Annotated in this window: 47 protein-coding genes (2 of these 47 only partly in view); 24 read left to right on the forward strand and 23 right to left on the reverse strand. The window is 62.6% G+C overall.

Going from position 1 to position 57,671, the window contains the following annotated elements; genetic code table 11:
* Nucleotides 1-179, forward strand: the 3' end of a protein-coding gene (locus tag R4P64_RS16940; protein WP_045067741.1) for an ABC transporter ATP-binding protein. The gene continues 676 nt to the left of window position 1, outside the view; 179 of the gene's 855 nt are visible here — the last part of the coding sequence; its start codon lies beyond the left edge, outside the window; the stop codon is at nucleotides 177-179.
* A 10-nt stretch (nucleotides 180-189) separates the two neighbouring features.
* Here the strand turns inward: R4P64_RS16940 and R4P64_RS16945 are convergent, their stop codons facing one another.
* Nucleotides 190-2,763, reverse strand: a complete 2,574-nt coding sequence (locus tag R4P64_RS16945) for a rhomboid family intramembrane serine protease (RefSeq protein ID WP_317821879.1) — start codon at nucleotides 2,761-2,763, stop codon at nucleotides 190-192.
* Nucleotides 2,764-2,928: 165 nt separating this feature from the next.
* Between R4P64_RS16945 and R4P64_RS16950 the strand changes: the two genes are divergently transcribed.
* From R4P64_RS16950 to R4P64_RS17020, 15 genes are all read left to right on the forward strand, one after another.
* Entirely contained in the window at nucleotides 2,929-3,324 is a 396-nt protein-coding gene (locus R4P64_RS16950) for a BlaI/MecI/CopY family transcriptional regulator (protein ID WP_033232050.1), read from the forward strand.
* Between the two features lie 44 nt (nucleotides 3,325-3,368).
* The gene (locus tag R4P64_RS16955) at nucleotides 3,369-4,322 is read left to right on the forward strand and encodes a M56 family metallopeptidase (RefSeq protein ID WP_116103261.1); all 954 of its coding nucleotides are present in this window, start codon (nucleotides 3,369-3,371) and stop codon (nucleotides 4,320-4,322) included.
* A gap of 280 nt (nucleotides 4,323-4,602) precedes the next feature.
* On the forward strand, nucleotides 4,603-6,585 hold the full coding sequence (locus R4P64_RS16960) for a DEAD/DEAH box helicase (protein WP_317821881.1): 1,983 nt from the start codon (nucleotides 4,603-4,605) through the stop codon (nucleotides 6,583-6,585).
* Between the two features lie 217 nt (nucleotides 6,586-6,802).
* Entirely contained in the window at nucleotides 6,803-8,260 is a 1,458-nt protein-coding gene (gene gndA / locus R4P64_RS16965; protein ID WP_033232053.1) for an NADP-dependent phosphogluconate dehydrogenase, read from the forward strand.
* A gap of 62 nt (nucleotides 8,261-8,322) precedes the next feature.
* The gene (locus R4P64_RS16970; protein WP_317821883.1) at nucleotides 8,323-9,831 is read left to right on the forward strand and encodes a DEAD/DEAH box helicase; all 1,509 of its coding nucleotides are present in this window, start codon (nucleotides 8,323-8,325) and stop codon (nucleotides 9,829-9,831) included.
* Nucleotides 9,832-9,836: 5 nt separating this feature from the next.
* On the forward strand, nucleotides 9,837-10,718 hold the full coding sequence (locus R4P64_RS16975) for a DMT family transporter (RefSeq protein WP_033232055.1): 882 nt from the start codon (nucleotides 9,837-9,839) through the stop codon (nucleotides 10,716-10,718).
* Between the two features lie 3 nt (nucleotides 10,719-10,721).
* On the forward strand, nucleotides 10,722-12,158 hold the full coding sequence (locus tag R4P64_RS16980) for a GuaB1 family IMP dehydrogenase-related protein (protein ID WP_033232056.1): 1,437 nt from the start codon (nucleotides 10,722-10,724) through the stop codon (nucleotides 12,156-12,158).
* A 310-nt stretch (nucleotides 12,159-12,468) separates the two neighbouring features.
* Nucleotides 12,469-13,851, forward strand: coding sequence for a hemolysin family protein (locus tag R4P64_RS16985; protein ID WP_317821884.1), 1,383 nt, complete (start codon nucleotides 12,469-12,471; stop codon nucleotides 13,849-13,851).
* A complete protein-coding gene (locus tag R4P64_RS16990) occupies nucleotides 13,844-14,932 on the forward strand; it encodes a hemolysin family protein (protein WP_033232058.1) in 1,089 nt (362 codons plus the stop codon). The genes R4P64_RS16985 and R4P64_RS16990 overlap by 8 nt, the downstream gene beginning before the upstream one ends.
* Nucleotides 14,933-14,935: 3 nt before the next feature.
* Nucleotides 14,936-15,814, forward strand: coding sequence for a 3-methyladenine DNA glycosylase (locus R4P64_RS16995; protein WP_116103253.1), 879 nt, complete (start codon nucleotides 14,936-14,938; stop codon nucleotides 15,812-15,814).
* Nucleotides 15,815-15,832: 18 nt separating this feature from the next.
* Nucleotides 15,833-17,137 carry a CoA transferase gene (locus R4P64_RS17000; RefSeq protein WP_317821885.1) on the forward strand — a complete coding sequence of 435 codons (1,305 nt, stop codon included), beginning with the start codon at nucleotides 15,833-15,835 and terminating at the stop codon, nucleotides 17,135-17,137.
* Nucleotides 17,138-17,168: 31 nt separating this feature from the next.
* The gene (locus R4P64_RS17005) at nucleotides 17,169-17,645 is read left to right on the forward strand and encodes an OsmC family protein (protein WP_033232061.1); all 477 of its coding nucleotides are present in this window, start codon (nucleotides 17,169-17,171) and stop codon (nucleotides 17,643-17,645) included.
* A complete protein-coding gene (locus R4P64_RS17010; protein ID WP_033232062.1) occupies nucleotides 17,638-18,672 on the forward strand; it encodes a nucleoside hydrolase in 1,035 nt (344 codons plus the stop codon). Before R4P64_RS17005 ends, R4P64_RS17010 begins: the two co-directional genes overlap by 8 nt.
* Before the next feature lie 231 nt (nucleotides 18,673-18,903).
* The gene (locus R4P64_RS17015; RefSeq protein ID WP_033232063.1) at nucleotides 18,904-19,854 is read left to right on the forward strand and encodes a sulfite exporter TauE/SafE family protein; all 951 of its coding nucleotides are present in this window, start codon (nucleotides 18,904-18,906) and stop codon (nucleotides 19,852-19,854) included.
* 178 nt (nucleotides 19,855-20,032) lie between these two features.
* A complete protein-coding gene (locus R4P64_RS17020; protein WP_317821886.1) occupies nucleotides 20,033-22,657 on the forward strand; it encodes a LuxR C-terminal-related transcriptional regulator in 2,625 nt (874 codons plus the stop codon).
* Between the two features lie 115 nt (nucleotides 22,658-22,772).
* On the opposite strand, the gene meaB is transcribed toward R4P64_RS17020, so the two are convergent.
* Genes meaB through mutA form a run of 3 tightly spaced genes read right to left on the reverse strand, consistent with a single transcriptional unit; the run spans nucleotide 22,773 to nucleotide 27,954 of the window.
* Complete coding sequence (gene meaB, locus R4P64_RS17025; protein WP_051730336.1) at nucleotides 22,773-23,792, reverse strand: methylmalonyl Co-A mutase-associated GTPase MeaB; 1,020 nt, start codon at nucleotides 23,790-23,792, stop codon at nucleotides 22,773-22,775.
* A gap of 17 nt (nucleotides 23,793-23,809) precedes the next feature.
* Entirely contained in the window at nucleotides 23,810-26,062 is a 2,253-nt protein-coding gene (gene scpA, locus R4P64_RS17030; protein WP_033232065.1) for a methylmalonyl-CoA mutase, read from the reverse strand.
* Nucleotides 26,059-27,954 carry a methylmalonyl-CoA mutase small subunit gene (mutA, locus tag R4P64_RS17035; protein ID WP_317822083.1) on the reverse strand — a complete coding sequence of 632 codons (1,896 nt, stop codon included), beginning with the start codon at nucleotides 27,952-27,954 and terminating at the stop codon, nucleotides 26,059-26,061. Before mutA ends, scpA begins: the two co-directional genes overlap by 4 nt.
* A gap of 400 nt (nucleotides 27,955-28,354) precedes the next feature.
* Between mutA and R4P64_RS17040 the strand changes: the two genes are divergently transcribed.
* From R4P64_RS17040 to R4P64_RS17050, 3 genes are read left to right on the forward strand one after another with little or no spacing between them, the layout of a single operon-like run.
* On the forward strand, nucleotides 28,355-29,074 hold the full coding sequence (locus tag R4P64_RS17040) for a TVP38/TMEM64 family protein (protein WP_219112796.1): 720 nt from the start codon (nucleotides 28,355-28,357) through the stop codon (nucleotides 29,072-29,074).
* A gap of 31 nt (nucleotides 29,075-29,105) precedes the next feature.
* A complete protein-coding gene (locus tag R4P64_RS17045; RefSeq protein WP_095886292.1) occupies nucleotides 29,106-29,723 on the forward strand; it encodes a hypothetical protein in 618 nt (205 codons plus the stop codon).
* A gap of 14 nt (nucleotides 29,724-29,737) precedes the next feature.
* Nucleotides 29,738-30,271 carry a hypothetical protein gene (locus R4P64_RS17050; RefSeq protein ID WP_033232069.1) on the forward strand — a complete coding sequence of 178 codons (534 nt, stop codon included), beginning with the start codon at nucleotides 29,738-29,740 and terminating at the stop codon, nucleotides 30,269-30,271.
* 36 nt (nucleotides 30,272-30,307) lie between these two features.
* Here R4P64_RS17050 and R4P64_RS17055 read toward each other — a convergent pair whose 3' ends face one another.
* The 3 genes from R4P64_RS17055 to R4P64_RS17065 are packed head-to-tail and all read right to left on the reverse strand — an operon-like array spanning nucleotide 30,308 to nucleotide 32,889.
* Nucleotides 30,308-31,582, reverse strand: coding sequence for an SPFH domain-containing protein (locus tag R4P64_RS17055; protein WP_045067726.1), 1,275 nt, complete (start codon nucleotides 31,580-31,582; stop codon nucleotides 30,308-30,310).
* 4 nt (nucleotides 31,583-31,586) lie between these two features.
* Nucleotides 31,587-32,018, reverse strand: a complete 432-nt coding sequence (locus R4P64_RS17060) for an NfeD family protein (protein WP_033232071.1) — start codon at nucleotides 32,016-32,018, stop codon at nucleotides 31,587-31,589.
* Between the two features lie 37 nt (nucleotides 32,019-32,055).
* Complete coding sequence (locus R4P64_RS17065; RefSeq protein ID WP_092807988.1) at nucleotides 32,056-32,889, reverse strand: DUF3097 domain-containing protein; 834 nt, start codon at nucleotides 32,887-32,889, stop codon at nucleotides 32,056-32,058.
* A gap of 67 nt (nucleotides 32,890-32,956) precedes the next feature.
* Here R4P64_RS17065 and R4P64_RS17070 point away from each other — a divergent pair, with 67 nt between their 5' ends.
* Nucleotides 32,957-33,775 (forward strand): hypothetical protein, encoded by an 819-nt coding sequence (locus R4P64_RS17070; RefSeq protein ID WP_045067725.1) that lies wholly within the window; start codon nucleotides 32,957-32,959, stop codon nucleotides 33,773-33,775.
* Nucleotides 33,776-33,793: 18 nt separating this feature from the next.
* Here R4P64_RS17070 and R4P64_RS17075 read toward each other — a convergent pair whose 3' ends face one another.
* On the reverse strand, nucleotides 33,794-35,590 hold the full coding sequence (locus R4P64_RS17075) for an enoyl-CoA hydratase-related protein (RefSeq protein ID WP_317540320.1): 1,797 nt from the start codon (nucleotides 35,588-35,590) through the stop codon (nucleotides 33,794-33,796).
* A 161-nt stretch (nucleotides 35,591-35,751) separates the two neighbouring features.
* Nucleotides 35,752-36,240: a transcriptional regulator gene (locus tag R4P64_RS17080; protein WP_033232075.1), complete on the reverse strand. Its 489-nt coding sequence runs from the start codon at nucleotides 36,238-36,240 to the stop codon at nucleotides 35,752-35,754.
* Nucleotides 36,241-36,317: 77 nt separating this feature from the next.
* Here R4P64_RS17080 and R4P64_RS17085 point away from each other — a divergent pair, with 77 nt between their 5' ends.
* Nucleotides 36,318-36,659 (forward strand): metallopeptidase family protein, encoded by a 342-nt coding sequence (locus tag R4P64_RS17085; protein ID WP_033232076.1) that lies wholly within the window; start codon nucleotides 36,318-36,320, stop codon nucleotides 36,657-36,659.
* Between the two features lie 108 nt (nucleotides 36,660-36,767).
* Complete coding sequence (locus R4P64_RS17090) at nucleotides 36,768-37,376, forward strand: hypothetical protein (RefSeq protein WP_033232077.1); 609 nt, start codon at nucleotides 36,768-36,770, stop codon at nucleotides 37,374-37,376.
* A gap of 31 nt (nucleotides 37,377-37,407) precedes the next feature.
* On the opposite strand, the gene R4P64_RS17095 is transcribed toward R4P64_RS17090, so the two are convergent.
* From R4P64_RS17095 to R4P64_RS17155, 13 genes are all read right to left on the reverse strand, one after another.
* Nucleotides 37,408-38,475 (reverse strand): ferrochelatase, encoded by a 1,068-nt coding sequence (locus tag R4P64_RS17095; protein ID WP_033232078.1) that lies wholly within the window; start codon nucleotides 38,473-38,475, stop codon nucleotides 37,408-37,410.
* A 78-nt stretch (nucleotides 38,476-38,553) separates the two neighbouring features.
* Nucleotides 38,554-40,251, reverse strand: a complete 1,698-nt coding sequence (locus R4P64_RS17100; RefSeq protein ID WP_317821889.1) for a SulP family inorganic anion transporter — start codon at nucleotides 40,249-40,251, stop codon at nucleotides 38,554-38,556.
* 139 nt (nucleotides 40,252-40,390) lie between these two features.
* Nucleotides 40,391-41,266 (reverse strand): LLM class F420-dependent oxidoreductase, encoded by an 876-nt coding sequence (locus R4P64_RS17105; RefSeq protein ID WP_317821890.1) that lies wholly within the window; start codon nucleotides 41,264-41,266, stop codon nucleotides 40,391-40,393.
* Nucleotides 41,267-41,373: 107 nt separating this feature from the next.
* Complete coding sequence (locus R4P64_RS17110) at nucleotides 41,374-42,039, reverse strand: DUF305 domain-containing protein (protein WP_317821891.1); 666 nt, start codon at nucleotides 42,037-42,039, stop codon at nucleotides 41,374-41,376.
* Nucleotides 42,036-43,604, reverse strand: a complete 1,569-nt coding sequence (locus tag R4P64_RS17115; protein ID WP_317821892.1) for a hypothetical protein — start codon at nucleotides 43,602-43,604, stop codon at nucleotides 42,036-42,038. Before R4P64_RS17115 ends, R4P64_RS17110 begins: the two co-directional genes overlap by 4 nt.
* 160 nt (nucleotides 43,605-43,764) lie before the next feature.
* Nucleotides 43,765-44,523: a hypothetical protein gene (locus R4P64_RS17120; RefSeq protein ID WP_317821893.1), complete on the reverse strand. Its 759-nt coding sequence runs from the start codon at nucleotides 44,521-44,523 to the stop codon at nucleotides 43,765-43,767.
* A 102-nt stretch (nucleotides 44,524-44,625) separates the two neighbouring features.
* Entirely contained in the window at nucleotides 44,626-45,423 is a 798-nt protein-coding gene (gene inhA / locus R4P64_RS17125; RefSeq protein ID WP_045067716.1) for an NADH-dependent enoyl-ACP reductase InhA, read from the reverse strand.
* A gap of 56 nt (nucleotides 45,424-45,479) precedes the next feature.
* Nucleotides 45,480-46,229, reverse strand: a complete 750-nt coding sequence (fabG1, locus tag R4P64_RS17130) for a 3-oxoacyl-ACP reductase FabG1 (RefSeq protein ID WP_045067715.1) — start codon at nucleotides 46,227-46,229, stop codon at nucleotides 45,480-45,482.
* A 67-nt stretch (nucleotides 46,230-46,296) separates the two neighbouring features.
* Nucleotides 46,297-47,277: a VWA domain-containing protein gene (locus R4P64_RS17135; protein WP_317821895.1), complete on the reverse strand. Its 981-nt coding sequence runs from the start codon at nucleotides 47,275-47,277 to the stop codon at nucleotides 46,297-46,299.
* Nucleotides 47,274-48,248, reverse strand: coding sequence for a DUF58 domain-containing protein (locus tag R4P64_RS17140; protein ID WP_092808006.1), 975 nt, complete (start codon nucleotides 48,246-48,248; stop codon nucleotides 47,274-47,276). Before R4P64_RS17140 ends, R4P64_RS17135 begins: the two co-directional genes overlap by 4 nt.
* A complete protein-coding gene (locus R4P64_RS17145) occupies nucleotides 48,245-49,417 on the reverse strand; it encodes an AAA family ATPase (RefSeq protein WP_080711641.1) in 1,173 nt (390 codons plus the stop codon). The genes R4P64_RS17140 and R4P64_RS17145 overlap by 4 nt, the downstream gene beginning before the upstream one ends.
* 173 nt (nucleotides 49,418-49,590) lie before the next feature.
* Nucleotides 49,591-51,156: an NlpC/P60 family protein gene (locus R4P64_RS17150; protein ID WP_045067712.1), complete on the reverse strand. Its 1,566-nt coding sequence runs from the start codon at nucleotides 51,154-51,156 to the stop codon at nucleotides 49,591-49,593.
* A 406-nt stretch (nucleotides 51,157-51,562) separates the two neighbouring features.
* Nucleotides 51,563-52,162, reverse strand: coding sequence for a DUF6676 family protein (locus R4P64_RS17155; protein ID WP_317540326.1), 600 nt, complete (start codon nucleotides 52,160-52,162; stop codon nucleotides 51,563-51,565).
* 444 nt (nucleotides 52,163-52,606) lie between these two features.
* On the opposite strand from R4P64_RS17155, the gene acnA reads away from it, so the two are divergent.
* Together acnA and R4P64_RS17165 are read left to right on the forward strand one after the other, a co-directional pair.
* A complete protein-coding gene (gene acnA, locus R4P64_RS17160; RefSeq protein WP_033232089.1) occupies nucleotides 52,607-55,408 on the forward strand; it encodes an aconitate hydratase AcnA in 2,802 nt (933 codons plus the stop codon).
* Nucleotides 55,409-55,548: 140 nt separating this feature from the next.
* Nucleotides 55,549-56,115 carry a helix-turn-helix domain-containing protein gene (locus tag R4P64_RS17165; RefSeq protein ID WP_317821897.1) on the forward strand — a complete coding sequence of 189 codons (567 nt, stop codon included), beginning with the start codon at nucleotides 55,549-55,551 and terminating at the stop codon, nucleotides 56,113-56,115.
* Nucleotides 56,116-56,175: 60 nt separating this feature from the next.
* Here R4P64_RS17165 and R4P64_RS17170 read toward each other — a convergent pair whose 3' ends face one another.
* Nucleotides 56,176-57,671, reverse strand: the 3' portion of a protein-coding gene (locus tag R4P64_RS17170; RefSeq protein WP_033232091.1) for an ABC-F family ATP-binding cassette domain-containing protein. 136 nt of this gene lie beyond the right edge of the window; the window shows 1,496 of its 1,632 coding nt (coding positions 137-1,632); the start codon falls outside the window, past its right edge — the gene reads right to left on this strand; its stop codon occupies nucleotides 56,176-56,178.

The raw sequence follows: 57,671 nt of genomic DNA on the forward strand, positions 1-57,671 counted from the left end.
GCGCCATCGTCGCCTCGGGAGTTCCGAAAGACATCATCTCTGCGGAACTGCTCCTCGAGGTGTTCGGTCTCGAAGCCGCTGTCATCGACGACCCGGTCTCGGATCGCCCGCTGATCGTGCCCATCGGAACTCGACATGTTTTCGGTACCGTCGGCGGGCCGGCCGCACAGCCTTCCTGACGGCATTCGCTCATCGACCGATAATCGTCCGCACCAACTTCACTCCCTGACCGAGCGACACAGTAGGCAGGTACGCCCGCCCTACTGCGTTGCCGATACTCGGCAGCGCGGCAGGATCGGCGAACACCATGTGCATGGGCACATATCGCGGCTGGAACTTCGATTTGAAGGCCAGCAGCGAGCGGAAACCGTACACGGGTTCGAGGGTGCGCCCCAAGAATTCGAGCACGTTGTCCATCACGCCGGACAATGTCATCGCTTCCAGCTCAACCGAATTCGAGCCGTCATCCGTCGCGACCTTCGCCAGCGGGGCACCCGAGAGGCTCAGGAATTCGACTCCTTCGGATTCCAAGCTCAGGGCCGCCGACGCGATCAGGAACTCCATGGTCGGCCTGAAACCCTCGGAGCGGCGCCGCATGAAGTCGAGAGTCCAGCCCACGATTCGGCCGTCCCGGTACACGGGCAGCCATGATGTGACACCGTGGACCGTGCGTTCCTCGTCGATCGCGATCAGGCATCGCACGTTGTCGTCGTCGATTTCATTGAGTCCGCCGAGCGTAAAACCCATTTCCGGCATTCCCTTGTCTGCGACCCATTCCTCGGAAATCGCGACAATCTGATCCTTGACGGCGATCGCGGCGTGCGGATAGTTGATCCATTCGGCCGTGATGCCGGACTTCTTCGCCCGGTTCAACGCCGTTCGAATGTCCTGGAATCGTTTACCGGTGAACGCGATCTCGCCCAGATCGAGAATCGTTTCCTCGGCAACCTGCAGGCCGCTCCACCCCATCGAATCCGTAATCGCTCGAACGTCGTCGGTGACCGAGTAGAAGCACGGGATCCAGCCGTTTTCCGTGGCGAATTCTGCAAACTCGCTGATGGTGTCTCGCAGGTGACCGGGTGGCCCCACCGGGTCGCCGGTAGTAAGAGCCACCCCGGAAATAACGCGGTAGGCAACGTAACTCGAGCCGTCCGACGAAAACCAGAAGGTATTTCCCGTCCACGTCGTCATCCACGACAGCGGGCTTCCGGTTCCGGCGATCAGCATCGCTCGGGCGCGCGCGGCGTCCCGCGGATCAAGTGCGTCGACGGGTTTGCGGAACGTCACGAACACGAGAATCGATGCGGCCACCCAGAACACCACTCCTGTCCATTCGAACAACAGAGTCGCTTCGATGTCGACGGGCAGAAGCCGCGGATCAACCAGTTGCAGATAGACAGGCGGCACCAACCGTTGCGGAAAATCAGCCAGAAGTAACGCGACGCTCGGTTCGCGGTCGAACCCGTGGCGCGCAACCATCCCGCCGCCCACATACACCACGATCAGACCGGCGAGTAGCGCTAAGAGTGACACTGCCAGTTTCCGATAGGTTCCGGCCGGAGCGGACACGTCGAAATATCGCCGCGTGAGGATCAACATGATCAGGACGAACAGTGGGGTGAGGAACGGCACCAACGTCCGATACACGTTGGGGTCACCGATGCCGTAGAACAAGCTCTCGCTGTCGGCGGCGTCGACGAACCGGATGACGAAGTTCCCGATCGAGAGAATCAAAAGGATCACTTGCGCGCACACGGTGGCGATCCAGGCGAAGCGCCGGCCGCGCCGCAAACCGTCGCTGAGCACGAGCACGAAGATCGAGGGCATGAGCGAGAGCAACGTCGGCCCGATCCCGGACAGGCGCAGTTCCAACAATCCTCGTCGGCAATCCGGGTCGGTCGACGACTCGGCACACAGGTCGCGGACCTCGGCCACTGTCCAGGGAACACCGCGGAACAGATCGCGGAGAACAGCCAAGGGTCCCACTGCCTCCGGGGAGAGTGCCGCGATCATCGGCCCGATCGCACTCGCCGCGACAACTATGGCCACCAGCACGCGGCCTTCCCGCTGAGTCCCGACGATCCGGTCACCGCGCGCTGACCTACCGACGATCCACGCACCGATCACCAACCCGACCACACCGGCGAAGAGGCGGATGACGTCCTGGAGTTGCCCACTGAACAACGCGAGCGTGATGGTGAGAGCGAGAACGCCCACGCGGATGCGTCGACGCCACAGCGTGCCCATGTTCGCGGTGGCGACCATCAGAGCCCCCACGACCCAGGCGCTGGCGCCCACCGCGGCTCCAGAGTGCAGGCGAAACCCCCAACTGGCGTCGACAACCTTGGCCAGCGACGCCCACCCCAGCCCAAGGATCACGCCCAGTATCTGCGTTGTGACCGCCGCGATCGCGAGTTTCACCGTGCCCATGCGTCGTTCGAGGGGTGCGGCGACAACGAGCAACAGCACGGTCGCGCCGATATACCGCAGAAGGTTCCCCTCCCACAGCGCAGATGTCAGTGGTGTCCATAGTCGCCCGTGCTGCAGCGAACCCATTCCGGCGGCAATCTGGTGAGCCAGCGATCTCGACGGCCCGTGCACAAGGCTTCCCGTCGCCGCACCCAGAACCCACGTGATGACCACGATCGACGTCGTCATCGGGGCATCCCGAATTCCGAAACGAACAAGCTCGCGGGCTTTACCCCCGTACGCCGACAGTCGAGTCGAGAGAGGCGTGGACTCCGAGGAACTGTCGATCTTCATCTGCGCGCGACTACTTTCTACTGATCGACTCTGCTCTGACGTGGCCACGGTCTCCATCCACGTTATCTGTCCTACAGCTCACTATGTCCAATACCACACTCATTGATCCGCCCTTACTACTACCAGTAGTACGTATTTCGTCGTGGAAGTCCGTAGAATCGAAGAATGGCAGGTCTAGGTGAACTCGAACGCGCGGTCATGGATCATTTGTGGTCTACAACCGAACCCCAAACTGTGCGACAGGTGCATGAAGCACTCGCAACACATCGCGAACTGGCGTACACGACGGTCATGACCGTCCTGCAACGACTCGCGAAGAAGCACCTGGTGATTCAGCAACGTGACGATCGCGCACATCGCTACCTCCCGGTGAACAAGCGTGAAGAGTTGGTCGCGAGCCTGATGGTCGACGCTCTGGCTCAGGCGCCGGAGTCGGACGGCCGGGCCGCAGCCCTGGTTCACTTCGTCGGCCAGGTCAATGCCGACGAGGCTGACGCGCTGCGCGAAGCACTTGCCGCTCTCGAGGTGCGCGAATCCGCGAAAAAAGATGTGCGGCCGTAGATTTTCTAGGCCTAACTGATTTCTTCGTGCATGATGACTAGGTCATGAACGCCACCACTGCACTGGTTTTCGGAATCCTCGCGTTGTTGCTCGCGGGTCCGGTACCAGCACTCCTGAGCCGCTCTACGTGGCCGTACCGGGCGCCGCGCGCGGCTCTCGTCCTGTGGCAGGCCATCGCGCTTGCCGCAGTGTTGTCAGCTTTCAGCTCGGGTTTGGCCATTGCCAGTCAGCTTCTGGTTCCAGGACCGGACGGACGACCGACCACTGCGCCGACCGCTGAGATCGACGCTCTTGGTTTGCCACTGTGGATTCTGTACGTCGTGGTATTTGCGCTCACCTTGCTCATCGGCGCGAAACTGATTTTTTCGATCCTGCAAGTGGGTGTACGAACTCGGCGGCGACGCGCACGCCACCGCATCCTCGTGGATCTACTCGACGACTGCGCCATGCCCGCCGCGGTGGAGCGCACCCCGGACCTGCGCGTTCTCGATGTCGAAGAACCCATCGCGTACTGCCTGCCCGGAATACGTCAGCGGGTGGTCCTGAGCCAAGGAACGTTGCAAAACCTCGATCATGCCGAGGTCAAGGCAATTCTCACGCACGAGCGTTCGCACCTGCGCGCACGTCACGATCTGGTTCTCGAAGCATTCACCGCGGTCAACCATGCGTTCCCCCGGTTCGTTCGTAGCAAGTCCGCCCTCGGATCCGTCCAATTGCTGGTCGAATTGCTGGCCGACGATTCCGCGGTTCGCGTCACGGGCCCGACTCCCTTAGCCCGGGCACTGGTCGCGTGTGCAGGATCGACCGCACCGCGTGGCGCCATGGCAGCCGGTGGTCCGTCGACTCTGATTCGTGTCCAGCGACTCTCGACTGATGCTGCCGATCCCCGTGTCGCGGCATGTGCCTATCTTGCCGCAATCACGATTCTGGTCGTCCCCACCGTTGCCGTCGCCGTGCCGTGGCTCACCGAACTTCGCTTACTTCTCAACGCGTACTAAGGTCTTGACCAGCAGAACACGCTGTAGTAGTGCAGGTCACACGCGGGGTTACCTGACTTCCCGGCAGCGAGTGGCGTACAGTAGAGCCCGGCCACCATCGTGGTTCATCAACATTTAACGGCACACAGCCCAATTCCCCGCAGTATGCGTTCGGATTGCCAGGTGACATGTGCCCTGGCTCGTCCCTTTGCGAACTGTGTCGTGTGTTCAAGCATGGCTTCTTCCGCTCCGCGACGTGCCCGTAGTCCGGAGAGGTTTCCGCGTGACCAACGCTGTCCAAATGTCGTCTTCTGAGAACATCGCCGAAGATGTCGTAGTAACACCCGCCGCTGAAGACAAAGCTGCCACCGACGCAGTTTCGGCTGAGCCCACCATCACTTTTGCCGAAATCGGCCTGCCCGAGCAGCTTGTTGCCGCTCTGGCCCGCAACTCCATCACCAGCCCGTCGCCCATCCAGGCTCAGTCCATTCCGGACGCGCTTGCCGGCACCAACGTTCTGGGCCGCGCACAGACCGGATCGGGCAAGACCCTGGCCTTCGGTCTGCCGATGCTGACCCGCCTGTCACGCCACGAAGATCGTCCGGCCGCCAAGCGTCCGCGCGCACTCGTGCTGGTCCCGACCCGTGAACTTGCATTCCAGGTGGTCGATTCCCTGAACTCCTACGCCGGTGCTCTCGGACTCACGGTCCGTCCCGCCGTCGGTGGTACTCCGTTCGCCAAGCAGGTCGATCAGCTCCGCCGCGGCGTCGACGTCCTCGTCGCTACGCCGGGTCGCCTGGGCGATCACCTGCGCCAGGGCACCTGCATCCTCGACTCGGTGGAAATCACCGCACTCGACGAAGCCGATCAGATGGCGGACATGGGCTTCCTGCCCGAGGTTCGCTCGATCCTCGGCGAGACCCCTGCCGACGGACAGCGTCTGCTGTTCTCCGCAACTCTCGACCGTGAGGTCCAGTCGCTGGTTCGTCAGTTCCTGGCCAACCACGTCACCCACTCCACCGAAGACGGCCGCGCGAGCGTCGACACGATGGAGCACTACGTACTCCTCGTCGATCGCGGACAGAAGGACGCTGTTCTCGCTGAGATCGGCGCCCGTGACGGACGAACCATCATGTTCGCCCGCACCAAGCTCGGTTGCGAAGGCATCACCGATCGCCTCCGCGCAGTCGGAATCGCCGCAGAGTCCCTGCACGGCGGCAAAGCACAGAACCAGCGCACCCGCGTCCTCGAGCGTTTCAAGAACGGCCGCACTCCCGTCCTTGTTGCCACCGACGTCGCAGCCCGCGGCATCCACGTCGACGGCATCGACCTCGTCGTTCATGTCGATCCCCCGGCCGATCACAAGGATTACCTTCACCGCGCAGGCCGTACGGCTCGCGCCGGTGAGAAGGGAACTGTCGTTGCGATCGTTCTGCCGAACCAGAAGCGTCAGTTCAAGCGTCTGACCGGAATGGCGGGCGTCAACGCCGCAGCTGTTCCCGTCACCCCGGGTTCCGCCGAGCTCGCTCGCATCACCGGAGCCAAGAAGCCCACCGGAGAACCGTTGCGCGAGAGCTCTTCTCGTGGCGAGCGCTCCTTCGGCGACCGCGGTGGTTCACGCGGTTACCAGGGCAACCGTGAAGGTGGTGGCTACCAGGGCAACCGCTCTTCCGGTGGTTACCAGGGAAATCGCTCGTCGGGTGGATACCAGGGCAACCGCGACGGCGAAAGCCGTGGCGGGTACCAGGGCAACCGCTCCTCGGGCGGCTACCAGGGTGATCGTTCCTCGGGTGGATACCAGGGCAACCGCGACGGCGAAAGCCGTGGCGGCTACCAGGGCAACCGCTCCTCGGGCGGCTACCAGGGTGATCGTTCCTCGGGTGGATACCAGGGCAACCGCGACAGCAGCGACCGCGGCGGATACCAGGGCAACCGCTCCTCCGGCGGCTACCAGGGCAACCGCGACAGCCGCCCTTCGTACGGAGACCGCGACAGCCGCCCCTCCACCGGATACCAGGGCAACCGTTCCTCGGGTGGATACCAGGGCAACCGTGACGGCGAAAGCCGCGGCGGGTACCAGGGCAACCGCGACAGCCGCCCTTCGTACGGAGACCGCGACAGCCGCCCCTCCACCGGCTACCAGGGCAACCGCTCGACGGGTGGATACCAGGGCAACCGCGACAGCAGCGACCGCGCAGGCTCGACCAGTGGCGGCGGATTCCGCAGCCGCACCGACCGTCGTAGCTACGACGGCTTCGACGGACCGAAGCGCGATCAGCGGTAATACGCTCGCTGAGCTGCGGCTCACCAACTGAATATTGATCACACTCCGGCCACGCCGGAAGCTGTATCGAGACGGATGCAGGTCACTGCAATAAAGTGATCTGCATCCGTGTTTTGTATGCACGGTCTGATGTTCACGCGCGTCGCGGCCGCACAGTTTTTCGGCTGCGCCAGGCGCAGGATTTCACAGCCGCGGACCGAGAGGGAAAGCTGTAAGCATGTCAACCACTAGCACCGAATCACCCCGGGCACAGATCGGCGTCACCGGACTGGCCGTCATGGGTTCGAATATTGCCCGCAATTTCGCCCGCCACGGTCACACCGTTGCCTTGCACAACCGCAGCATCGCGAAGACCGATGCGTTGATCGCCGACCATGGTTCCGAGGGCGACTTCGTGCGCACCGAGACTGTCGAGGAATTTGTTGCCGCGCTGCAGAAGCCGCGTCGCGTGCTGATCATGGTCAAGGCCGGCGCGCCGACCGACGCTGTGATCGAAGAGCTCGCCAATGCGATGGAGCCGGGCGACATCATCATCGACGGCGGCAACTCGCTGTACACGGACACGATTCGCCGTGAGGCCGCTATCCGTGCGCGTGGACTCCACTTCGTCGGCGCTGGTATCTCCGGTGGCGAAGAAGGCGCGCTCAACGGTCCGTCGATCATGCCGGGCGGTCCGAAGGAGTCCTACGAGGCTCTCGGCCCGCTTCTCGAGTCGATCTCCGCTCACGTCGACGGCACCCCGTGCTGCACGCACATCGGTCCGGACGGCAGCGGCCACTTCGTCAAGATGGTGCACAACGGCATCGAGTACGCCGACATGCAGCTCATCGGCGAGGCGTACAACCTCTTCCGTGACGCTCTGGGTTACGACGCCGGCCAGGTCGCCGACGTCTTCACCGAGTGGAACAAGGGCACGCTCGAGTCGTACCTGATCGAGATCACAGCCGAGGTTCTGCGTCAGGTCGACGCCGAGACGGGTAAGCCGCTGGTCGACGTCATCGTCGACGCTGCCGAGCAGAAGGGCACTGGCCGCTGGACGGTCAAGTCCGCTCTGGATCTCGGTGTACCGGTTACCGGTATCGCCGAGGCCGTGTTCGCTCGCGCGCTCTCCGGTAGCCGCACGCAGCGCGCCGCAGCTCAGGCTCAGGGCTTGGCTTCGGGTTCGCTCGGTGACAAGCCTGCTGATGCCGAGCAGTTCGCCGCGGACATCCAGGCAGCGCTGTACGCCTCGAAGATCGTGGCATATGCGCAGGGCTTCGACCAGATCGCGGCCGGTAGCGCCGAGTACAACTGGGACGTCAAGCCTGCGGATCTGGCAACGATCTGGCGCGGTGGTTGCATCATCCGCGCGCAGTTCCTCAACCGCATCAAGGACGCGTTCGACGCTGATCCGTCGCTGCCGAGCTTGATTCTCGCTCCGTACTTCCGTGAAGCCATCGAAGCAGGAATCGACAGCTGGCGTCGTGTTGTCGCCACCGCGACGATGCTCGGCATCCCGGTGCCGGCGTTCGCGTCGTCGCTGTCGTACTACGACGGACTGCGCGCGGAGCGTCTCCCGGCTGCGTTGACTCAGGGTCAGCGTGACTTCTTCGGCGCTCACACCTACGAGCGCATCGACAAGCCCGGCAAGTTCCACACGTTGTGGAGCGGTGACCGTAGCGAAATCGAGGCCTGATTCACACCCGGTATCGGTAGACGCGGTCACCTGCGTCTACCGATACCCGGTAGCCTGGACAAATGCCGAAATCGACGATCGACTCGCCCACATCAACCGAAGGGCGCTCGTTCATCGACCTCGGAATCCCCGCTGTGATGGTGCACGCACTGCGCCGACACGGGATTGATGCTCCGTTCCCCATCCAGGCTGCCACGATTCCCGATGTGCTGGCAGGCCGCGACGTTCTGGGACGTGGCGCGACAGGTTCCGGCAAGACTTTGGCTTTCGGGCTTCCCATGCTGGTCCGCCTCAAGGGCGGCGCAAGCAAACGCAATCGCCCCCGTGGATTGGTGCTCGCTCCCACCCGCGAACTGGCAATTCAGATTCACAAAGCGCTCGACGACGCTGCCACCGAGGTCGGCTCGCGGGTAGCGAGCGCGGTGGGCGGCGTCCCGATCAAGCGTCAGGCCGACATTCTGGCTCGCGGGGTCGATCTGCTGATCGCCACGCCTGGCCGGTTGCTCGATCTGCTCGAGCAGAAGTCGGTGATCCTCGACGACGTTGTGATCACCACGATCGACGAAGCCGACCACATGGCAGACATGGGCTTCATCGACGAGGTTGCCAAGATTCTCGACGCGACTCCGAAAGATGGTCAACGCCTTCTCTTTTCGGCAACGTTGGACGGCAAGGTCGACGATTTGGTCGCAGGCTACCTGCGCAACCCGGCATCGCACGCCACCGCTCCCCCGGTTGCGACGGTCTCCACCATGGAACATCACCTGCTGTTCGTGGACCAGGTGGACAAGAGATCCGTTGTCGCACATATCGCTTCGCGTGCGGGACGAACCATCATGTTCGTCAAGACGAAGCACGGCGTGGATCGTCTTGCGCAGCAACTGCATTTGATCGGCGTGTCCGCCGGAGCCCTGCACGGCGGAAAGACGCAGAACAACCGGACCAAGACCCTCACGTCGTTCTCCGACGGCACGACGCCGGTCCTGGTGGCTACCGACGTCGCCGCCCGCGGCATCCATGTCGACGACGTGACGCTGGTTGTCCATGTCGATCCGCCCGCCGAGGCCAAGGATTACCTGCACCGCGCCGGTCGTACGGCCCGCGCAGGTGAATCGGGTGTTGTCGTGACGATCGTGACCGATGAAGAACGCGCGGGGGTCGAGAAGCTGACCAAGGCGGCCGGCGTGAAGGTTCACAGCGTTCGGGTCCGTCCAGACGATCTGGAACTCACCCGCATCACCGGCGCCATGGAACCGACGGGAATCCCCGTCGCAGCGCCCGATACGACCGTCGAGGTCACACACACGGCCAAGCGTGGACGCCAGGAACACGACACTGCTGGCCGCACAGCTGCCGGCGGCCGGATGAAGAAGGACGGTGACAAGCGCGCTGTTGCGTCGCGCCGGGTCACCGATCCCAAGACGGTGAAGAAGATTCGCGCCGACGGCACTCCCGTCCCCACACGTTCGGAGCGCCTCGCGTCCAAGGGGCTCACGCCGCGCCGCGGAACAGGTACACCGAATTCGGGTCGCCCGTCTGCCGGAAAAGCCGGAGGCAAACGCGCACACTGAGATCTATGGGCGATCTTCCACTGATCTCGATCATCTGCGCACTCGCTGCCGCACTGCTCTTCGCGTGCGCGTCGGTAGCTCAACAGCGGGCCGCGTCGTCGGTGCCTGAGGGCGGCGCGCTGGTCGCGTCGTTGATCCGAAGTCCCCGGTGGTGGGCCGGCCTGATCGGCGACGGCGGCGGTTATGTCATGCAGGCCCTCGCGCTGGCACTCGGTTCGGTGTTGGTGGTGCAGCCGTTGATCGTGTCGTCCTTGTTGTTCGCGCTGCCGCTGTCGGCAAAGTTCTCGGGGATCCGGATCACTCGAACGGCTTGGACGTTTGCGGTCATGCTTGCCATTGCCCTGGCCGTCTTCCTGGTGGTCGGTGATCCCACCGAAGGCGACAGTAATGCTCCGTGGTCGGACTGGGCGGTGCCGCTGGCGATCACGGTCGGAGTGGCCGTCGTTGCCACCATCGGCGGCTTGTCCAAACTCGATGCCGGATGGCGCGCACTGCTTCTCGGAGCCGCAGCGGGCATCTACTTCGGTATAGCCGTCGCATTCACGAAATACGTGACCGAGCTTCTGGAGCACGGTTTTGTCGGCGTAGTGAGCGCGTGGCAGACGTGGGCGCTCATCGCGTCGGGTGCTATCGGCGTGTATGTGCAGCAACGAGCATTCCAGGTGGGTCCCTTGTCTGCGTCGTTGCCGGCGTTGACCATCGGCGAACCGATCGCGGCAGTGTTCCTCGGTATGACGGTTCTCGACGAGCGACTACGAGTCGAGGGCCTCGGGATTCTCGTCATCGGTTGCGCGGTGGCCGTCATGATCGTCACCACCATCGCGCTCTCGCGGTCGCAAGGACGCGAAACAATCGGCGTAACTGCGCCGTCGCCGGTAAGCTCGTGAAACGTGCAGTTCCTCGAAGGGCAACGCCCCCCATACGACCTGACCTACGACGATGTCTTCCTCGTCCCCAACCGGACTGACGTGACGTCCCGGTTCGACGTCGATCTGGCGTCGGCCGACGGCTCGGGAACCACCATTCCGGTTGTTGTCGCCAACATGACCGCAGTCGCCGGTCGCCGAATGGCCGAAACTGTCGCCAGGCGCGGCGGGTTGGTCATCATCCCGCAGGACATCCCCACCGAAGCGGTCGCCGAAACGGTGGCGTTCGTGAAGAGCCGTCATCTCGTCGCCGACACTCCGGTGACCCTGAGCCCCGAGGACGCTGTCTCCGACGCGTTGGCCTTGCTGCCCAAACGGGCGCACGGCGCGGTTGTCGTCGTCGAGGACGGCAAGCCGCTCGGCGTGGTCACCGAGGCTGCCTGCGCGGACGTCGACAGGTTCACTCGCCTTCGTACCGTCGCGATCACCGACTTCGTCACGGCACCGGTCACCGCAACAACGCGTGAGGTGTTCGAACTACTCGAAACCAAGCACGATCCGCTTGCCGTCATCGTCAACGACGACGGCACACTCGCCGGAGTCCTGACTCGTACCGGCGCAATTCGTGCCGGAATCTACGACCCCGCCGTGGATGCCAACGGCGCGCTGCGCGTTGCCGCGGCGGTCGGCGTCAACGGCGATGTGGGTGCCAAGGCCAAAGCGCTGGTCGACGCCGGTGCCGACGTCATCGTCGTCGATACCGCCCACGGGCATCAGCAGCGCATGATCGACGCACTGACCACGCTCAAAGCTCTGGATCTCGGTGTGCCTCTGGTGGCCGGAAACGTGGTCTCCGCGCAGGGCACCCGTGATCTCATCGCCGCGGGCGCCGACATCGTCAAGGTCGGTGTCGGACCAGGCGCGATGTGCACAACACGCATGATGACCGGCGTCGGACGACCGCAGTTCTCGGCTGTTGCCGAATGCGCCGCGGCAGCACGCGAATTGGGCAAACACGTGTGGGCTGACGGTGGAGTGCGCCATCCGCGCGATGTAGCGCTGGCTCTGGCTGCGGGCGCGTCGAATGTCATGATCGGCTCGTGGTTCGCCGGCACGTACGAGTCGCCGGGCGATCTCAAGGTCGATCAGGCCGGCAACGCGTACAAGGAGAGCTTCGGTATGGCGTCCAAGCGCGCCGTTGCTGCGCGCACCGCCACCGAGACGGCTTTTGATCGCGCCCGCAAGGGTTTGTTCGAGGAAGGCATCTCGAGTTCACGGATGCGACTTGATCCCGAGCGTCCCGGCGTCGAGGATCTGATCGACCAGATCTGTTCCGGTGTCCGCAGTACCTGCACGTATGCCGGGGCGCGCTCACTCGAGGAACTGCACGACAAGGCAGTCCTCGGTGTGCAGTCTGCAGCCGGATTTGCCGAGGGACGGCCACTTCCTGCCGGCTGGTGAATCGGTAATTGTGACGAACGGCGGGTGCTCGGCTCCCAAAGCCCGGGCACTCGCCGGTATCATCGAACGTGGAAACAACAAATGAAACTCGGTCGGGTGCCAATCGGCAACCCGACCGAGCCCGCTAAAGCCGAGAAGTCATCGGCCCGACGAGAGGAACCCGGTGCCCGAGGCACCCACACACTTACCCGGCGCAACACCCGTCGTCATATCCGAGGAATCATCTGATTCCGCTGGTTCGGAGGGCTCCTCTAGCGAGCCGGGAGACAAACCCGGCGCACTTCGCTCTCCCCTTGGGTGGCGATGATCGATGGACATCGCATTCACCATTCTCAGCCTGCTCGGCTTCATCGCACTGACCGCAGGCACCGCCCTCTTCGTGGCGGCAGAATTCTCACTTACCGCGCTCGAGCGCAGCACCGTCGACGAAGCTGCTCGTGACGGCGACCTCCGTTCGCGTCAGGTCCAGCACGCACACAAGACGCTCTCGTTTCAGTTGTCCGGTGCGCAGCTCGGCATCACGATCACCACACTCATCACCGGTTACCTGGCCGAGCCTGTTCTCGCCCGGTTCATCACTCCGGTCGCGAAGGCCGTCGGGCTGAGCGAATCAGCAGCGTCCACAACGTCATTGATCCTCGCCCTGGTTATCGCGACCTCGTTCTCGATGATTTTCGGTGAGCTTGTCCCCAAGAACCTGGCGATTTCCAAGCCGATGCCGACGGCCCGCGCCACAGCCGGTTTGCAAGCCGGTTTCTCGCTGGTCTTCAAGTGGGCGATCAACGGTCTCAACGGAACCGCCAACTGGATCGTCAGGCGCCTGGGCATAGAGCCTGCCGAGGAACTGCGCTCGGCACGTTCCCCGCAGGAGCTCGGCTCGCTGGTGCGCACGTCGGCGCAGCGTGGTTCCATCGACGCGGGCACTGCACTTCTGGTCAACCGGTCGTTGCAGTTCGGTGACCGCACAGCGGAAGAACTCATGACACCGCGTGTGAAGATCGAATCACTCGAGTTGTCGGATACAGTCGCCGATCTCATCGTGACGGCGTCCCGTACCGGCTACTCGCGGTTCCCCGTTGTTCGCGGCGACCTCGACGACACCGTCGGAGTTGTCCACATCAAACACGCGTTCACGGTTCCCGCCGAGCGCCGACGCACGACGCGAGTCGACAGCCTCGCCCAGCGCGTGCCGGTTGTCCCGTCGAGCCTCGACGGTGACGCCGTCATGGAACGCATCCGCTCGGACGGCATGCAGGTCGCACTCGTGGTCGACGAATACGGCGGAACCGCCGGCATCGTCACCATGGAAGACCTCATCGAGGAAATCGTGGGCGACGTGCGCGACGAGCACGACGAACCTGAACTCGACGTCCAGCGAGTCGGCGACGGATGGTCCTGCTCCGGGCTCCTGCGCATCGACGAAGTCACCTCAGCTACCGGGTACACCGCACCCGAAGGCGATTACGACACCCTCGGCGGCTTGGTACTCACCGAATTGGGACGCATCCCCGACGAGGGCGACGAAGTGGCATTGCCAGACGTCGACGCGTCCGGCGATCACCGCGGCAAATGGATTGCGCGAGTCACCTCGATGGACGGCCGTCGTATCGACCGCGTGACCATCACTCCGGTCCCCGGTGATGTCGAACCCGAATCAGCAGCAGAGCGCACAAAGGAGTCCGACGATGAATAACCTTCTCGGCGTTCTCCTCACCGTTGTACTGCTGGCAGGCAACGCGTTTTTCGTCGGCGCGGAATTCGCGCTGATTTCTGCTCGCCGCGACCGACTCGAAGCGTTGGTCGCCCAGGGCAAGAAGCGGGCACTCACCGTCATCAAGGCCGGCGAGAACCTGTCGCTCATGCTCGCCGCGGCGCAGCTCGGCATCACGATCTGTTCGATCCTTCTCGGTAAGGTCGCCGAACCCGCCATCGCGCATCTCCTCGAGGTGCCGATGGAAGCGGCCGGCCTGCCGGACGGATTGCTGCATCCGATTTCGTTTGCGATCGCACTGTCGTTGGTGGTTGTGCTGCACATCCTGCTCGGTGAGATGGTGCCCAAGAACATCGCGCTGGCTGGTCCGGAGAAGACTGCGATGCTTCTCGTGCCGATCCACCTGGCGTTCATCAAGATCGCGCGCCCGATCATTGCGTTCTACAACATCTGCGCTAACGGGATTCTGCGTCTGTTGCGAGTCGAACCGAAGGACGAACTCGATGTCACCGTCTCGGCGGTGGAGTTGTCCGCGATGATCGGTGAATCCCGCTCCGAAGGGCTTATCGACGCCGAAGAGCACCGCCGGTTGAAGCAGGCCCTCGAATCGACCGATCGCACGGTGTCGGAAGTGCTGATCACTCTCGACAAGGTGCGGACCATCCCGCTCACCCCGACCGGCACCACGCTGGGCGACATCGAGCGGGCCGTCATCGAAACGGGCTACTCGCGCTACCCCGTCCGAGCTGCCGACGGCACTCTGGCCGGATACGTGCACCTCAAGGACGTGCTCGACGAGGTTCTCGACGAAGCTGCCGGGCCGGATACCGTCGTACCCACGTCGGATATCCGTCCGTTGCCCGTCGTTCCGCTCAGCACGCCGCTCGCCGAAGCGTTGGCAGGCCTGCGCCGCGCCAGCTCGCACCTCGGTGCCGTCACCGATGCCGACGGCATTGTCATCGGCATCGTGGCATTGGAAGACCTCCTCGAGGAGTACGTCGGCACCGTCCGCGACGGCACTCACCGCGGAACCGATGCTGTTCCGGGACAACGGAACAACTGATCCATGACACGTTCGGTGGAAACACTCGCACTCGCACATAGCGAGTGGACGGCTCGGCAAGCTCTGCACTTCGAAAAAGTGGAGCAGCTTGTCGGGCCGCACCGGGCGCGTCGCAGTGCCGGTATTTCTCACCCGGTGCATGATTTCCTGTTCACGTACTACAACTTCAAGCCCGCGCAGCTTCGACGCTGGCACCCCGGATACGGCGTAGCGCTGGAGGCCGGATCCGAGTACGCAGAGTTCTCGGGGTATCGCGTCGACGAATCCGGTTGCGCGAGCGTCGATCGATCCGTGCTCGAGCGTCGACTGCCCACGGTCGAATTCGTCTGGAATCTGTTGAATCAGACCTCTTCGCGCCCCGCTGTGCTCGGTTGCTTCGGTTTGCACGAGTGGGCGATGGTGTACCGGGGCGGCGAGGAAGCGATCCGCCATCAGTCTGTTCCGCTGCGACTGGGATTCGCGGGTACCGACGCCGTAGTGGAATCCTTGCCCCTCAAATGCACTCACTACGACGCGTTCCGCTTCTTCACTCCGGACGCGGCTCCGAAGAATGCGCTCAACCTGATTCGCGACACGCAGATCGACTACGAGCAGCCCGGATGCCTGCACGCCGGGATGGATCTCTACAAATGGAGCTTCAAACTTCTGCCGCTCGTCGATTCCGATCTGGTGATGGCCTGCTTCGAGCACGCACTCCTGGCGCGTGAACTCGACATGCGCGCCAGTCCCTACGATCTGCGCGACTACGGATACTCCCCCATAGCCATCGAAACACCGGCTGGCCGTGCCGAATACGTGCGGCAGCAACAGCAGTTGGCGGAGAGGGCCGCCCCGCTGCGCGCTACGCTGGCCGAACGGTGCCGGGACCTGCTCGGTCGCTGACCTCCCGAAAGGCATCGAATGGAGCACGGTTACGGGTTCTATCTGGACGAGTACCAGCGCGATGTCGGAGCGCACGTCCACTCCTCGATCACCTGTCCCGAGTCCGGGGGTTACCTCTCGGCGCACCTACCGGTGTTCGACCTCGCTGCCGGATCAGTGGCCGCATTTGCGTCGGCGATAGACCGCTCGCCACTGGTTGATCGCACGCCATGGACCCTCGATCCCGAACGCATCGCCGCGTCCTTCTCCAGTGACCGACTCCTGCGGATAGGCGGACAACCCGTCGACGCGTTCTCGGCGTACTCGGGCTTCTTTGCCGCCCGCGACGGCTGGGTCCGCACCCACGGCAACTACCCGCACCACCGCGACCGACTACTGTCCATCCTCGAACTGGGTTCCAGCGCAACCAAAGACGATGTAGTGCAACGGATATCCGCGATCGACGCCATCGAGGTCGAACAGCGCGCCGCAGACGCCGGGGCTATCGCTGTCCGTGTCCGTACCGAGAACGAATGGCGTCTGAGCGAGCAGTACGCCACAGCGCGGTCGGCGCCGCTCGTAACCATCCGAGTCCGGGACACCGAAGGATCACCCACGCATTCGCCCCGATTGCGTGTTCTGGACCTCACCCGCGTCATTGCCGGACCTGTCGCAACACGCGCGCTGGCTCTACTCGGCGCCGACGTCCTGCGCCTGGATCCCCCAGGCATGCCGGAGATCGAATGGCAGCACCTGGATACGGGGCACGGAAAGCGTTCGGCACTTCTCGACCTGAAGAGCGAAGAAGGCTCCGCACGTTTCCGCGAACTTCTCGACGCCGCCGACGTGCTGGTGACCGGGTACCGGCCAGGCGCTCTCGAGGCACTCATCGGGCACGAACTCCCCGCGCACTTGATTCACGGACGGGTCAGTGCGTGGGGCTGGGACGGACCGTGGGCAGATCGACGCGGATTCGACTCCATCGTGCAAGCCGCGTCGGGTATCTCGTTCCTCGAAGGTGGTGACAAGCCTGGTGCGCTCCCGGCCCAAGCGCTCGACCACGCAACCGGGTACTTCCTCGCGGCCGCCGTCGTGGACGCGCTGACCTTGCGGAAACAGGACGGGCTCGGTCGCGATGTCGACGTGGCACTAGCTCGGACCGGGGTCCGACTGCTCGATGCTCCGGGCCGAACCCTGCAACCTGGGCCGGCCGAGGCGCCAGGGCCAGATGTTGTTGTCACACATGGTGAAGTCACCACCGCGCGGCCGGCGCTGGCCGAGTTCGACGACTATCCGCGACCAGCACAGAAGTGGGGCAACGACGTTGCCGCGTGGGCGCGCTGAGATAGTGACGCATACAGGGCAAGATGGACATGTGAAGTCGCATACGTACACCCTGGATCTGCAATGGACAGGCGATCTGGGAACCGGAACATCCAGTTCACAAGCCTATTCGCGGGACCATTCCGTATCAGCTGCTGGCAAACCCGAACTCCTCGGCAGTTCCGATCCCGCTTTTCGTGGCGACCCGGAGCGGTGGAACCCCGAAGAACTGCTGGTCGCATCGCTCGCTCAGTGCCACATGCTCTGGTATCTCGGACTGGCGGCCGCTGCCGGAGTCGTTGTGCTCGACTACACAGATCAGCCGGTCGGCACGATGATCGAGGAGGCGGATGGTGACGGCCAGTTCATCGAAGTAACCTTGCATCCAACGGTTTTGGTGTCCGACGCATCGATGGTCGACAAGGCTGAGGCTCTACACGGCCCCGCTCACGCGAAATGCTTCATCGCGCGGTCCGTGAACTTCCCTGTCCTGAACGCGCCTACCACTGTGGCGGCTACTGATGAATAACCGTCACAAGCTGATTGTCGACGTCGACACGGGCATCGACGACTCGCTGGCCCTGCTGTATCTGCTGGCCAGCCCCGAAGCCGAGATTCTCGGGATCGCGAGCACCGCCGGAAACGTCCCTGTGGAACAGGTCGCGGCAAACAATCTCAATTGGCTCGAGCTGTGCGGAGCCCCCGACATCGAGGTTGCCCTGGGCGCCACCGTGCCCCTGGTGATCCCGCTACGGACCACCGAGGAAACCCACGGACCGCAAGGTATCGGTCATGCGGTACTCCCCGATTCCGGGCGAGAGTTGTCGGTACGTACCGCCACCGAATTGTGGGTGGACCTGGTTCGTGAATATCCCGGTCAGATCACAGGTCTGGTGACCGGTCCCCTGACGAACCTTGCCCTCGCGATCCGGATCGAGCCCGACCTCCCACGTCTGCTGAATCGATTGGTCGTGATGGGCGGATCGTTCAACTACCCGGGAAACACCACGCCTACCGCCGAATGGAACGTCTCCGTCGACCCACACGCAGCGAAGGAAGTGTTCGACGCGTTTTCCGGTGTCCCGGCGCACCGGCGCCCGATCATTTGTGGACTCAATGTCACCGAGTCGATCGAGATGTTCCCGGAACACGTCCGTCGGCTTGCCGAAGCGGCTGGGAGCACCCCGGCCGAGATCATTTCCCCGGACGACGGACCGGACGTCCGCAGCGCCGCGTCCAACAGCGTCATCCGGCACCTGTCCGACGCCATCCGGTTCTACATGGAGTTTCATCGGGAGTACGACCAGGGATTCCTCGCGCACATGCACGACCCGTTTGCCGCTGCGATTGCCCTGGACCCGACGATGGCCACACTGAGGCCGGCAACCGTGGATGTCGAAACCGAGAGCCCACTTCTGATCGGAACCACCGTCGCCGACTGGGTCGGACACTGGAAACGTGACCCCAATGCGGACATCGCCATCAGCACTGATCCGGTGAAGTTCTTCGATGAACTTGTCCAACGGGTGGGACGGTTCGCTCGCGCCGTGGGTTGAAATTCGCTGTCAACGGTTATGCTCGCTAGGAACAGAACCCACAAACGAGATAAAAGGACCCCACCGTGCAGATATCCAGCTCCGATGCCTCGCCGGCATTCGCGCTCGGATTGATGGCGTTCTGGCCCACTCGTCGTAGCGCATGCTTCGATCAGGCGTGTTGCTGAGCGGCGATTTCTCGCTGCCTGCACCCCTGACTTTGTCGCTTCTTCGCTCGGAGTCTGTCTTCTCATGTTCAACCTGCTGTTGTTCACACTTGTCGGTGCCGGCGCTCAACTTGTCGACGGCGCACTCGGAATGGCGTTCGGTGTCACCGCAACCACCCTGCTGATGATCGGGGGGCTCGGGCCTGCCCAGGCCAGTGCCGCTGTGCACCTTGCCGAGGTCGGAACTACCTTGGCTTCGGGTCTGTCGCACTGGAAGTTCCAGAACATCGACTGGAAGTTGGTCGCCAAGCTCGGTGTTCCGGGTGCAATAGGCGCATTTGCCGGTGCGACGGTTTTGTCCGGCCTGTCTACCGAAGCAGCGGTCCCCATTACGGCGACAATCCTCCTCGCGATCGGTGTCTATGTCGCGCTGCGTTTCTCGGTCCGCCCACCCGCGACCGCCCATGCTCGCAGCACACCGCACACTGCTCGGTTCCTATCCCCGCTCGGTCTGTTCGGAGGATTCATCGACGCCTCCGGGGGCGGCGGTTGGGGCCCTATCACCACCAGCACCCTGCTCTCGCGTGGCAAAACTGCTCCGCGCACCGTGATCGGTTCGGTCAGCGCGTCGGAGTTCCTGGTCGCATCAGCAGCGTCGTTGGGCTTCCTCGTCGGGCTTGGCCGCGAATCTGCCGGTAATCTCCTGGTTGTCGCCGGCCTGGCACTCGGCGGAATCATCGCAGCTCCAGCCGCCGCCTGGCTGGTCAGTAGAGTTCCCGCCACCTTGCTCGGCACTGCCGTCGGCGGTGTGATCGTGCTGACCAATACGCAGAAACTGTTCAAGTCCTTCGACATCACCGGCGCTGTGACGGTGCTCGGATACGTCGCAATCATCGGCGCCTGGGCCGCGTTGCTGGTCTACGCGTGGCAGCGGTCCAAGCTCACCGCAGCCGAAGCCCAAGGCGAGTTCGCCGGTATCGAACTGGCCGTCGAGAAAGAAATCACGGAGCCGACGGTCGCGCCCGAGAAGCGATAAGTTCAGCTGCCGAAGAGCGATCCCGTCTACGAACCGGCATTCAACGAAGAAAGACGACGAAGTCGGAATATCCCTCGTTCACCCGATTAACACCGGCTAGGATCCTTGTGAACAAACGGTAGTAAACGACAAACCGTTCACATGGCGCGAAAGCTGCCGATGTAAGGAGTCCGCTCTGGTGATCGGTAAGGACCGCCACAATTGGTCGTCAATTCCTGACCGGCGCGCCCACCCCGAGTCGATTTCGCACCAGCCGCAATTCACGAAACTCGATAAATATGCCGCGCTGACCATTATTCGCGCACCGATCGGTTACGGGAAATCCACCCTGGTCGCCTCGTGGTTGCGCACCATTCGCGCGACTGAGCGCATTTCCGTCTGGATCCCTGAGCCCGCTCCATCCATGACGGCTCGTGAATACTGGGCACACGCGCTGCAAAGGTTCGTCAGCGCCGGAATTGTCTTTCCGAATCCTGTGATCGAGCAAGAGCAAAACCCATTCACCGCGATAGTTCGGATGCTCCGCGACAACTCGCGCCCGGTCATTCTTGTATTGATCAGGCCGGACAAAGTGGATGGCAAGTTGGACGAAAGCCTCGCCGACCTCGTCAAGTATTGCCGATGCGTCAATCTCGTTGTGACCTTGACGGGGCGCACCGTGTTCCCCGAACCGCATTTGCTCGATCTCGATCAGGAATCGATCAGCGCGCACGACCTTCTCTACACGCTCGAGGATACGACGAGCGTTCTCGAAGGTTCCGGTGCACATATCGTTCCCGGCGAAATCGAACATATTTACTCAATGACCGGCGGGTTGCCAGTTTTGGTACGCCGTTCGATTTCGGTACTCAAAAACCTTCCAACTCAGGTCGGACGCGAACACCTTCTCCGGCATAACCTACGACGAGTGATCCAGCACTACACCCAGGAATCTATCGCGGCCGAGGCGCACCTGGTCGGACACTACGATCTTGTCGTCGCTACGGCAGCAGCCCGTGAGCTCACCGTTGATGCCGTCATGCACTTGCTCGAATCTTCCGAATCCTCTCAGCGCATTCGGGATCGACTCATTGCGCTCGAAGCTGCCGGGGTTCTCTCGTATGTCGACACCGAGGTCGTGGAAACCTGGAGACTGGCACCGGCGATCCGACAATCCATCCTGACGTCCCAACCCTCCGGGGGAAGTGATCCGGCCGCTCGCCTGTCATACCTATCGCGCGCTCAACTCGATGCCGGACAACACGCGTCTGCGCTCGATTATGCAGTCGAGGCACAGGACTGGGCGCTGGCAATCGACATTCTCGACAAGCACTGGGCGACGATGATCGCGGACAATCTCGAGTTGGTTCGCTCTGCCTTCCAGCAGATTCCGCCCGAGTCCACCGACAAGCACTCGAGCTTCCGGGCCGCACGCAATCTGTACCTGCAACATCCCGACGAGCAGGTGACCTTCGGGACCTCACTCCCCGATTCGGCTGATGAGTTACGCGAACTCGGGGCGAGTGCCGATGCCGTGTCAGCTCTCACCATCGGTTGCATCCAGGCTCTGATGCTCATGCACGTCGGCGAATACGATCGCGCTGCAGATGTCACCGTGCGTCTGATCGAACTGAGCCGCTACATCACCGAGACCGATCGGCACGACATCAGCGATCGACTTTCCACCATGCGAGCGCAATGGGCAATCACCTTTCAACTGAACGGCCGACTTGCCGAATCGACAGGCCTAGCGCGAATGGCCTACTGGAGCGGGAAATCGCAGCGCATCGACTACATCGCGCGAAGCGCCGCCGGCACAGCGGCGCTGAACTGGGCGGTAGTCGGTGAACTGCGCCGCGCACGGCAATGGTTGGATCTCGAAAACCAACATCGAAACGTCGAGATCAAGATGCAATCCCAGGTCAAGGTTGCCGGATTAACGGCCGACGCCTTGGTGTCCCTCGATTCACTCGATTTCGAAGATGCCGAACGGGCACTGACCGAACTGGGGCACCCCACCGAGAACGATGCACTCTATGCGGACGAATTCTGGGCGTTCACCGTCTACGCCCGCAGTCAGTTCGCCCTCAGCAACAGTGACGCGTTCTCAGCGTTGTCGTTGCTGCGCAGAACAGTCGCTGCCCACTCCGCGCAGTGCAATCCGACGTCCATTGCCGAGCCACTGATGCTGTCCACCGAGATCGATCTACTTCTAGCCCTCGGCGAAGGAAACCAGGCCGCGTCACTTGCAGAGGGCATCGCCGATCCTGGAAACAACCCGTGGACCCTGGTGTCGGTCGCACGCGTCCGACAGCGTATGGGCCAGGACAAATCGGCGATCATCCTGTGCAATCAGTACCAGTGGAAGGGCGAGCCGTACCCGCGCGCACAGATGGAATCCCTTCTGGTTCAAGCAGTTGCACATTCGGAACTCGGTGAGCATCATCGTGCAATCGAGGCGTGGTCCTACGCCTGCGCTATCGCAGACCAGACCGGACTGTTGCGCCCCTTCTCGACCATCGCCGCCGAAGATATCGAGAAGCTGGAAGCGGCCGCATCCACGCAATCGAAGGCACTCGAGAAATTTACGAAAGTCTTTACCCCGGAATCGTTTCCGAAGTCCGTGCACATTGTCATCCTGACCGGTGGAGAACAACGGGTCCTCGCACTACTTGCCCTCGGCATGACCACCGTTTCGATGTCCAGGCAACTTCATGTCTCCGCCAACACGATCAAGTCGCAATTGCGTTCCCTGTACAAGAAACTCGACGCACACAATCGCGACGAGGCACTGGCGAAGGCACATGCATTACAGCTCCTCTGACGTTCGACATCGGTCGTCTCACGGACTCTGTTGTGCACCGCACCTGCAGAAACAGCACGGTCGTTGCACCTCCTCGAAAATGAGGAGTCGCAACGACCGTGCCTGACTTCTAGTGCTACTTGTCGCTTCCGTCGAATGCGTCCAGAATCCGCTGAGCAGCCAACGCCGCAGTCAACGATCCTTCGCGTACGCTTCGTTCGACATCGGCACGAATCGCGCGAACGTGCTCGTTGGCCGAAAGTCGGCGCAGCAGCTGGTCGTTCACCATCGTCCAGGTCCAGTCGACCTGTTGCTTCCGACGCTTCTCCTCGAACTGACCTGCTTCGGTCAACACCTCACGGTGCTTGGTGACAGTTCCCCAGAACTCGTCCAGGCCAAGACCTTCGAGACCGCTCATCGTGATGACGGGCGGCTTCCAGATAGCGTCGTGCGGGTAGATCAGACGAAGCGCTCCCGCAAGTTCGCGGGCAGCGCCCTGCGCCTCGCGCTCATGCTTGCCATCGGCCTTGTTGACCGCGACCAGATCTGCGAGTTCCAGAACACCCTTCTTGATGCCCTGCAACTGATCTCCGGTACGAGCGAGGGTCAGGAACGTGAAGCAGTCCACCATGTTGGCAACAGTGACTTCGGACTGCCCGACACCCACTGTCTCCACCAGGATGACGTCGAAACCGGCAGCTTCGAGAAGCACGATGGTCTCGCGGGTTGCCTTGGCAACACCACCGAGCGTGCCGGACGTCGGTGATGGCCGGATGTACGCGTTCGGTTCGACGGTAAGCCGAGCCATGCGCGTCTTGTCGCCGAGAATCGAGCCGCCGGTGCGGGTGGACGACGGATCGACCGCCAACACCGCAACCCGATGTCCCTTGCCCAGCAAGTACATGCCGAGCGCGTCGATGAACGTCGACTTGCCGACGCCGGGAACGCCGGTGATGCCGATGCGGTGCGCTCCCCCGGCTTCAGGCAGCAACTTCAGCAGTAGTTGCTGCGCGAGCGCCCGATGATCGTCGCGTGTGGATTCGACGAGGGTGATCGCCCGGGCGAGGCCGGCGCGCTGATTTGCGCGCACGGCCTCGGCAAGGGAATCAACAGATGGCCTAGCAGCCGGCGTCGGCGTGTCGATGGGCTGTGCCATCTTCAGTCAACCCCTTCTCAGCTGCGATCGTGGCCCAGTTGGACGGCCAGCTTCTCCAACAATCCGCTGGCAGCGTCGGCGATGACGGTTCCGGGCGGGAAGATGGCAGCAGCGCCGGCTTCGTAGAGTTCGTCGAAGTCGCCGGGCGGGATGACTCCGCCGACCACGATCATGATGTCGGGACGACCGGCCGCAGCCAGAGCTTCCCGCAGCGCCGGCACCAAGGTGAGGTGACCGGCTGCCAACGACGACACACCGACTACGTGGACGTCGTTGTCGGCCGCCTGATTGGCGACCTCTTCGGGGGTCTGGAACAGCGGTCCGACGTCAACGTCGAATCCGATGTCCGCGAAGGCCGTGGAGATGACCTTCTGGCCACGGTCGTGACCGTCCTGGCCCATCTTCGCAACGAGGATGCGGGGACGACGCCCCTCGTCCTCGGCGAACTTCTCGACCAGTTCCATCGCCTTGCTGATGTTGCTCACCGATCCTGCCTCGTCTCGGTACACACCACTGATGGTGCGGATCTCGGCCTGGTGGCGTCCGTACACCTTTTCGAGGGCGTCGGAAATCTCGCCGACGGTAGCCATAGCGCGAGCGGCGACAACTGCGAGGGCGAGGAGATTGTTCTCCATGCCGCCTTCGGTGGATGCTGCGGCGCGGGTGAGGTTCGCGAGTGCGGCCTCGACGGCTTCCGGATCACGTTCTGCGCGAAGGCGAACCAGCTTCTCGAGCTGTTCCTTGCGGACCTTGGAGTTCTCGACCTTGAGGACTTCGATGGTGTCGACCTCGTCGGGAACGTACTTGTTGACTCCTACCAACGGCTGCCGACCGGAGTCGATGCGCGCCTGCGTGCGAGCAGCAGCTTCCTCGATGCGCAGCTTCGGGATGCCTTCGTTAATGGCCTGAGCCATTCCGCCGGCTTCCTCGACCTCTTCGATGTGCTTACGTGCCCGGTTGGCGAGCTCGTTGGTGAGCCACTCGACGTAGTACGAGCCGCCCCACGGATCGATGGGCCGAACCGTACCGGACTCCTGCTGCAGCAGCAGCTGGGTGTTGCGGGCGATGCGGGCGGAGAAGTCCGTCGGCAGTGCGATGGCCTCGTCGAGTGCGTTGGTGTGCAGTGACTGCGTGTGTCCCTGGGTGGCAGCCATGGCCTCGACGCAGGTACGCGGAACGTTGTTGAAGACGTCCTGCGCGGTCAGCGACCAGCCCGAGGTCTGCGAGTGGGTACGCAGCGAGAGCGACTTCGCGCTCTTGGGATCGAACTTGGCAACAAGCTCGGCCCACAGGAGGCGTCCGGCCCGGAGCTTGGCGACCTCCATGAAGAAGTTCATGCCGATAGCCCAGAAGAAGGACAAGCGCGGTGCGAACTTGTCGATGTCCATACCGGCGTCGAGGCCGGCGCGAATGTACTCGACGCCGTCAGCGAGGGTGTATGCCAGTTCCAGATCGGCCGTCGCTCCGGCTTCCTGGATGTGGTAACCCGAGATGGAGATGGAGTTGTACTTCGGCATTTCCGCACTCGAGTACGCAAAGATGTCCGAGATGATCCGCATCGAGGGCTTGGGCGGATAGATGTAGGTGTTGCGAACCATGAACTCTTTGAGGATGTCGTTCTGGATCGTTCCGGCCAGCTTGTCCGGAGTGACACCCTGCTCACCTGCCGCAGCAACGTACAGCGCGAGAATCGGCAGCACAGCGCCGTTCATCGTCATCGAGACCGACACCTGCGAAAGGTCGATACCGTCGAAGAGTTGACGCATGTCGAGGATGGAATCGATTGCGACACCGGCCATTCCGACGTCACCGGCAACGCGGGGGTGATCGGAGTCGTAGCCGCGGTGGGTCGCGAGGTCGAACGCGACCGACAGGCCCTTCTGACCGGCCGCGAGGTTACGGCGGTAGAACGCATTCGATTCGGCGGCAGTGGAGAAGCCGGCGTACTGGCGAATGGTCCACGGCTGGTTCACGTACATGGTCGGGTAGGGACCACGCAGGAACGGTGCAGCACCCGGGAAGCTGTCGAGCGGGTAACCGGACTCGGCGGCGGCCGCGCGGTCTGCACCGGTGTACACCGGCTTGACGTCGATGCCCTCCGGCGTGGACCAGACAACCTGCTCAGCGGCGTAGTTGTTGGCGGTGGCACCCTCTTCGATGAGGGCCTGTGTCTGCTCGACCGACGGTGGTGTGGGTGCCGGAGACTGCGGGTCCTCGAGTGGGACCTCGGCGAAACTGCCGATCACGTGCTTGACCTCTCGTGTCGTCACTTGGAGCTTCCCGTCTCGATGAAGTCGAGCAGTTCGGTCAGAGCCGATACTGCGTCGATGCGGGCTGTGAGGAATCCGTCCGGACGCGAATCGCCCGCGGCATCGCCGACGGCCTTTTCCGGGCCGGCCAGCAGCACCTTGGTGATACCGGCAGCGCGCAATTCTGCGACGGCCGCTGCGGCGCTCTCGCCGTAACGCTTGTCCGTGCCACACAGCACGGCGACGGTGGCGCCGGATGCCTTGACTGCAGCGGAGATGGCTTCTGCGCCTACCTCGACCGGGCCGGGGTTGACTGCGTCGATACCGCCCGAAGCGAGAAGGTTCGACGCAAAGGTTGTGCGCACGTTGTGTTCTGCAACCGAGCCCAGCGGAGCGAGCAGCGCAGTGGGGCGGGCGCCGCCGGCAGCGAGGAATGCGTCCGAGCGGTCACGAAGCGCTTCGAACGCAGCCGCGTACCGGGCGACGGACTGGCCGGGCTCGACGGCTTCGGCGGACAGCGGTGTTTCGCCGAGGTTCGGGAACTCGTTGACACCGGTGACCGTGGTCTTGCGGTGTGCGATGTCGGAGTCACGCTTGGCCTTGGTAGCGGCGATGCGATCGGAGACGATTCCCGCTTCGAGTGCAGCCAGATATCCGCCGGCTGCTTCGATCTCCTGGAAGAACTCCCAGGCAGTCGCGGCAATCTGCTGTGTCAGGTCTTCGACATACCAGGAGCCCGCCGACGGATCGAGCACGCGGCCCAGGTGCGACTCCTCGAGGAGAAGCAACTGCGTGTTGCGCGCGATGCGTGAGGAGAAGGACTTGCTGACACCAAGGGTGCCGTCGGCCAGGGCGACGTCGAACGGAAGAACCGTCACCGCGTCTGCTCCACCGACACCGGCGCCGAATGCGGCGAGGGTGGTGCGCAGCATGTTCACCCAGGGATCACGCTGAGCCATCATCGCGGCGGACGTGACAGCGTGCTGTGGTGCGCCGCCGAAGTCGGATGCGCCGCAGACCTGAGCGACGCGGGCCCACACGAGACGTGCGGCACGGAACTTCGCGATGGTCTGGAACTGATCGTCGGTGGCTGCGTAACGGAAAGCCAACTGCGCCAACGCAGCACCGATGGTCAGATCGCCGTCTGCGGTAAGCGCGCGGAGGTATTCGAGACCGGCTGCGACGGCCGCTCCGAGCTCCTCGGCGTCACCGGCGCCGGCATTGTGGAATGCCGTGCCGTCGACGGTGATGGCCCGCACCGATTCGGCGCGAGCGTCAGCGGCGACAGCTAGCTCGACTGCTTCTGTCAGCTCGACGTCGGCTGCGCCGGAGAAGGAACTCGTCAGCGGTGCCGTGCCGAGGTTGATGCGGATGCTTGCGCGATCGCTGACTCCGTCACCGGCTTCCGCGCGGGCATCGAGCAGTGCCAGGATCGCGCGGGCGGCGGCGCTTGCGTCGGCGCCGGCATCGAGTGTGAGCGGAGCGAGATCGAGGAGCACGCCCTCGAGTACCGCGTTCAGATCGGCGACGGAGACGCCACCGAGTCCGGCTTTGAGCCAGATCGCACTGACACCGTTCTCGAGTGCGTCGAGGATGGTCCGGTTGGTGTCTGCGGCGGAAGCGGTTCCGAACTGAGCCGAAACCAACCAGCCTGCATTGACGTCGCGATGAGCGTCGACTCCGCGGACGTACGGGAAGCTACCGGGCAGGGTCTGCTCGGGGCGCTCGTCGCGTGGGCTGTAGAGCGGTGCGACAGTGACGCCGTCGTATGTGACGGTTTCGAGCAGTTTCTGCGGCTCGGGGCCTAGTTCTGCGGCGTCGACTCGACGGGACTTGGCGAGCACTCCGGCGACGGAGCGTTGCCACTCCGCATATGCCTGCTCGACAGCCTCGGCTTCTGAAGCTAATGACACTGTGTCCGCTGCCTCTCGTTGTGCGTAAGCGTTATACCTGTTATCGGAACTGTTCATCGAATTGCTCGTTATGGCTGTGATGCTAACCCGCCTTCGGACGTGCTTATCGTGAGGATCACGTCACGTTCGCGGCGAAGGGGTCTGCTAAGGCCGCCCGACAACTTGCCTACCGGCTGGTACGGCGCGGATTGGCGTGTAGCCATGATCCTTACCTAGCGATTGTTCAGCACGTTTACGAGTTACCGGCGAGTCGGTACCACTGGGCGGGACCTCCAACGTCACCCCTACCCGAAGGGTAGTGGTTTTCATCACATCACGCTGGTAGGGGCACCCGGTTTCCGGACGACTGGGCCGCATACGTCGGGATTCCTCACGCGCACCGGTAACCTTGTGCCCTGTGATGGGGCGCCTGCTGGACCGAAGATTGATCGCGATTGTCCTGCTGGTGCTCGCACTCTTCGTGGCGGCACTCCTTGCGCCGCACCCGTCGGTTTCTCAGGTCCGGGAGTGGGCGGATTCCATCGGACCGATGTTTCCGCTCGTGTTCTTTCTTGTTCATTCCCTGGTTACCGTCGCGCCCTTTCCTCGGACGGTTTTCACCCTCAGCGCCGGCGTGCTGTTCGGATCGGCGACAGGTATCGCCCTGACGGTTGGGGCAACCACGGTCAGTGCCATCCTGGCTCTGTATCTCGTCCGCGCCATCGGCCGAGAGGTGGTCTGGCAACGGATATCGAGTCCGACAATCAGGCGAGTGGACGAGCGGATCGAGAAACGCGGATGGCTGGCCGTTGGGTCGCTACGTTTAATCGCGTTCGTCCCGTTTTCGGTGGTGAACTACTGCTGCGGCATTTCGTCGATCCGCCTGGTGCCCTACGTGATCGCCACAGTGGTGGGAATTCTGCCCGGCACGATCGGAATCGTCGTACTCGGCGATGCCCTGTCCGGCGAAGCCGACCCTCGCCTGCTTGTGCTGTCAGGAATCTGCATTGCCATTGGCATCGGAGGATTGCTGTTCGACGCCCGCAAGACGTCCGTGGAACTGCACCAACCGTCCGATGGCCAAGCCCTTACGGGTCAAACCCTGGAGGTTGATAGCGGGAAGTCAACTTCCAAAGATTGACATAGAGAAGTCAACCTCTTAATGTTGACTAATGTTCGTACTGACAGTCGACCAACGCGGTAGTCGCCGTGATGTCGACCGCGTCGACAAAGTCCTTCGCGATCTCGCGTCCGCCCCCCTCGTCCGAGGGTTCGAGCGGACAGCAGGCGACGAAATTCAAGCAGTCACCGACGATCCCCAACTCCTGGTGCACCTGGCGCTCGAACTACTGCGGCGCGAATACTGGAGTGTCGGAATCGGAATCGGCCCCGTCGAAGAACCACTTCCCGCCCAGACCCGCGCCGGGCGCGGACCAGCATTCGAGGCGGCACGCATCGCCGTCGAACGTGCCAAGAAAGCCCCCGCGCGTATCTCCGTCGAGCAGGCCCCAGCCGACGGCGACCTCGCCGAACTTGCCGCGGACATCGACGGCGCCCTGACCATGCTTGGCACGATCGTGCTTCGGCAAACACCTGACGGACGTGCTGCTATCGCATTGATGGACGACGGTCTCACCCAGGTCGCCGCCGCCGAACGGCTCGGAATCACCAAGCAAGCCATGTCGAAACGCCTGCTCACCGCCGGCTGGCAAGCCGAACTTGCCGGCCGACGACTCGCGCAGCGGCTACTTGTCCGAGCCCAGACCTACACTGCTCGCACCACACACTGACAGGGGCGCATTACATGGTTGTTCTGGCACTGATCGCGCTTGCAGTTGCAGCCGCAGCACCGCTGATTGCGGCTGCGCTGCCAAAACTGAGCGGCGGCCACGTCCAGGTTCCCGAATGGGTATCCGCCACCGTGGCTCTGCCTGCCCTCGGGGTTGCGGCGCTGGCCGCGAGTCGGACCACACCGGTCACGGGATTTGCGCTCGGAGCGACACTTGTCCTGTGTGTCCTGGCTTCGGCCACGGCGGGTGCTCCCGTGGTTTTGGCCACGTTCAAGGTTGCGAGACGGCAACCGGACGGCAGCCCCGCACCCAACGCAGGTCCATTGCGCGGTGGCCGCGTCATCGGAGTCCTCGAGCGCATCGCCGTCGCAGTGTCCATTCTGGCTGGTTGGCCGGAAGGTATCGCAATCGTGTTGGCGGTCAAGGGATTGGCCCGGTATCCCGAACTGCGTGAACCCCATGCCTCGGAACAGTTCATCATCGGAACCTTCGCCAGCGTTCTCTGGGCGATTGCTGTCTGCGGAACAGGAAAAGCGCTGATCACGTAGTTCCAGTGATCAGCGCTTTTCGAATTCATTCAAATATTAGTGACGCGGTCCGCCCTCCGGCGGTTGGTCTTGATACGGGTATTTCTGCTGGAATTCTCCAGGTTCCGGCTCCTGCTGGAACTGTCCGGACCATTGGCTTTCACCTGGCGCCGGCAGCGCCGGGTCGGTGAACTGCGGGGCGCTTTCGCGCTGTGCGCGAACCGCTGCCGCAGGATCCTCTACCGGTGTCCGGGCCGCGATTTCCGCAGCGCGAACTGCTTCTGCGATAGCCGGATCGGACTTTGTCTCGAACCATTCGGCTACCTCGTCGGAATCGTCCTCCGGGCTGGGCAGGTTCTCTTCCGCCGCGGGCGGTTCGTACCGGAACACGCCGTCATCGCCTGGTGCACCCAGTGTTTTTGCGAAGCCCTTGAGTGCGTCGCCGAAATCGCTCGGCACCAGCCACACTTTGTTCGCGTCACCCTGCGCCATCTGAGGCAACGTCTGAAGGTACTGGTATGCAAGCAGTTCCGGCGTCGGCTTACCCGACTTGATGGCGGCAAAGACCTTCTCGATGGCCTTGGCTTCACCTTGCGCCTGCAGATACTTGGCAGCGCGATCACCCTGCGCGCGAAGGATTTGCGACTGACGCTCGCCCTCGGCGTTGAGAACGGAGGCCTGCTTGTTGCCTTCAGCTGACAGGATCTGGCTCTGCTTCGCACCCTCAGCGGTCTTGATCGCAGCTTCGCGGTGCCCCTCAGCCGTGAGAATCATGGCGCGCTTCTCGCGGTCGGCCTTCATCTGCTTTTCCATCGACTCCTGAATCGACGGCGGCGGATCGATGCTCTTGAGTTCGACGCGTGCGACCCGCAGGCCCCAGCGGCCGGTTGCTTCGTCGAGCACACCACGCAACTGACCGTTGATGGAGTCACGCGAGGTCAGCGTCTCTTCCAGCGTCATACCGCCGACGACGTTACGCAGAGTCGTCGTGGTCAACTGCTCGACCGCGGCAATGTAGTTGCTGATCTCGTACACCGCCGCTTGCGGATTGGTGACCTGGAAATACACCACGGTGTCGATGGACAACGTCAGGTTGTCCTGCGTGATCACCGGTTGCGGTGGGAAGGACACAACGCGTTCGCGCAGATCGACCTTTGCCCGAACCCGATCCGCGAAGGGGATCAGAAATGTGAGCTGACCCGACACTGTTTTCGAGTACCGACCGAGTCGCTCGATGACCGCGGCTTCTGCCTGCGGTACCAGTGCTACCGATTTCGCAACCACCAAGATCACGAAAAGCACCAAGACACCAAGAACTATAAGTGCTGCCATGTTTTTACGGTCCCCTCCAGACAACTGCTGTTGCCCCGTTGATTTCCATCACCGTCACCGTTGTCCCCGCTGGATACACGTCAGCGCTGTCGAGCGGGCGTGCTGTCCATATCTGACCGTCCAGCTTGACCTGACCGGCATGCTCGCCGACCTCTTCGAGAACGACGGCACGTTTACCTTCGAGCGCTTGAATTCCCATCGGAGTGGGCGGCGGAGTCCCGAAGCGTCGCAACAGGAAAGGCCGAACACCGAGAATGAGCACTCCCGAGAACACGCCGAACATGACGGCGTCGACCCACACGGGAAAATCGGTGACCGAACTGACACCGGCAGTAGCAAGCGCCCCACCGGCGAGCATCAGCAGAAAGAAATCTCCTGCCAGTGCTTCCGCGCCGGCGAGCACAAGTGCCCCGACAAGCCAAAGAAGTGCAGCCACAACACCATCTAACCAGAGAGTGTGATCTGCGCCGCGCCTACGTCAGGTTCGGCTCGGTGACAAAATCGACAAGCTGTTCGACGGCTCCGATCAGCGGAGCTTCCAGATCGCGGAAGCTCTCCACCGCGTTGTACACACGTCGCCACCCTTCCTGAGGTGTCCCCCAGCCGAGTTCGCGGCAAATCCCCGTCTTCCAGTCCTCACCGCGCGGAATCTTCGGCCAGGCAGCAATTCCGACGGACTTCGGCCGGACCGCTTCCCAGACGTCGATGTACGGATGGCCCGTCACCAACACGTTCGGGCCGAGGCCCTGCGTCAGTTGCGTTTCCTTCGAGCCGGTCACCAGGTGATCGACAAGAACACCGACTCGTCGCCCGGGACCTGGGCCGAACTCCGCAAGTCGCTCCCCCAGGTTGTCCAAGCCCTCGAGGTGTTCGACAACTACACCTTCGACGCGCAGGTCGTGTCCCCACACCCGTTCCACCAGGGCTGCGTCGTGGACACCCTCCACCCAGATCCGGCTGGGAAGTGCTGTGCGAGCGCGTAATCCTTCAACACGGGTCGATCCCGACGCGGACCTCGCCGACTTGGCAGACGTAGCCTTAGGTGCCGGTCGCACCAACGTCACGGGTGCGCCGTCGATGAGGAATGCAGCCTCACGCATCGCAAACAGTCGCTTCTGCGAACGGCCGTCCTCGAGCCGAACAAAATCACCGTCGTACGTGCGCTCGAATCCGACGACCGCGCCGCAGAATCCCGTTGCCGCATCCTCGACGACGAGGTCGCGCTCGGCCGCCACCTGGGGCACTTGACGTTTCTGGGTGCGGGCATGGCCCGCGAAGATGTCACCGTATCCGTTTCCACCGCTCACGCCGGATAACGCTAGGTGACAACGCCCAAGGGGCACAGGTTGCCACGCCGAACTAAACTCTTCTGTCATGAGTTCTCCCAGCGCAACGCTCACCGTGTGGGCAGCATCATGGCTCGCCGGCGACAGCGCCCCGGACGACGTCATCGATGCGCTCGTGGCGTGGGCGCCGATGCATTTGATCGGTGCCGCCGACGCGGATACCGCGTCGGCCCTCGGACTCGACTGGCCGGGTATCACCGACGGTGGCGCGCCGATGTTGCTCCGGGTGCTGCGACGCGCCGGGAACATCTCACCGACCGACTTACGATTGGCGCTACCTGCCCCTGGTGATGTGCGCGGTCTGCCTGCCGGTACCGGGTTCGCCGCAGCCGCGTTGGGCGCCGGTGAAGGTGTTCTGGTCGGCGCTGCGGGATCTGCGGGAATCGGACTCGTTCCCGTGCATGAAGGTCCCGACGTTCTGCGCTGGACGGTGTACTCCGTGCCGACCGTGACGGGGCCGGCCGAGTATGTCGGTCTCGGAGAAGCCGAATATTCGATGCGCGAGGCCGTTCGCGACGCCGCCGCGGCACTGCTGTCGCTTCAGACCGTCCCCACCGGCACGCCGGGTGACGATGCCCGGGCAGCAATTGCCGATGCACTCTCCGACCTGGCGCATCACCGCTACCCCGATTCCCTTGCACCTCGGGCGCTGCGAGTCCTCGACAGCGCCGATCAGGTTGCCGCTATTTTGACTGTGGCCGAGCATGATTCGACCAACCAACCACCCAGCATCTCCGCTGTCCATGCCCGAGAATCCTTGTTGCGGCCGCTGTGGGCCGCGGTGCGATCCGCCCGAACAGCAGCGGTGGCGAGTGCCTCCTCACACCACCCGGCGGGCGAAAACTAGACAGCGACAAGTCACCGATCACAACTTGCGAACGAATTTTCGACGTTTCTCCGCGAACCCGTTGCGATCACCGAACATGTCGCTCTTCATTTCCTCGAGTTCCCGCTGTTCGTACGGCGCGACCGGATCGAGTGCGAGCCGCGATCGTTTCTTCTCGAGCATCGCTTTCCGCCGGTCCCCGACGAGAAGGTCTGTTGCGATCTTGTTCAGCCACGACTCGAAAAGCATCGGATCGCGAGGCCCGATGGCATCAACAAGTCCGATCTGTCGAGCCTGGCCGATGCTGATGGGTTGACACTCCGAGAGCAGCCGCCGAGCCTGGTAGTCACCAACCCGGACGGGAAGCGTGTACGTGTGCAATTCCGAGCCGAACAAACCCATCGTGGCGTAGTGCGGATTGAGAACTACACCGTCCCGGGCTGCGACGACGTCGGCACCGAGTGGAAGCATGACGCCGCCGGCTCCGGCATTTCCGGTGAAGGCGGCAACGATCACCTGGTCGACGCAATTGACGATCCGGTTCGCGACCGAGTTGATGGCCTTGATGTTCGACCACGCTTCACCGGCCTGATCGGCGGCGGCCTCGATCACATTGAGGTGAATACCGTTGCTGAATCCGCTGTAATCACCGGTCAACACCAGAACCTTGGTATCAAGTTCGATGGCCCAGCGCAGACGGTCGGCTAACCGTCGGCACTGCGCGGTGCTCATCGCGCCGTTGTAGCTGCGGAAGGAGAGGTAGCCGATATCGCCGTCCCGGTGGTAGTCGATACCCGGGTAGCGACTGTCTTGCACCTGCGGAACAAAGGTGCCTGGGCGAACCACGGCTGTCGCCGGGAGCTTGAAACCTGCCGGACCTTCAGGGCGCGCTTGGCCGATCCAGACGGTACCGGCGCCGGTGGCAACACGGATTGCCTCGTGGTGATACTCGAGAATGGTGCCGGGGTCGGCGTCGACATGCGCGTCCAGGTGCGCGTCGTAGACAAATACACGGTCGAGTCCCAATTCGGTGTTCACACCGGGAAAACCGTCCGCCGCATTGATCGCGCGCATGATGCTCGGTGCGTCCTGTGACCACGAGAATGCGCGATCTGCTTGTTTCATGACCGGCCGCGTCTTGGCGGAGGCTACCGGCCGCGGTACCGATTCCGAGGTAAGCGGCACAAAATCCGGAGTTCCGAACTTGTCGACTACTTCCTGGATGCACTCCACCGCTGCGGCGGTAACCGCATCGTTGTAGACCGCAGATTTGGGGGCACCGGCGCACAGGTCGAAGGTTCGCCACGCCCACACCGGTCCACCGTCGAGTTCCTCGCGAGCTTGTAATGCCGTGACGCCCCAGGTGCTCTCGCCATCCGCGATCGCCCAGTCCAGCGAAGAGGGACCTCGATCCCCTGGCGGTCCGGGATGGATGATGATCGTCGTCCATCTTCGCCAAATCTCTTCCGGTATATAAACTTTCAGATACGGGCAGATGATGAGATCGAAGTCGTCAGGTGCAGTGGCCACGAGCGCCGACTCCGCGTCCGACACCACTGCCGTCCGCACTCGATGGCCGGCCTCGCGCAACACCAGCGCCGCCCGCTGCGACAGCCCGTTGTCCGAGGTGACAAGAAGTAGCACCGTGCGCGTCGGCGTCGGCGTCGGCGACTCGCTTGGCTGGTTTCGGGCAAACAGGCCAGCAGCGACAGTGCGCAATCGCTGCCCGCTCACCCAACCGCCACGTTGCCTAGATGTTGCTGGTGGTGACATCACGTCATTCGAGGCAACCGTCAGCGACACAGCTGACGAGATCGCCCTGGGGGTCGAAACCATGAATTCCCCTGCTTGCATAGTCGGGTATCAACGGCGTAGACCAGGCTCCCCCAAGCACGACCAACGCACCGATAGGTTGAATTAGGTACTTGGGGACCATATACCTACAGTCGGTTTGTTTCAACAGCTACTATCAAGCAAACAGTTTGCTGGAGCTGACGTCAGGGAGTTTTGTGGTTGATCGCAATATGCCGGTCGATTCGAATGTGCTCATCAAGCGTCGGGTACCGCAAGCCTGTGTCCTGCCCGTATCCCTGACGACGCAACCACGCCAGAACATCTCCCCAGAACCAGATGCCACCCGCCACCGAGTTGTAGGGAACCGGGAAGGGCGTCGACGCTTGCCGAACTCCGCGCACCCACTGCCCGACGGCTTGCCGCGTGACACCCGCACGATCTGCGATGTCCTGCCGGGACACCAGATCCGGATGAGTCCGCTCGGGTCGCACACCGGAGCCGGCAAGTTGGTCGACAAGAGTGATCGCGGTCGTCGCCGCCCGCATGCCTTCCGCGGTGAGAGTCAACAACTGCAGACCTTTTCGCTCCTCCACCCGTCCACCCAGGGACTTGGCGAGCATCTGTTCCTGCGAGAGCGTCAGCAAGGGAACGATAAACGTGAATTCGTAACGCTGGTACAGATCATCGGCCACTCCACCAACATAGCCGCACGCTGCACTGTTTCCAGATGGACACACCCCCAGGTGCGCGATTCCCGCACAATAGTCAGATGATCGACGTCGACGACGCCCAGTTCGAGGACATGGTCAAACGCGCCTTGGACACCTTGCCGCCCAAACTCGGTCGCGAAATGGCCAATGTTGCGGTGACCGTTCAACTCGAAGGTGGCCCACCCGGACTGCTCGGTTTGTACCAGGGAATTCCGCTCACGAAGCGAACAACCACCTACGCCGGTGTACTTCCCGACCGCATCACCATCTACCGTCGGTCGATCTGCTCGATCTGCTCCACCGAAGACGAGGTTGTCGAGCAGGTACGACGCACAGTGATTCACGAGATCGGTCATCACTTCGGCATCGGAGATCCCCGTTTACGAGAGCTCGGTTGGTGACATCACACTCACATAGGCCACGAAAATGAGCTAGAGGTTGATAATCGCCGAATAGTCATGTCAGCTGTACCGACACGCCGCAACAACTGAACATCTACAGGAGTTCACATGGTCAACCTGATCCAGATCGCCCCGAAGAACACGCCGACCTTCGCCATGAGTCGTCAGAAGGCCGCCGAACTGTTGGGCATCTCGGTCGACAGCGTGGCCTTCCTCCTCAAGTCCCGGTACCTACCCGATTTGGATGCCGGCCGACTCATCACGATGGCAAACCAGCCGTGGATGTACACAGACGGCGACTATCCGGTCCTGCAGCAGGGCGCGTCCGAGCTTGCCCCCAAGAAGTTGGTCCCGCCGCGCAAGTACATCGGCGAGAGTGCAGCGCACTCCGACGCCGAGTGCGTGGAAGCAAACCAGGGAGTGTGGGCCGGATTCAACGTCGACCATGTTCTGGCCGCTCGTTTCCTGCCGGTCACACTGCGCAAGTTTCCGGTATCCGTCCTCCAGATCCACGAAGCAAACCGGGGCGACGAAGAGAAGGTGTCGTTTGTCGCAACGCTTGCCGGACGCGTCCGTGAACTAGGTGCGCCGTCGCTCAACTACATCGATCCGTCGCTGAGTGCCGAAGACCAGGCGATCGTCGCCGCCCTGCTGACCTCACGAAGCACGTCGACGGTGCCAGGCCCGTGCGGAAAGCTGAAGCAGCCCAACGCATAGCTCGAAGCGCTCAGCGCTCAGCGCTCAGCGCTCAGCGCTTAGGCCGCTGCACTGCGGCACAACAGTTGACCGCGCAAGAAACGCCGTTGGTGGTCGAGCCGAGCAACGGCTCGACCCCGAGGCGGAGCGGCGGCTCACCGGCCAGACGTTCGGAAATGAGCGTCGGTACCAATTGAGCAAAACGTGGGTCCCGGCCCGGCGTTGCCGCCCGAACAAAATCCATTCCAAGTTCTGCGGCTTTGTCCTTGGCCTCTGTGTCGAGATCCCACACCACTTCGAGGTGGTCGGAGACAAAACCGACAGGACATACGATCACCGCGCGAACATCCTTGGTGGACAACATATCCAGATGATCGCAGATGTCAGGGTCGAGCCACGGCACCTGCGGCGGGCCGGATCGAGACTGCCACACAAGATCAAAATCATCGACGCCCACAGCGCCGGCAACCAGGCGCGAGGCTTCAGCGACCTGACGGCTGTACAGGTTGCCGCCCAGCTCGGGCGGTCCGGCATTTCTGTCGGCGGCGATCGGTACCGAATGCGCCGTGAACACCAGCCGAGCGCCCTCTCGAGTCGCCTCGGGCAGAGCCGCGCGCGCCGCCCGGACTCCGTCGGCAAACGCGCCGATGACCAGAGGATGGTCGTAATACTGACGAAGTTTGGTCAATGTCGGTGCGCCGTCACCGACCGCTTCACGCGCACGGACGATGTCCTCGTGGTACTGACGGCACCCCGAGTACCCGCCCCACGCCGACGTGGCAAAGACGGCCGCGTTACGGATACCGTCGTCGCGCATCTGTGCCACAGTGTCCTCGACCATGGGGTGCCAGTTGCGGTTTCCGAAGTAGATCGGAAGATCCAGCCCCGCCGTTGCCAGTTCACCCCGGACTCGCTCGATCAAATCTCGATTGAGTGCATTGATCGGTGAAACTCCACCGAAATGCATGTAGTGCTCAACGACCGCATCAAGACGCTCAGGTGGAACTCCCCTTCCCCGCGTGACGTTTTCGAGAAAGGGTCGAACGTCCTCGGGTTTTTCGGGACCGCCGAACGACAACACGAGAAGAGCATCGAACTTGTCGTCCACACCAACAGTCATGCCTTCAATCTTGCGCGATGCCGATCGCCAGACAAAACCCGGGTACGCACTGTTGTAGTAGAACTAACTGCAGTAGAACTAACAAGGCGTTTCGCGTGGCGGATTGTCGCCGTCGTGCGTCCGAACTCTCGCCTCGGCATACGCGGCGAGGGTCGATTCGCCGATAGTTGCGGTGGCAGGGTGGAACTCGATGCTCACCCCATGCGCGGCGAGGAGTTCGTCGGTCCAGTAGTCGCGAATGCGCGGGTCGATCCCACTGAGGTGCAGCTGACCGCCAACCGCGTCGAGTCGACGAGCATAATCCGCGACGATGGTGAAGAACGTTGCGCTTACCGTCGTGCGCCCCCTCAGCCGCAGGATCACCACCGGCGACCTCGCACCGGCGGGATCCGGCAGATGCGCCGCAAGCGTGCGCGCTCCCGCGTAGAACAGGCTGCCGTACACGTCGAGTATCACGATCTCGTTGTCGGAGAGTTGTTTCGGTGCGCTCGCCTCGACCAGTTGGTTGCCGTCCACCCGCAGGCGGACCACCTTGAGGTCGATGGCTTCCTGGTTCAGCTGCAGGATCAGTGAGAGCGCGACCCCGATTCCCACCGCGGCTGTGACCGGCAGCAACAGCGTCGCCATCAGCGTTGTACCGAACACGACCCGGGAGGTACATCCGCTGCTCCAGATGGCCGACAGCTTGGCCGGATCCAGGGACCCGGCAGCTGCCACAATCAGGACAGCTGCGAGGGTTGGCATGGGCACTTGCCCGACCAGTCCCGCGAAGGCTGCGAGCAGGACAACCAGCCACAAGCCCGACCAGATCGCTGCCCAACGGGTACGGGCACCCGCTGTGCGATTGAGCGCAGTCTGCCCCACCGATCCTCCGACTGGCATCCCGCGGAGCAAAGACGCAGCGACGTTGCCGACACCTTGCGCGGTGAAGTCTTGATTGGCGGACGAGCGTGAGCCGTCCGGATTTGGGGCGGATTCGGCCACTCCGGCACCTTGGACCAGCACAATGACCGCCACCGTCAGCGCGCCACTGAGCAGGGCGGGGCTCAGCACGGTCAGATCGGGAAGACCCGGGATCGGGAATCCAGTGGGGATAGTCGCGATGTCGGAAACGCGGCTCACGGAATCCCAACCCAACGCCACCACAAGAACGGTCGGCACGAGCAGCGCAACCAACGATGCGTATAACCGCAACCGGGTCTGTCCCAATGTCCACATGAGTATCAGGGCACTGACGCCCACCACCGCGGACCGCCAGTCGATCTCCCCCGGGTGCGTCAACACATTCACTGCCTTCGCGAGCGCAAACCCGCCTTCCGCGTCTACCCCCAACAGCGCCGGGATCTGACCGAACGCGATGTTGGCCGCAACCCCGAGCAGAAATGCGGTCATCACGGAATGTGAGACGAAGCGCGTGTATCTCCCCAGCCGCAAGACGGCGGCCACGATCATCACGCCACCGGCGACGAGGGTAAGCATCACCAGAGCCGCAGATCGGTCCTCATCGGGGATATCCGTCAGAGCCGACCCGGCCGCCAGTGCTGAGGCACTCGTGGTGGTGACCACCATCAGACGGGTACTGGTGGACAATCCTCCGAATACCCGGCCGGCCATGCTCGCATAAAGACCGTGCAGCGGACTCACTCCGGCGAGCACACCCGAGGCCATACCGTCAGGCACGCTACCGATCGCACCGGGAAGACCCGCGATCACATCGGCTCGGGTCATTCGCTCGCGCGGCAGCAGAGCACGTATGCGACCCAGAACTGCGCTCATGTAGCCCCGAGATACGACATGTGGCGCCCTTCGTCCGGGAGGTGATTTCGTGATCCCATCGTCGACCACGGGTGCACTCTCCCGCCTCATCCCGACCGGGTGAAGCGCCGCGGGCTTTCTCTTCGAGAACTCCGCAGGATCACAGCGGCGTGAAGTTCTCCAATGCAGCCATCGCATCGAGCTGTTCGAGATAGTGCGCCAGTGATCGATGAACTGGGCGGAACGGGACCATAGTGACGCCTGCTTCGTCCATCTCGGCAAGCGTCTCTTCTACCTGATCAGGGTGCGCGGCCGGGTCCAGAGAGTCCGCACCGCAGATAACCTCGAAGCCCGCGGGACGCTCCGGAAATCCTGCCAACATTGTTCGGAGGGTCTCCATGTCCGGTGCGCCGGGCATCCACCCGTCACCGAGCGTCACAGCCCGCCGCAACGCGCGCTTGCTATGCCCACCGACCCAGAGCGGCACGCGCGGTTGGATCGCGTGGGGATCGATGATCAATCCCTCGAAATCGTAGAACTCGCCGTGATACTCCGGTTCGAGCTGTGACAGCGATGCGCGTAGCGCGCGCATCGCGTCATCTGCGCGCGGGCCTCGTCCTTCGAATGGCACACCCAGTGCCTTGAATTCCGCCTCGACGGTCCCTACGCCCAAGCCCAGAACCACGCGCCCGCCGCTCATCCGGTCCAGAGTCCCGTATCGCTTGGCGATCTCGAGGGGATGGTGGTATCCGAGGACAAGGATGTTCGTCACTAGGCGTAGGCGCTCGGTCTTTCCCGCCAGATACGACAGGGTTGCCAGAGGATCCCAATAGCGCGTTCCGCGCCCATTGGGCAGCTGAGGCGACCATACGTCGGAGGGCATACCGATGTGTTCGCTACAGGTGACGAAATGGAAGCCACGCCGATCGGCATGCTGCGCAACCTCTGCGATTTCCTCGATCCCCGCGTCCAGTTCCCAATCCGCCGTCCGGCCTGGGATGACGCTCACGACCGGTGTACTGATGCCGATTCGCATCGATGCAACTCCTTCGACTGTGCACCGGCACGTAAGGGTGACGGCCGCTCTCGGAGCTGAACGTACCAGAAGAATGAACGCTGTTCATTCTGGTATCCAGGGCTCGTCTACCCGAGCGGTTGAGCACCTCGTTGTGCGAGCATGAGGGCCATCAGTCCGGATTCCTGACTCTGGGTGGTGATCATGTCGCGGGCGGATTGTTTGACCGGACCGTCGGCTAGAAGTTCGTCGGCCGCCTGGGCCATGACGATCCCGCCACGGTGATGACGCTCCATCAACTGCAGGAACAACACTTCCGCATCAACCCCCGTAGCTGAGGTGAGAGAGTCGAGTTCGGCCATGGTTGCCATCCCCGGCATCGACGCCTGACCGCGAGTTGCCTCTGATGTCACAACGCCATGGTGCGCAGCAAGGTCCGTCGAATTCGACGCGGTGTGCATCCATTCCATCGGAGTGCGACTACCCGGGGTCACGTTCACGAGTCGCAGCCAACCGAGCATCATCCCGATCTCGGTCCGCTGCGAATCGTCGATCTGTTGCGCGAGCCTACTCACCGCTGGATCGACATTCGTGTTCAGTCGCTGGGCGATGAACAGGGCCTGCTGGTGGTGCGCGACCATATCGTGAACAAACCCGATTTCGTTGTCGCTCAATATCTCTGCAGGCGCAGCCTGCTCCGTGAATATCAGCGGCCGCAGCGCCGCACCGAGCACAACCAGCATCACCGCAAGGCAACCGAACGCTGCGACGCGCACTACCCGCGTCGTCGTCATGAACCGACGGTGGAGTGCTGATCAGCCGGTGGCGAGTAGACGTCGGGATCCAGTTGCAACGCCATGAACCCATTGTCCGCGCACGTCACCCACAGCTTGCTGCCGCGCCACTCCGGCGCCGAGAAGCACCAGTCCGTGGAGATGTCGCCTTGAGTGAGCATCCCGCTTCGCGGGCTGCGTGCTTGGTTCGGGTCGAATTGACCACTGAGAATAGACTGGCCGATCGCGGGCGCGCTCAGTATCGGAACGCCCAAGATCGATGCCAATGCGTGCGGTGAGTTTGTCAGCGCAAGATTGTCCCCCGTCTTCGCCGGCGGGTTGTAGTAGGCGATTTCCCGGACGTCGAACGGGTCGCGGACATCAAAAACCCTGATCCCGGACGATATCCACCCGCACGCGAGAGCCGTGGGATTGTCCGGGCGGTCCGCTGCGCAGTAGTGCGATTCGTAAGCAAAGGCCGAACCGCCGGACGCTGACGCGAGCGAGGAGTCTTGATTCTCGGGAAGGTTGATTTCGAGCTTGATCGAGTTGGCGATCTCCGGTCGGGCTGCGTCGGAGACGTCGATGAGTTTGACGCCGCCCGAACCGCCCTCGTCGACGGTGAACAGATACGGTGCGCCGTCGTAGTTCACCGGAATACTGTGCTGCGTCGCCCATCCGTCGGTCCACGAAAGCTGTGAGAGTTGGCGAACCTGGGGATTGGGGTCACGTCGCTGCACCGCACTGACGTCGAGTACGTGGATGCCGCCCATATTGTTCGACAGGTACAGCTGATTCCCGTCGTCGCTGACGCCGATTCCGTGGGTCGAGAGACCGATCAGGTCCTGCCACACAACCTTCGGGATGGAGGGGTCGGTGAGGTCGACAGCGCTCACGATGCCGGGAGCGGTACCGGAAGACCAGTAGGTGTTGCCGTCCGGGGAGAACCCGCCCTCATGCGATGTAATGGGAAGGAGCATCCCCAGATTCGTTCCCGGTCCCGGATTGAGCAGTTTCGGATGAGCGCAATCGGAGATGTCGTATACCGACATCATGCCAACGCCGGTCAGTAGGGGAACTCCCGTTCCCACCAAGAGTTTTCGCTGCGCGTTGACCTTGAGGCTCTCCCACGTTCCCGCGAGCATGGCAGGTTCGGTCAGCGTTGCGGTGAGTTTCGGGTTTGCCGGGTCGGAGGCATCGATAACCTGCACACCTTGCGCCGGCCCGAGGAGATTTCCGGGGAAGAAGCTGCCGACATACGCGCAGTGCTCGAAACTGGTTGAGGTGATTCCGCCGCCACGGCCTTCGTACCCACCCAACCGAGAGATGTTGCAGCTGTAGCCCGTTCGACTGCGTCCGCTGTTACGGTCTTCAGCTGGTACATCGCCCTGCAATCCGGTTTCCGGCTGAGAATCCTCGTTACAACTCGCGCGCTCGACCGCATCGCTGCCGACGGTATGGGATTCGTACACCGTACCTGGACTGGATTCCGGCGCCGCTGCGGCGCCGACCACTGGAAGTAGCAGTACGGCCGCCGCGGCAACAATCGCGGACCTGACCGTTCGACGAGCGCTCAGCGGTTTCATCTTTGCCCAACCCCCTGTGTATCGGGCGTCGGCGATACACGACCGTATCCATCCCACCTACCGACGTCCTGACCGAATGTCCGGTTCCCTGGGGAAGTGTGCGTGATGCACGCCACTCTCGTCAAGAGTGAACGCGACTCTCCATCAGATACCGGAGGTCTCAGGTATTTACCAAGTCAGCGTCGTACTGCAACGAATCGTTCGGGTTGATCGGGAACGATTCGAGGTCGGGGCATGCCAGGATCTCTTTCGCGGCGGCCCAACTGCACCCCACGAGAGTCGAATCAAAATCGACCTCTGTGGCAATGCACCACGAATGGTCCTGCGGCCACACGAGATTTGCTGACGGCGTCCAGGGCTTTGCACCGATCAGGTCGGGGATAGTCGACGCTTCACGAAGGGATCCTGACAGCACAACATAGTCCCGTCCGGGGTGCCGCAGCCGCGGTCCGGAGATCAGTTCCCGGGCGAGCGAAACAACGGGTGCGGGGCGAGATTGTTTCTGTCCGGCACTGTAGATCGCCGTAGCTCCGGCATGAAAGAAGCCATTGCCCTCCCACACCGCAAAGTACGCATCGTCCGGTGAATTCGTATGGCCCGCAAGAAGATCGACAAGACGCTGATTGTCGGGCGGATCGAGTGAACCGATATCCGGCTCACCGCCGTCCCAGAGCTCGCTGCGCGGATTCACGGAATCAGTGGCGTCGATCAAACGCCACCATTGCACAAGCGGATGAACCCGCCGACCGGTTACGGCGGCAACATCACGCCAGCGGACCACGTGAGTGCCGACGACGTCGACCGGATGGAGAACTCGCACGTACGCGTCGAAACCCGAAGGTACAACTGCCGTCAGCGCACCCGACAACCGTGGTTTGATCCAGTCACCGACCGCCACGTCGTCGACTGGTTCCATCATCGATGTCCCCCGTGTTGATGTCCTGCGAGTTGATGTCCCCCGTGTTCGCCTTCACCTGTACGTAGCCCGTCGAGCAGGCAAAGGCGAACCGGATTCAAACTACTAACCCACCATTGCGTGGAAACCGCCGTCGACGTAAATGATCGACGCAGTTGTGCCCGGCAGCCAATCCGAGAGAACGGTGCAGACCGTCTTCGCAACGGTTTCACGATCTTCGACGTCCCAGCCGATGGGCGCCGCACTGTCCCAGCCGGTGTTGAGCTTGTCCAACTCGGCACCCGGGCCGGTGCTGTCGCCGGCAATTGCCTTGGCTGCGAGCGTCTTGATCGGGCCGGACGCAACAAGATTGGAGCGGATGCCACGAACGCCGACCTCTTTGGCGACGTACCGGTTCACGGCCTCGAGGGTTGCCTTGGAAACACCCATCCAGTTGTAGAACGGCATCGCACGCGACGGATCGAAGTCCATACCGACGATGGAACCCTTGTCGTTCAGAACCGGCAGCAGCGCCTTTGCGAGGGCACTGTACGAGTAGGCGGACACCTCGAGAGCAACAGCAACGTCACTCCACGGCGCGTCCATGAACGGGCTGCCCAGGCACGAGCGCGGGGCAAAGCCGATGGAGTGGACAACGCCGTCGATGCCCTCCGGAGCCAACTCGCGGACACGATCGGCCAAAGTGGCCAGATCTTCCGGGTTCTGGACGTCGAGGGAGATGGCCGGCGGCACCGGCTGCGGTAGGCGCTGAGCAATGCGGTCGATCAGACGCAGACGATCAAAACCCGTGATCAGCACCTTGGCGCCCTGCTCCTGCGCAACCTTCGCCACATGGAATGCGATGGACGAATCGGTGATGATGCCGGTAACGAGAATGGTCTTACCCTCGAGCAAACCGCCCATGAGTTGTCCTCCTGAAGTGAGACGTACGAAGTGAAAGGAAAATGTGGAAGCGGGGACTAGTGCCCCATACCCAGTCCACCGTCAACCGGAATGACGGCGCCGGACACGTACGCCGAATCGTCGGAGGCCAGGAAACTCACTACTGCCGCAACATCTTCCGGCTTGCCGGTGCGCTGAAGCGGAATGTGTTCGGTGGCCTTGTCTTTCACGTCGTCGCCCAGCGCTGCGGTCATGTCGGTCTCGATGAAGCCGGGGGCGACCACGTTCGCCGTGATCGAACGGGAGCCAAGTTCACGGGTCAAGGACCGGGCGATACCGACGATGCCCGCCTTGGAGGCCGCGTAGTTGACCTGCCCGGGGCCACCGGCAAGCCCCACAACCGATCCGAGGAAGATGAAGCGTCCGAAACGCGCTCGCAGCATCGATCGTGTCGCCCGCTTCGCAACCCGGAACGTACCCGTCAGGTTTGCGTCGATAACACTGGTGAACTGATCTTCCGACATGCGCATGATCAGGGTGTCGTCGGTGACACCGGCGTTGGCGACGATGACCTCGACGGGGCCCTGATGTGCCTCGACCTCTTTGAACGCGCGGTCGATCGACTCGGAGTCGGTGACGTCGCAGACAACCCCGAAAAGACCTTCAGGTGCACCGCTGCCGCGGTGTGTGACGGCGACCTTGTGTCCGTCTGCGGCCAAACGCTGCGCGACAGCCAGGCCGATACCGCGGTTACCGCCGGTTACCAGAACCGAGCGTGGAGTGGTGACGGTCCGTTCTGACACCACTGGGGTGGAAGGGGTAGACATGGCGATCAACCTATCAATTCCAGGGCCGAGATCCGGCAGTAGTCGGACAAACGAAAATGGTGCAGGGTCATGGCAGCCTTTGGCGAGTGACCAAGGCAACGGTCAAACCTGCGGTGGCAAACAGAACTCCGAGAATCAGCCACGGCTTGCTTGCATCGCCGCGGGTGGTCTCGAATCCGATCTGCTCTTCCAGCGTGTCGTACACCGCCCGCAACTCTTCGAGGCTGGATGCGGTGAAAAAACTTCCCCCGGACAGATTCGCGATTTCCTTCAGCGACGCGTCGTCAACAGGAACCGGAATGCGATCACCCTCGATTTCGACCCGACCGTATGTCGTGCCGAACGAAATCGTCGAGATCGGAACACCTTTGTCTTTGGCCTGACGTGCTGCGGTGAAACCGCCGCGCGGGTCATCCGAATTGTCGGGGACCGTCTGCTTACCGTCGGAGAGCAAGACGATCCGTGCGGGCGGAGCCTGATCACTCCCGCCGAGAACGGCGGACAACGTGTCGATCGACTGCAGTGACGTGAAGATCGCTTCGCCGGTCGCGGTCCGCTCGCTGAGCTTGAGATTGTCGATGGCAACTTTGGTCGCGTCGCGATTTGTCGTGGGAGACACCAACACCGAAGCAGTTCCGGCAAACGCGACCAGTCCCAGGTTGATTCCAGGAGTCAAACCGTCGGCAAACGATTTGGCCGCCTCCTGAGCGGCCGCGAGACGTGTCGGTTCCACATCGGTGGCCTGCATCGACAGCGACACGTCGATCACCAGGATGACGGTTGCCCGGTTCCGCGGAACCTTCTTGTCCGCTGTGGGACCGGCCAACGCTACCGTGAAGAACACCAACGAGATCACCATGAAAATGGCGGAAACGTGGCGCCACCGGCCCGGTCGTGACGGCGCCACCTTCTCGAGCAGATCGAAGTTGGTGAACCGCAACGTATGTCTCTGACGCTGCTTCTGCACATAGACGTAACCGGCTACCAACGCAGCGATGACGACCAGGAACAGCAGCCACCACGGCGCAGTGAATTGAGAAAGACTCACGAACGAACGCCCCCAGTTCCGGCGCCGACACCGAAGCTGTGTCGGCGTGCCGAGATGAATCGAACCACGTCGGCGATCCAGTCACGATCGGTGTGCAGTGACATGAGCGGCGCACCGCACCGGCGCAATGCCTGCTGAACCTCGATGCGATGCTCAGCGGCCGCGCGCGCAAAATCCGCGCGCAACTGCGGAGTGGTCGAGAACTCGCGTGTGCGACCGGATTCCGGGTCATGCAACACGACGTCACCGACATCGGGCAATTCGAGGTCACGTGGATCCACCACTTCGATCCCGAGCACGTCATGACGACCGGCAATGGCACGCAACGGACGTTCCCAATCCGTCGGGCCCAGGAAGTCACTGATCACGACGGCCAAGCCGCGCCGACGCTGTGGGCGTCGTAGCGCCTCGATTGCGCCCACCAGATCTCCGCGCACACCGTCCGGCGCATGGGGGGTGGTCGCGATCTTACGAAGCATCGCCTGAGCGTGGACGCGGCCTCCCCTGGCCGGAATCCGTGTCATCTGCGCGCCGGTGGAAATGATTGCGCCGACGCGATTGCCGCCCGAACTGGTCAGGTGGGTCACCGCAGCAGCGGCTGCCACAACCAAATCGCGCTTCTCACAACCTGCGGTACCGAAATCGAGGCTCGCGGACAGGTCGATCACCAACCACGTCTCGAGTTCGCGATCGGCTACCGACTGCCGCACATGTGGGTGCGTCGTACGAGCGGTGACAGACCAATCCATCTGTCGCACATCGTCACCGGGCTGATACTCGCGAGCCTCGCCGGGTTCGGAACCGGGACCGGGGATGAGTCCGAGATGATCACCGTGCAACACCCCGTCGAGCCGGCGGCGGACCGTCAACTCCAGTGTTCGCAACGCAGCGGTCAGTCGTGGGTCACGAAGTTCACCGGACTCGAACGACGGCGGTGCACCGGCATGACCGGGAAGGTGACTTTCCGTCACTGCGGGCGACTCATCGGATCAGGGCTCATGAATTGCGCGCCGTTTCCCGCGGGATTGAACTGCGGTGCGCCCTGCTGAGGTTGCTGCATCGGCTGGCCTACCGGCTGTCCCGGTACCGGTTGTGGTCCCGCGACAGTGGGCACCGGGCGCGCGGCGATCTGAGGCAGACCGACCGTCTGCAGAACCCGCGTGATGACGGCGTCCGGAGTGACCTCGTCGGCGAGTGCGTCGTACGACAACACGAGCCGGTGGCGCAACACGTCCGGGATGACCTCGACGACGTCCTGCGGGACAACGTAATCGCGGCCACGCACGAGGGCGAGCGCTCGGGAGGCTGCAATGATGCCGAGTGTTGCACGCGGCGACGCACCGTAGGCGATCCAGCCGGCAACGTCGTCGAGGCCGAATTCCCTCGGCGTACGGGTAGCCGCGATGACCCGAACCACGTAATCGACCAGCGCATGGTGGACAAAGACGGTGCTCGCGACGCGCTGGAGCCGAACCAACTCTTCGGGACCGAGAATCTGGTGGGGTTCCGGCGCGGCGACGCCCATCCGGTACACGATTTCGCGTTCTTCTTCGACGGTCGGGTAATCGACCAGGATCTTGAACAGGAAGCGGTCACGCTGCGCTTCCGGGAGGGGATACACGCCCTCGTTCTCGATCGGGTTCTGCGTCGCCATGACCAGGAACGGGTCCGGCATGTGGTAGCGCTTGCCACCGATGGAGACGTGACGCTCGGCCATGACTTCGAGCAACGCAGACTGCACCTTTGCCGGTGCACGGTTGATCTCGTCGGCCAGGACGAAGTTTGCGACCACTGGTCCCAGTTCGGTGTCGAACTCTTCGCGTCCCTGTCGGTAGATACGCGTACCGATCAAGTCGGTGGGTACGAGGTCGGGGGTGAACTGCACACGGGAGAACGATCCGCCGACCACCTTCGCAAAGGTTTCGACGGCCAGCGTCTTCGCGACACCGGGAACACCCTCGAGCAGGACGTGTCCCTTGGCCAGTAGCCCGACGAGTATCCGCTCGACCAGTCGATCCTGGCCGACGATGACTCGTTTGACCTCGTAGATCGCTCGTTCCAGTGTCTGGACGTCGGTGGCGAGCGACGGAGCTACCCCGTCGGAATTTCCACTCGCCTTGTCTACGTCGACCGATCCGATCGAATCTTCACGTGAGGTCACCAAGAATCCATCGCTTTCACCTAGAAAAGTTCCGACAGTAACGTGTTCCCCGCCAACTATTCCAGGTAGTTGCTCGTGATGCCGCAACACCACGTCAACACATGCAACGAACCGGGCATCGAAGCATGAACGGGTTCAGCCTTCTCGCGAGTTCAGGACACCAGCCGCACGGCGTACGGTGTCATTCCACCCCAGCGAACGGGGGAAACTTTCACACTGGATCCGGACTGCGGTGCTTCGAGCATCTGCCCGTCACCGAGGTACAGCGCCACATGCTGACTCGCGTTCGGACCGTAGAAGATCATGTCGCCACGTTTCATCTCGGACGACGGAACCTGCTTGCCCGCGGTGTACTGGTAGCCGGTGTAATGCGGCAACGAGATACCGATTCCGGCAAACGCGTAGATCATCAGACCTGAGCAGTCGAACCCGATCTTGTTGAAGTCGCCGTAGCTGTCCGCGACTCCGCCGTCGCGAATACCGCGGGTCGGCCCGTTCTCGTCGCCGCCGCCCCAGGCGTACTGGATGCCGATCTGCGACATACCGCGGTCGATGACGGATTCGATTGCGGCGCTTCCGGACACCGAAGGCACTGTCGGCTTGGGAGTTGCCGGTTTCGGAGTTGTGGGCTTCGGTGTTACCACCGGAGTGTCGGAATCCGAATCGGTGCTCGTGTCCGTCGACGTCTCGTCGTCGTCATCGGGGATGACTGTCGGCGTCGGATCTTCGACGGCAGTGTGAGGGCGCTGAGCAGCAGCCAACGCAGCGGCACGGTCCTTGGCGGCCTGATCGGCGGCAGCCCTGGCGGCGGCTTCCTCAGCCGCTTGCTTGGCGGCCGCTTCGAGTGCGGCCTGATGAGCTTCTTCGGCCTTTCGCTGTTCGTCCCACGTCGCGTATGCCTGGCGCTGCCCCTGCAAACCGGCAACAGCGTTGCGCGCCGCATCGAGCTGAGCTTGCGCGGAATTGCGCTCCGATTCGATGGACGCCTTCTTGGCTACCTGCTGGTCGAGTGCGTTGCGGGCGATCGCGATTGCCTGCTCGGCAAGTGCCTGAAGATTGGCGGCAATTTCGGCGGCCGCGTCGGCGTCGAGCTTGGCTTGCCTGGTCGCCGAGTCCTTGTTCGCCTGTTCGGTCCGAGCGCGCTGCAAACCGTCGAGCACGGCGCGTTGGGTGTTCGAGAGAAGTTTGAGGACCTGCGCTCGATCGAGGACGTCGCCCGGGCCCTTGGCGTCGAGGAACGACGAGATGGACGCGGTATTGGTGCCTTGGACGTAACTCGATCGGGCGTACTTGTCGAAATCGCTCTGCGCTACGTCGATCTGTGCGCCGGCGTCCCGAAGTGCTTGTTTGGTGATGCCGACGGCTTGGGCTGCGGCATCGGCGGCGCCTCGAGCGTTCTGCAGGTCGACGAGAGTCTTGTTGACGTCTTCGCGTTTGACGGCAACTTCGTTGTCGAGTGCGGACAACTGCTCATTTGCCGCGGCAACCTGGTTGATGAGGGCGCTGACCGTGCTGACGCTCGATGAAACCTGCGAATCTGCGGACGCGATTTCGGAGTCACTCGGATTGGGCGGAGGCGGCGGGACCGACGCTCCGACACCCGGGTTTCCGACAACCAGGGCAGTGACGATGCCCGCACCGATTACCAGCTGTGCCAGGCGGGACGACGCTCGGGAAGGTTTACGACGGCCGAATCCGCCTCGTGTTACTTGGCTCACAAATAACTCTCCCTCGCGTGTACGCCACGGGCCCGCTGGGTCGCCGATCCGTGCGGGGAGGGAATGCGCAGGAAGCTATGACGCCGCGTGGCGCCACCGACAAGATGCAGCGAAGTAGCTACCGCTTGTCGCTAACCCGCCGTTCGGGGGCAACGCTCGGCGCCGCCCGATTTCGGGTGGCGTCGCGCGTAGTCCGTCGAACAACAGCCATCTTTCTGCGACACTTCTTCCCCAAAAAGTGCCAGTTGTACCGTACGACACTTGAGAGAACTTTGGAAACTTTAGCCCCAAATAACACATCGGGTATTTCGCCAGGTGGATTGTTGTATCCAGACGAAAAAGCAGGTACTCACCACAAATGCTGGTGAATACCTGCTAGTCGATATTCAGGAACGTGCGCGCGGGACTAAGCAGATCCGGCGTGTCCGACGGCCAGTTCCGAAGGTTCGCTCACCTGCTCGGCGACCGCGGGTTCGGGGCTCCGACGCCATTTGACGGCAAAAGTAATTGCCGCCGCGATCGCCACAATCGCCACCAAAAGGACCGTGTACAAGGCCCACGGCGGACCCGGTTGGACAATCTCATGGGAAAAGCGATCGGCGATCGCAGCAGAACTGTCCCCGAACGAGCGATCCTGCGCGGTCTCGAGCTGTACTCGACTGATCGAATCGCTGGAACTGCCCATCCAGTCCGGACTCATCACCAAGATCGTGCCGCCCTCGGATTCGCCGACCGTCGTCGCCAGATCCCGAAGGTCGGTGTCGCGGGAAGGATTGGCGTCGAGAACGATCACGCTCAGATCGATCCCGCGCTCACGTGCGTCGGCGACGACATTCACCAGTGCAGGGACATCGGCAGCCGGTGCGGAAACCCCATTCTGCGCAACGTCGGCAACCACGTCGTCGACATCGACGTCCGATGGGACTGCGGCATGCAGAGGTAGTGCGGCGTGCAGCGGACCGCTCGCATGCAAGGGCGTGAAGACCAAATGTGTAGGAGCAGACATCTCTCATCCGGGTGCAGTTCGGTGCTCGTTCACACGCGAGTGTGCGAATGAATCCGAGGTCGTTATCGGGCGGTCTGACCGCGACGGGCCTGAATGCACCCTACTTGAGGTTGAGTGCGAAGCCCGCGAGTCTTCGACACTCCGCGCAATCCGTTGTGGGTCAGCTCACCCAGTCCACCCTGCGTTGCGCAGGTCTTGAGACTGCGTGAAGATTGTTTCGGTCAAGTTGCCCCGAAGTCTCACAGGACAAGCGTACTGTTAGACTTCAGACCGAGAGGTACCTCGCCTCGACCGAGTCCACTTCAGCTCCGATGTTCGGACAGTTCTCACGTGAACTGTGCGATTGGCGTGAGCTGTCACCGGATACGCCGAGTTGTAAGTACCTCGCTTCAGCTGCCGACACAGCCCCGTCGGTGGCGACCCTCATAGACGAGTGGAGCAGACGTGAGCACCAGTATTGATTCGTTCGGAGCAAAGGGAACCCTCGAGGTCGGTGAGAACTCTTACGAGATCTTCCGCCTCTCGGCCGTCCCCGGCACCGAGAAATTGCCTTATTCCTTGAAGGTTCTCGCCGAGAACCTTCTCCGCACCGAAGACGGTGCCAACATCACCGCGGATCACATCCGCGCAATTGCAAGCTGGGATCCCTCAGCTGAGCCGAGCATCGAAATCCAGTTCACGCCTGCCCGCGTGATCATGCAGGACTTCACCGGCGTTCCTTGCATCGTCGACCTCGCCACCATGCGTGAGGCTGTCACCACCCTCGGTGGCGACCCGAACAAGGTCAACCCGCTCTCCCCCGCCGACATGGTCATCGACCACTCGGTCATCCTCGACGTCTTCGGCCAGGCCGACGCTCTCGAGCGCAACGTCGACCTCGAATACGAGCGCAACGGCGAGCGTTACCAGTTCCTCCGTTGGGGTCAGGGCGCATTCGACGACTTCAAGGTCGTCCCCCCGGGAATGGGAATCGTTCACCAGGTCAACATCGAGTACCTGGCACCCACCGTCATGTCCCGTAACGGACAGGCATACCCCGACACCTGTGTCGGCACCGACTCGCACACCACGATGGTCAACGGCCTCGGCGTGCTCGGCTGGGGCGTCGGCGGCATCGAGGCCGAGGCAGCAATGCTCGGTCAGCCCGTCTCCATGCTCATCCCCCGCGTTGTCGGCTTCAAGCTCTCCGGTGAGATCAAGCCAGGCGTCACCGCAACCGACGTCGTGCTCACCGCCACCGAGATGCTCCGTAAGCACGGCGTCGTCGGCAAGTTCGTCGAGTTCTACGGCAAGGGTGTCGCCGAGGTTCCGCTCGCGAACCGCGCAACCCTTGGCAACATGAGCCCCGAATTCGGTTCCACCGCAGCGATCTTCCCGATCGACAGCGAAACGATCGACTACCTGCGCCTCACCGGCCGCAGCGACGAGCAGCTCGCTCTCGTCGAGTCGTACGCCAAGGAACAGGGCCTGTGGCACAACCCGGACCAGGAGCCCGTCTTCTCCGAGTACATCGAGCTCGATCTGGGAACCGTTGTTCCCTCGATCGCCGGCCCGAAGCGCCCGCAGGACCGAATTCTGTTGTCGGACTCCAAGCCTGCGTTCCGCAAGGACATCCACAACTACGTCGAAGACAACCAGCCGACCGAGCACACGCAGCTCGACGAGGCCGTCGAAGAGTCCTTCCCCGCTTCCGATCCCGCAGTGCTCTCCTTCGCTGACGACGGAGCGGTCGACGTTCTCTCGGCTGCGAACGGTGCGCATGGCCGTCCGAGCAAGCCGGTAGTCGTCAAGTCCGACGCCGGTGAGTTCGTTCTGGACCACGGCGCCGTTGTTGTTGCCGGCATCACGTCCTGCACCAACACGTCCAACCCGTCGGTCATGCTCGGCGCTGCACTGCTCGCACGCAACGCCGTCGAAAAGGGCCTTGCCACCAAGCCGTGGGTCAAGACCAACATGGCGCCCGGTTCGCAGGTCGTCACCGACTACTACGAGAAGGCCGGCCTGTGGCCGTACCTCGAGAAGCTCGGCTACTACCTCGGCGGTTACGGCTGCACCACGTGCATCGGTAACACCGGCCCGCTGCCCGAGGCAGTCTCGAAGGCCATCAACGACAACGATCTCTCGGTCACCGCGGTGCTCTCGGGTAACCGTAACTTCGAGGGTCGTATCTCCCCCGACGTCAAGATGAACTACTTGGCTTCCCCGCCGCTCGTGATTGCCTACGGCCTCGCCGGAACGATGGACTTCGACTTCGAGACCGATTCGCTCGGTAACGACACCGACGGAAACCCCGTCTACCTCAAGGACATCTGGCCGTCCACGCAGGAAATCGAAGAGACGATCAAGTCCTCGATCGACCAGGACATGTTCCGCAAGTCGTACGCAACCATCTTTGCGGGCGACAGCCGCTGGCAGAACCTCGAAACACCGAAGGGCGACACCTTCGAGTGGGACGCGAACTCCACCTACGTGCGGAAGCCACCCTACTTCGACGGTATGACGATGGATCCGGCTCCGGTCAAGGACATCAAGGGCGCTCGCGTCCTCGCACTGCTCGGCGACTCGGTCACCACTGACCACATCAGCCCGGCAGGTCCGATCAAGGTCGGCACCCCCGCCGCGCAGTACCTCGACTCCCATGGCGTCGAGCGTGCGGATTACAACTCGCTCGGATCGCGTCGCGGTAACCACGAGGTCATGATTCGCGGAACGTTCGCGAACATCCGTCTGCGTAACCAGCTTCTTGATGACGTCTCGGGTGGATACACGCGCGACTTCACGCAGGAAGGCGCACCGCAGGCATTCATCTACGACGCGTCGCAGAACTACCAGGCAGCCGGCATCCCGCTGGTCGTCCTGGGCGGCAAGGAGTACGGCTCCGGATCCTCGCGTGACTGGGCTGCCAAGGGCACGAGCCTGCTCGGCGTCAAGGCCGTCATCACCGAGTCGTTCGAGCGCATCCACCGCTCCAACCTCATCGGCATGGGCGTTGTCCCGCTGCAGTTCCCGGTCGGCGAGTCCGCAGGGTCGCTCAAGCTCGACGGCACCGAGACCTTCGACATCGAAGGCGTCGAGAAGCTCAACGAGGGCGTCACCCCGAAGACCATGAAGGTCACGGCAACGCGCGAGAACGGCGAGAAGGTCGTGTTCGACGCAGTCGTACGCATCGATACCCCCGGTGAAGCGGATTACTACCGCAACGGTGGCATCTTGCAGTACGTGCTCCGCAACATGATCCGAGGCTAGTTCGCCAGCCTGCCTTTTCCGCACGGCGGACTCAGCGACCTTGCTGAGTCCGCCGTGTGCGTTTGGTATCGGTTCACGGGTGGTGCCAACTCCGAACAAAGAGTCGGCATCGTGGAGATGCGCGAGACGAGGACAAGAACGTGCCCAAGGTCAGTGAAGACCATCTCGCGGCACGGCGCAGTCAGATCCTTGACGGTGCCCGCCGCTGCTTTGCGGAATACGGCTACGACGGCGCCACAGTCAGAAGACTGGAAGATGTCACCGGGTTGTCCCGAGGCGCGATCTTTCATCATTTCAAGGACAAGGACGGACTTTTCCTCGCGTTGGCGAGCGAGGACGCGAGCCGCATGGCCGACGTCGTCGCCGAAGAGGGCCTTGTGCAGGTGATGCGCGACATGCTCGCTCAGCCCGACCAATTCGATTGGCTTGGCACACGCTTGGAAATTGCCCGGCGACTGCGGACCGATGCGGATTTCCGTGCCAAATGGTCACAGCGGTCGGCGGAAGTCACCGAGGCGACCAGCGCTCGTCTGGCCTTCCAGAAATCTGCCGGGCGGTTGCGTGACGACGTACCCACCGACGTACTGATCGGCTATCTCGATCTGGTGATGGACGGTCTGGTGGCCCGAATCGCGTCGGGCCACGCCGGCAACAATCTGTCGGCGGTCCTCGATCTGGTCGAGGAATCGGTGCGTCGACAGGACTGAGGGACTGCGCCCCTGTGCGCCTTTTCGGTAGTGGGAGCTACCAGAAAGGCGCACAGGCGGTTACGCCAGCTGAATCAGCTCGAGGTATTCCTGCGACCAGTGATCCTCGTTGCCGTCGGGCAGAAGGATGACGCGCTCGGGGTTGAGAGCCTCAGCCGCACCCGGATCGTGAGTCACCAGGACAACGGCGCCGGTGTAGCTGCGAAGCGCGTCCAGGACCTGCTCGCGGGAGATCGGGTCGAGGTTGTTGGTGGGCTCGTCGAGCAGCAAGACGTTTGCAGCGGACGACACCAGACCGGCCAGTGCCAGACGGGTCTTCTCACCACCGGAGAGCGTGCCTGCCGGCTGTTCGAGCTGCGGGCCAGTGAACATGAATGCACCCAGGAGCGAACGCAGTTCCTGCTCCCCCGTGTCCGGAGCGGCGTGACGGATGTTCTCCCACACCGAATCGTTGTCGTCGAGGGTGTCGTGCTCCTGCGCGAAGTAACCGATCTTGAGTCCGTGACCCGCGATCAGCTCACCTGCATCGGCTTTCTCGGCGTTCGCGAGGATGCGCAGCAGTGTCGTCTTGCCTGCACCGTTGAGTCCGAGGATGACAACGCGGGATCCGCGGTCGATCGCCAGGTCGACGCCGGTGAAGATTTCGAGTGAGCCGTACACCTTGGTGAGGTTCTTGCCCATGAGCGGAGTCTTGCCGCATGCTGCGGGCTCGGGGAAACGGATCTTCGCGACCTTGTCGGACACGCGCTCGGCATCGAGGTTGGCCATCAACTTGTCTGCGCGCTTTGCCATGTTCTGAGCGGCAACAGCCTTGGTTGCCTTGGCACCCATCTTGGCTGCCTGGATGCGCAGAGCGCCGGCCTTCTTCTCGGCGTTGGCGCGCTCGCGGCGTCGACGCTGCTCGTCGGTTGCACGGGCGTCGAGGTACTTCTTCCAGTTCATGTTGTAGATGTCGGCTTCACTGCGCACGGCGTCGAGGAACCAGACACGGTTGACGACGTCGTTGAGCAGATCAACATCGTGACTGATGACCACAAGGCCACCCTCGTGATTCTGGAGGAATCCGCGCAGCCACGTGATGGAGTCCGCGTCGAGGTGGTTGGTGGGCTCGTCGAGGAGCAGAGTCGTGTCCGAGCGCGCGCCGCTGCCATCGGACGCGGCAAAGAGAATTCGAGCCAACTCGACGCGTCGACGCTGACCACCGGACAGCGTGCTCAGTGGCTGGCCGAGGATGCGATCTTCGAGGCCTAGGCTGCTGGTGATGCGAGCAGCTTCACTCTCGGCTTCGTAGCCGCCCAGGGAGGAAAAGCGGTCTTCGAGCTGACCGTACTTCTTGACTGCCTTGTCCTGTGATTCCTGGTCGAGAACCTCGCCCATGAGAATCTGCTGCTTCTCCATGTCACGGAGCATCGTGTCGAGGCCACGGGCCGAGAGGACACGATCCTTGGCGAGCACGCTCAGGTCGCCCTCTTTGGGGTCCTGCGGCAGGTAGCCGAGGTCGCCGGTCCGGACGACCTTGCCCGCGTACGGCTCGCCCTCACCGGCGAGGAGACGCA

Origin of the sequence: Rhodococcus sp. IEGM 1366 (assembly GCF_033142425.1) — a bacterium.
Classification (GTDB): domain Bacteria; phylum Actinomycetota; class Actinomycetes; order Mycobacteriales; family Mycobacteriaceae; genus Rhodococcus_F; species Rhodococcus_F globerula.

Bases quoted from the DNA above. Each gene is read 5' to 3' on its own strand.
- R4P64_RS16945 (WP_317821879.1), bottom strand. From the start codon at position 2,763: ATGAAGATCGACAGTTCCTCGGAGTCCACGCCTCTCTCGACTCGACTG.
- R4P64_RS16950 (WP_033232050.1), top strand. From the start codon at position 2,929: ATGGCAGGTCTAGGTGAACTCGAACGCGCGGTCATGGATCATTTGTGG.
- R4P64_RS16955 (WP_116103261.1), top strand. From the start codon at position 3,369: ATGAACGCCACCACTGCACTGGTTTTCGGAATCCTCGCGTTGTTGCTC.
- R4P64_RS16960 (WP_317821881.1), top strand. From the start codon at position 4,603: ATGTCGTCTTCTGAGAACATCGCCGAAGATGTCGTAGTAACACCCGCC.
- gndA (WP_033232053.1), top strand. From the start codon at position 6,803: ATGTCAACCACTAGCACCGAATCACCCCGGGCACAGATCGGCGTCACC.
- R4P64_RS16970 (WP_317821883.1), top strand. From the start codon at position 8,323: ATGCCGAAATCGACGATCGACTCGCCCACATCAACCGAAGGGCGCTCG.
- R4P64_RS16975 (WP_033232055.1), top strand. From the start codon at position 9,837: ATGGGCGATCTTCCACTGATCTCGATCATCTGCGCACTCGCTGCCGCA.
- R4P64_RS16985 (WP_317821884.1), top strand. From the start codon at position 12,469: ATGGACATCGCATTCACCATTCTCAGCCTGCTCGGCTTCATCGCACTG.
- R4P64_RS16990 (WP_033232058.1), top strand. From the start codon at position 13,844: ATGAATAACCTTCTCGGCGTTCTCCTCACCGTTGTACTGCTGGCAGGC.
- R4P64_RS16995 (WP_116103253.1), top strand. From the start codon at position 14,936: ATGACACGTTCGGTGGAAACACTCGCACTCGCACATAGCGAGTGGACG.
- R4P64_RS17000 (WP_317821885.1), top strand. From the start codon at position 15,833: ATGGAGCACGGTTACGGGTTCTATCTGGACGAGTACCAGCGCGATGTC.
- R4P64_RS17010 (WP_033232062.1), top strand. From the start codon at position 17,638: ATGAATAACCGTCACAAGCTGATTGTCGACGTCGACACGGGCATCGAC.
- R4P64_RS17015 (WP_033232063.1), top strand. From the start codon at position 18,904: ATGTTCAACCTGCTGTTGTTCACACTTGTCGGTGCCGGCGCTCAACTT.
- meaB (WP_051730336.1), bottom strand. From the start codon at position 23,792: ATGGCACAGCCCATCGACACGCCGACGCCGGCTGCTAGGCCATCTGTT.
- R4P64_RS17040 (WP_219112796.1), top strand. From the start codon at position 28,355: ATGGGGCGCCTGCTGGACCGAAGATTGATCGCGATTGTCCTGCTGGTG.
- R4P64_RS17045 (WP_095886292.1), top strand. From the start codon at position 29,106: ATGTTCGTACTGACAGTCGACCAACGCGGTAGTCGCCGTGATGTCGAC.
- R4P64_RS17050 (WP_033232069.1), top strand. From the start codon at position 29,738: ATGGTTGTTCTGGCACTGATCGCGCTTGCAGTTGCAGCCGCAGCACCG.
- R4P64_RS17055 (WP_045067726.1), bottom strand. From the start codon at position 31,582: ATGGCAGCACTTATAGTTCTTGGTGTCTTGGTGCTTTTCGTGATCTTG.
- R4P64_RS17070 (WP_045067725.1), top strand. From the start codon at position 32,957: ATGAGTTCTCCCAGCGCAACGCTCACCGTGTGGGCAGCATCATGGCTC.
- R4P64_RS17075 (WP_317540320.1), bottom strand. From the start codon at position 35,590: ATGGTTTCGACCCCCAGGGCGATCTCGTCAGCTGTGTCGCTGACGGTT.
- R4P64_RS17085 (WP_033232076.1), top strand. From the start codon at position 36,318: ATGATCGACGTCGACGACGCCCAGTTCGAGGACATGGTCAAACGCGCC.
- R4P64_RS17090 (WP_033232077.1), top strand. From the start codon at position 36,768: ATGGTCAACCTGATCCAGATCGCCCCGAAGAACACGCCGACCTTCGCC.
- R4P64_RS17095 (WP_033232078.1), bottom strand. From the start codon at position 38,475: ATGACTGTTGGTGTGGACGACAAGTTCGATGCTCTTCTCGTGTTGTCG.
- R4P64_RS17100 (WP_317821889.1), bottom strand. From the start codon at position 40,251: ATGAGCGCAGTTCTGGGTCGCATACGTGCTCTGCTGCCGCGCGAGCGA.
- R4P64_RS17105 (WP_317821890.1), bottom strand. From the start codon at position 41,266: ATGCGAATCGGCATCAGTACACCGGTCGTGAGCGTCATCCCAGGCCGG.
- R4P64_RS17110 (WP_317821891.1), bottom strand. From the start codon at position 42,039: ATGACGACGACGCGGGTAGTGCGCGTCGCAGCGTTCGGTTGCCTTGCG.
- R4P64_RS17115 (WP_317821892.1), bottom strand. From the start codon at position 43,604: ATGAAACCGCTGAGCGCTCGTCGAACGGTCAGGTCCGCGATTGTTGCC.
- R4P64_RS17120 (WP_317821893.1), bottom strand. From the start codon at position 44,523: ATGATGGAACCAGTCGACGACGTGGCGGTCGGTGACTGGATCAAACCA.
- inhA (WP_045067716.1), bottom strand. From the start codon at position 45,423: ATGGGCGGTTTGCTCGAGGGTAAGACCATTCTCGTTACCGGCATCATC.
- fabG1 (WP_045067715.1), bottom strand. From the start codon at position 46,229: ATGTCTACCCCTTCCACCCCAGTGGTGTCAGAACGGACCGTCACCACT.
- R4P64_RS17155 (WP_317540326.1), bottom strand. From the start codon at position 52,162: ATGTCTGCTCCTACACATTTGGTCTTCACGCCCTTGCATGCGAGCGGT.